Genomic DNA, 56,274 nt, shown 5'->3' on the forward strand with positions numbered 1-56,274 from the left:
CAGCGCTGCGCATGGTGCTCACCGATCCAAGCTATGCCCAGCTGATGGGCTTTACCAATGTGTACAACGCCTTCAACTTCAAGGCCGACGGTTCGGTATCGACCACCGCCCGCGTCCAATCGATCGATCAGGCGAACAAGCTGCGATCGGCCGCCTCAAGCACGAACAACTATTACACGGTGACCTCTCAATCGAGCGCCATCACCAATGTCGACGATCTGCTCGCAGACGGCGTTCTGGCACGATACATCAAGGACGCTTACGGTCTCGGCACGAGCTTCAGCAATGCCGATTTGAAGAGCATCCTGACCGATCCGACCTTTGCCGCGGCTCAGGGACGTGCCGACCTCAACGCCGACTTCAACTTTCAGGCGGACGGTTCGATCAACGGGGCCGCGATCCAGACAGCGGCGCAACGGAAATCCACCACCGACAAGTCGGCGGCGAACGCTGCACACTTCAACAGCATGATCGGCAATGTCACCAATGTCGATCAAATCATGTCCGATCCTGTTGCGGTGAGCTACCTCCGAAACAGCATGCAGATCGCAGACAGCGTTTCGGATGCGACCTTGAGGACCTTCCTCGTCGACCCGGCTGCGGCCAGCGCCCAGGGTTACGGCGACGTCCACGACCTGTTCAATTTCAAGACGGATGGATCGGTCGCCACCCTCCGTGCCTCTCAGAGCGCCTCCCAGAGCGCGAACACCGCCAGCAAGGCTGACAATGCGGCAGTCTACTACCAGTCGACGATCGCGGGCATCTCGAACGTCGATCAGTTGTTGGCGGATCGCAAACTGAACAATTTCGTGCGTAACGCCTATGGCATCCCGTCGACGGTCACCGACGTCGCTCTTCGTGCTATCCTGACTGATCAGAGTGGCACCGGCACCTATGCCGACGTCGCCGCAGCCTTTAATTTCAAGGCGGACGGCTCGCTCGAGGACGGCATGGCTGCGCAGACGGCCAGCCAGATCAACAATACGAAAATTACCGCCGGGGCACGCACGGACGACTATTCGTCGCGGATGGCGACGATCGGCAACGTCGATGATCTTTTGGCCGACCCCGCCATCACCAATTTTCTGAAAAGCACCTACGATCTGCCTTTCGATATCTCGAACGCCGATCTGAAGAGCATTCTGACCGATCCCACGGCCGCCGCTGCAGCCGGCCATGCCGATCTCAACGCGGACTTCAACTTCGCGGCCGACGGATCGCTTCCGGCGCTAAGCTCGGTCCAGAACGCCGACCAGGCGCAGACCACCAACGACAATTATGCGGCGCGCTACGACGACGAGCGCGACGAGGCGATCGACGAGGTGGCGTCCAACTACAAAACCATGATGGCCCCCAGCAACAGCCTGCTGGACTTTTCCGATATCAAGACCGTCAATGATTTCCTGCGCACCAATGCGACGGCTGATTTCACCAAGAGCAACGATAATCTGCCGGATCCCTATCACGTGGCGCTGCAGGCCTTCGGCCTGACGGACCAGGAAGTGCCGCGCTCGATGATGCGTAAGATCCTGACCAGCGATGCCTATGATCCAAAGGGATATATCGCTTCCCTCAAGGATGACCGCATCACCAAGATGGCCCGCGCCTTCAACTTCGGTCCTGACGGCAAGGCGGCGTCACCCTTCCAGGCCCTTCCCGACGCGACAATGGCCAAGTACGCCACCGACTACAAGTCTCACATCACCATGCTGATGAAGGCCGGCCCGGTGAAGGACAAGGCCGCGAAGGATGCGACGGCCGAGGTCGATTACTTCGCCAAGGGTATGGCGAAGGTGAAGTCGCTCGACGATTTCCTGAACGACAGCCGCCTGACGGGCCTTGTGCTGAAGGCGAATAACCTCGATCCGAAGAATTACGACAAGGCCACGCTGAAGAAGATCTTCACCTCGGATCCGGACGACAAGAAGAGCTATCTCAACACCAAGGCCGACGCGCGCTTCAAGGATATTGTCGCCGCCTTCAATTTCGACAAGGACGGCAATCTGACCCGCGCCAAGATCGGTACCGTCCAGAACAAGGCGGCCGAAGACCATACCCAGCAGCTCTTCGTCCAGCAGACGATGGAAAACCAGCAGGGCGAAAGCAATGACGGCGTCCGGCTGGCACTCTATTTCAGCCGCAAGGCCCCGAACATTACGTCGATCTACTCGATCCTCGGCGACAAGGCGCTCTACCAGGTGATCACCACCGCCTACAGCCTGCCGTCGCAGATCTCGAGCATGGATGTCGCCAAGCAGGCCGATCTGATCAACCGCTTCGTCAAGCTCGATGATCTCCAGGATCCCAAGAAGGTCGACAAGCTGTTGCGCCGCTTCACGGCGATGTACGACGTCAAGAACAATACGCAGCAGTCGCCAGCACTACAGATCCTGACCGGCGGCGGCACGCAGAAAGCCTGATGTCGTGTCCGTCGGCCTCACGGATCGAGGCTGACGACCTTCTCGGGGTTCATAATGTTTGCGGGGTCGAAGGCGCGCTTGATGCGGCGCATCAGTTCGATCTCGATCGTCGGGCGGATTGCGGCCAGCTCGTCCCGCTTCAGCTGACCAATGCCATGCTCGGCGGAAATCGAGCCGCCGTGAGCGAGTACCAGCCCGTGCACGATGTGGTTCATCTCGTGCCAGCGAGCGATGAAGGCGTCCTTGTCGGCACCGAGCGGCTGGGAAATATTGTAGTGAATGTTTCCGTCGCCCATATGGCCGAAGGCGCAGATGCGGGCTCCCGGCATGGCCGCCATGACTGCCTCTTCGGCCTCTGCCATGAAATGCGGGACCCTTGATACCGGCACGGAAACATCGTGCTTGATCGAACCGCCTTCCGGCTTCTGGGCGTCGGACATGCTCTCGCGCATGTGCCAGAGCGCCTTCTGCTGCGCCACGGACGAGGCGATTGCTGCATCCAGCACCAAGCCGGCCTCGAAGCCCTGTTCGAGCACGCCGTTCATCATCCGCTCCGCCGTCTCCGCCGAATCCGACGTCGAAATGTCGATCAGCACGTACCAGGGATAGGCCGCTTCCAACGGATCACGCACGCCATCGATATGGCGGGCGGTGATCTCCACGCCGAAGCGCGGCATCAGTTCGAAACCGGTCAGCGAGGCGCCGCAGAGGCTGGAGGCGAGGTTGAAGAGGGCAAGCGCATCCTCGACCGAATTCAGGCCGGCGAAAGCCACCTGATGGCCAAGCGGCTGGGGAAACAGTTTCAGGACGGCGCCGGTGATGATGCCGAGCGTGCCTTCGGCGCCGATGAAGAGATCACGCAGGTCGTAGCCGGTATTGTCCTTTTTCAGGCGGCGCAAGCCGTCCCAGATCTCGCCGGTCGGCAGCACTACTTCCAGGCCGAGGCAAAGCTGGCGCATATTGCCGTAGGCCAGCACGGCGGTGCCGCCGGCATTGGTGGAAAGGTTGCCGCCGATGCGGCAGGAACCTTCCGAGCCGAGCGACAGCGGAAAGAGCCGCCCATGCGCCTCGGCCGCCTTCTGAACCTCGGCAAGGATGGCGCCGCCATCGGCCACCAGCACGTTCGCCACCGGATCGACGTCGCGGATCCGGTTCATCCGTTCGAGCGACAGGATGATATCGGACTTGCCCTCACGCGGGGTCTGGCCGCCGACAAGACCGGTATTGCCGGTTTGCGGTACGATCGCCGTTCCGGTCTCCGTCGCAAGCTTCATGATCGCAGAGACTTCCGCGACCGAGCCTGGTTTCAACAGGAGAGGGGAAGAGCCGTGATAGAGCCCACGGTTTTCGATCAGATGCGGGGCAAGATCGGCCTCGCTGCGAAGCGCGTACTTGTCCCCGACGATGGCGACGAAGCGGTCGAGATGCTCGGGGGGAATGCTGGGATTGGTCATCGGCTCGCTTCTCTATTTCTGTGCTTGGCGGTTTTCAGTCGCGGGGGGCGGCCGCCCGCTGCAGGCGGTCGTTAATGGCCTCGCCCAGTCCCTCTTCGGGAATGGGGGAAAAGGCAATGCTTGAGGCCCCACTGGCATCGGCTCGCTTCATATAGTCGAAAAGATTTGTCGCCGCTTCGGCAAGGTCGCCGTGCGGGCTGAGATCAAGGATGATCCGCGCGCCGTCCGCACCCGATACCGCAGCGCTGCCGAAGGCGATCAACGCCTCGCCTGGTTCCACCGCCGTCACATTGAGGCGCACGGAAGCGCCGGGCGCATAGTGCGAGGCGAGCATGCCCGGCGCCTCGATTGCGGCCGATGCCGTCTTCGCACGTAGCAGCGGCTTGCCTGCGACGCGCTCGATCTCGCGTGCCGCCAGCCCGCCGGGGCGAAGCAGTCTCAACTGCCCGTCTTCCACTTTGACGATTGTCGATTCGACGCCGACCGCGCTCGCTCCGGCATCGAGGATCAGCGGGATCTTCGTCCCGAGATCGGCTTCGACGTGAGCGGCACTCGTCGCGCTGATCCCGCCTGATGTATTGGCGCTGGGCGCTGCCAGCGGTCGCCCAAAGGCGCCGATCAACGCGCCTGCAAAACCCTTCGGCACACGGATCCCAACGCTGTCGAGCCCGGCGGTTGCCAGCAAGTGGATCGGACTGTCAGGCTTCAGCGGCAGCACCAGCGTCAGCGGGCCGGGCCAGAAGGCTGTGGCGAGCGCCCGCGAAACCGGATCGAATTCGGCATGCTCTTCGGCCATCGCAAGATCGGCCATATGGCAGATCAACGGGTTGAAGCGCGGTCGCCCCTTGGTCTCGTAGATGCGAGTGATCGCCGCCGGATTGGTGGCGTCGGCGGCGAGACCGTAGACGGTCTCCGTCGGGATGGCGATCGCAAAGCCGTCGGCAAGAGCGGCGCAGGCCGCTTCGAGCGCTGCCTGCCTGTCTGCCTTGATGTCGATTGTGCGTGCCATGTCCTGTCCGGTGTTTTCCCGGCAGTCATTAGGCTTTCCGTCGCCCACGATCAATCGCGTTGTTGAATCCGATTCGATCCGGCGCGCTTTAGAGTTGGCGGATGATTTCGCGCAGTTGTTCGTTGCGGGCGCCGAGCAGCAGGATGTTGCGGATTGCCACCTGCGGATCGTGGGTGCGGAAGAGCAGGCCGTTGCCGCGCACCGACCGGTCGATGGTCATTTTTTCCAGGGAATCCTCGCCCGGCTTGATGGCGACGGCGAAATACATGCGGGAATAGCCGACATCGATGCGTTCGAAGAAATTGTCGTTCTCGCCGATGTCGGAATAGAAGTTGGCGATATAGAAGGCCCAGCTCACCTCTTCGTAATGCGCGAATTTCGTGCGCGAGGCGGTGACGTGGCAGTAGCCGAGATGCGGGCTGTCCTCCAGCGTCCGGTGAAAGATCATCTTCGGAAACTGGATCGAACTGTGGAAGCCGTTGATGTGCTGATGCGTCTTTTCGCCGGCGACCTGCAGCTTGCGGCCGGTCTTTGCGGCGACCTCATCATGGGTGAGATAGCGCTTTTCCTCGGCCAGCCAATGGCGCCGGTCGCGGGTGATGCGGCCGGTGCGCAAGAATTCGGAATGAGCGGCAATCAGTTGCCGTTCCTGCAACTTGCCTGCATCTTTCGCGTCGAAATAACGAAGTTTGGCCATGGTTCGCGTTCTTCGATCAACCTGCAATCATCGTGAGGATAGGGCCGTATGCTTAAGGCGATGTTAAAGCGGCCTGGGAACTGACGGAATGCGGGGCAAGCGCCGGCATATGTCGCAGATGCGACAGTTGTCGGTATCGGGCAGCAGATCTCTTTGCTGAACAGGTCTTTACGCCATGGCGCAATTCACGATAATTGTCTGAAGAGTCGGGCAATGCGATCGATCGGGATAAGCCACTCGCGCCTTGCGGCATCCTGTCGTCAATTTCGAAGCCGATGTCGCATTGTAACCAAGCGGCACGCATGCTCGGTGATTAAATGACGCTGTAACAATTCTCCCGAAGGAGAAGGAAGCGGGCGCGCTTCCGCCGGCCTTATTCTCAAGGCTGGCAGTTGGATGCACGAGGACACGAAGATGGATATTCGCAGCAACGTTTTGCGTCAGCTCAAGAACCGCCGTGAGGGCTTCAGCCTCGAACAGCCGTTCTACACCGACGAGGATTATTTCCGGCTTGATATGGAGATGATCTATTATCGCGACTGGTTGTTTATCGGCCATGATTGCGAGCTGCCGAAGCCGGGCGCCTATTTCACCGTTCAGATCGGTACTTACCCCGTGGTTATCGTCCGCGGCCGCGACAATGTCATCCGCGCCTTCCACAACAGCTGTCGCCATCGCGGCTCGCGTGTCTGCACCAAGGAGCGCGGCTCCTCGGTGCGTCTCGTCTGCCCCTATCATCAGTGGACCTATGATCTCGACGGCAAGCTCGCTTTCGCCCGTCACATGGGCGATGATTTCGACAAGAGCGGCTTCAACCTGAAGCCCGTCCATTGCGAGAGCGTGGCAGGCTACATTTTCATCTGCCTCGCCAACACCGCCCCGGATTTCCAGCCGGTGCGCGACAAGATCGAGCCCTATATGGCGCCGCACAAGATCGGCGAAACCAAGGTCGCCTTCCAGAGCACGATCATCGAGAAGGGCAACTGGAAGCTCGTCTGGGAAAACAACCGCGAGTGCTATCATTGCGCCGCCAACCATCCCGAACTTTGCCGCACCTATCCCGAAGCTCCGAGTGTCACCGGCACGGACGGCGGCGCCGATGATCCCGAGATCGCCGGCCATTGGGCGCGCTGCGAGGCCGCCGGCCTGCCGAGCAAGTTCCAGATTTCGCCGGACGGTCAGTTCCGCACTGCCCGCATGCCGCTGATCGAGGATGCCGAGAGCTACACCATGTCGGGCAAGCCCGCCGTCAAGCGCCGGATGTCCAATGATATCTCGATCGACCGTATCGGCACCATGCTGCTCTTCCACTATCCCACAACGTGGAACCACCTGCTCGGCGATCACGCCATCTCCTTCCGCGTGCTGCCGCTCAGCGCCAATGAGACGGCGGTGACGACCAAGTGGCTCGTCCACAAGGATGCGGTCGAAGGCGTGGATTACAATCTGGAAGAGCTGACCCACGTCTGGACCGAGACCAACGATCAGGATCGCCGCATCGTCGAGGAGAACGCCTTCGGCATTCACTCGCCGGCCTACGAGCCCGGTCCCTATTCCGCCGTGCATGAGGGCGGCGTCATGCAGTTCCTCGAATGGTATTCGAACTTCATGGTGAACCGTCTGCAGGGTGATCAGGCGAAAATTTCCGCCGTTGCCTGATTTCGCTGCCCGCGACGGTTAATGTCCGGTTCAGTTCAGCTGATCTAGAAGAAGCAGCCGGTCCCGGCTGCTTTTGGAACCATTCGGGTGTGAAAGCGTTGCTGGGCAGGGCGTGATCACTGTGAATGGGAGTTGAAGCAATGATCGGGCTGAGAAACAAGATCGCGACCGCAGTTCTTACCGCCGCCGTTGTTCTGACAGGCTTTGTGCCGTCGCAGGCAATCCAGATGCCCACCGCTCCGCAGGTGGAAAAATCCTCGGCGGTCGAGAATGTCCAGTACCGCCGCTATTATCGCGGCGATTATTACCGGCCCGGCTATCGCCCCGGCGCCTATTACCGGCCTGGCTATCGCCCAGGCGCCTACTACCGGCCCGGCTATTACGGTGGCTATCGCGGATACTCCTATTACCGCCCGGGATATCGGCACTATAACGGCTACTGGTATCCACTCGCCGCCTTCGGCGCCGGCGCAGTCATCGGCGGCGCCATTGTCGCCCAGCCGCGTTATGTCGCGCCTGCACCCAGCATGGGTTCGGCTCACGTCGCCTGGTGCGCAAATCGCTACCGGTCCTATCGTGCCTACGACAACACGTTCCAGCCCAATAACGGCCCGCGCCAGCAGTGCTATTCGCCTTACTGATACGTGCCCGCTGAACCGCGTAGTCGCCCGGCAGTGATGCCGGGCATTTCGCATTAGAGAATATCGACGCGCCTCAGCAGCCACCAGGCAAAAGCAATAGACGCGACGATCAGGGCGACGGCGTATTCGGTGCCGTAATCGCCGACGGCGAAGGGCAGGTTTGCCGTGTTCATGCCGAAGAAACCCGTCACCAGGGTTGGCGGCAGCAGGAAGGCCGTCATGATCGACAGTAGGTAGAGGTGGCGGTTGGTCTCGGAGGATTGTTTCGAATCGATTTCTTCGTGCAGCAGCCGTGCCCGATCCTGCAGCGCATAGATATCGTGGTCGACCGTTTCCAGTCGGCTCGTCAGCCGCCGCGCTACATCGTCGAAGCCGAAGGGCATTTCGTCGTCGTCGGCCGCCGCCGCGCGGCGCATCAACGCCAGCACGGTGCGAAGGTGCCGATGCAAGCGGACAACGGTCCGCCGGACCGGCGCCAGGCGCCGGCGCTCGTCGCGCGGCGCATTGTCGTAGACGATATCCTCGATCAGGTTCAGCTCTTCGGTGAGTTCGATGACGATTGTGATCAGCGTGCGCTGGAACTCGATCACCAGCAGCTCGAAGAGATCGACCGGCCGCGAAAACTTGCCGGGGTTCTTCTCGATCAGCGCGCGTGCCCGCTCGACGCTGCGCAGCGGTTGCAGCCTTGTGGTGATGATGAAGCGGTCGGACATGGCGAAATGCAGCCAGCCGAGATTATTGGTGTCCTGGGCGAAATCGCGCTGGCAATCGACGAGCGTGCCGTAGAGCATCTGCTCGTCGACGGTGATCGCCGCATGCGTGTCACGCGTCGTCAGCGCCGATTTTGCATCCTCCGTCAATCCGTCCAGGGTATCGAGCAGCGCCGGCACGCGCGCGTCGACTAGGTTGAGGTGCAGCCAGTAGAAACAGTTATCGGCGGTCAGCTCCGCTACCGTCGCACTGTTGTTCAATCGCACCGCGGCCTTTTCGTCGGGCGAGAAGCGGTAGGCCCAGACGAAACCGGGGATGTTGACGGGCAATGTATCCATTGGTCGTCCTTTGCGAAGGCGATGTCATTCTTTAGAGTCTCTCCATGACGTTCATTTGCGCAAGGGTGCAAGAGCAAAGCGTCATACCAGCTGAACTATCGCATGGCGCCCGCAGAAATCGAAATTGACGTTTACGTAAAAATCAATTAGCTCTGGCCTTGGAGGGGCTTTGCCACGCGCAGGCCGGCCTGCGGAGGAAAAAAGCATGTACAAGGCGCCCGTCGAGGAAATCGCGTTCACGTTGAAGCACGTAGCCGGCATGGGCGAGGCGATTTCAAAAGGGCTTTTCGGCGATCTCGGCGAGGATCTGGTCGACGCCATCCTGGCCGAAGCGGGACGTTTTGCCACAGAGGAAGTAGCCCCTCTCGCCGAAATCGGCGACCGCCAGGGCGCTCGTCTGGAGGGTGGCGAGGTCAGGCTGCCGGACGGCTGGCGCGATCTCTATCGTAACTGGATCGCCGGCGGCTGGAACGGCCTCACGGCGCCCGAGGCTTTCGGCGGCCAGGCCTTACCGCATATGCTGAACGTCGCAGCACTCGAAATGTGGAATTCCGGCTCCATGGCCTTCGCACTCGCCCCAACGCTGACGATGGGCGCGATCGAGGCTGTCAGCGCCCATGGCAGCGACGCGCTGAAAGACAAATATCTGGAAAAGATGGTGTCAGGCGAATGGACCGGCACCATGAACCTGACGGAACCTCACGCCGGCTCCGATCTCGGCGTCCTCAAGGCCCGCGCCGAGCGCCGCTCGGATGGCAGCTATCGAATCTTCGGCCAGAAAATCTTCATCACCTGGGGCGAGCATGATGCGGCCGACAATATCATCCATCTGGTGCTGGCCCGCCTGCCGGATGCGCCTGCCGGCACACGCGGTATCTCGCTCTTCCTCGTGCCGAAATTCTTGGTGAACGATGACGGATCGCTTGGCCCCCGCAACGATCTCTTCTGCCATTCGCTGGAGCACAAGCTCGGCATCCACGGCTCGCCGACCTGCACGATGATCTATGGCGACGGCAGGTTCGGCGCCGAAAAGGGTGCTGTGGGATGGCTGGTCGGCGAGGAGAACAAGGGCCTCGCCTGCATGTTCACGATGATGAACAATGCCCGCCTTGCCGTCGGTATGCAGGGCGTGGCGATCTCGGAAGCCGCCACCCAGAAGGCTCTCGCCTATGCCAGGGAACGCACCCAGGGCAGGGCGCCCGGCTGGAGTGGCACCAGCATGAGCCCGATCGTCGAACATCCCGATGTCGCCCGCATGCTGCTGACGATGAAGGCGCTGACGCAAGGCGCGCGCGCCATCTCCTATGCCTGCGCCCATGCGATCGACATGTCTCACCGGGCAAATGACGATCGCCGGCACTGGCAGGAACGCGCCGCCCTGCTGACGCCGATCGCCAAGTCCTTCTCCACCGACGCCGGTGTCGATGTTGCCTCACTCGGCATTCAGGTCCACGGCGGCATGGGCTTCATCGAGGAGACGGGCGCGGCGCGTTATCTCCGCGATGCCCGCATCGCCCCGATCTACGAGGGCACCAACGGCATCCAGGCGATCGACCTCGTCACCCGCAAGCTGCCGCTCTCGGGCGGCGATCAGGTGAAGGGCTTCATCGCCGAACTCAGAGAGGTCGCCGGCGCCGTCCGCAACTCCAATTTGCCTGGTTTCGGCGAAACCGCCGCCAGGCTCGACGCCGCTATCGCCGACCTCGACGAGGCGACCGCCTGGCTCTTGAAGATGCTTGCCGATGACAAGGCCGTCGAGGCGCTCTCGGGCGCAACGCCCTATCAGCGCCTGTTCGGGCTCGTGCTCACCGGCTCTTATCTCGCCAAGGGCGCTCTCGCCGAGAGCAGCGACGGGCGAGGCGAAAACCGTATCGCGCTCTGCCGCTTCGCCGCCGAAAACCTGCTTGCCGAGACCGCAGCCCTTCGCGACCGGGTGGTCAATGGCGCGGCAAGCCTTGCCGCGGCCCGCATCCTGCTTGCCTGAGGAAACCACATGACCGATCACATCATCGTCGAGCAGCCTTCCGCCCATCCCGGCGTCCAGCTCATCCGCTTCAATCGGCCGGAAAAGAAGAATGCCATCACCCGCGCCATGTACCGCACCATGGCCGATGCGCTGCATGTGGCCAATACCGATCCCGGCATCCGCGCCACCGCCTTGCTTGGTACCGAAGGCTGCTTTTCCGCCGGCAACGACATGAACGATTTTCTGGCTGCCGCAATGGGTGGCCGCGGCCTGGAGCAGGAAATCCTCGATTTCCTCTACGCGCTGGTGAATGCCGATAAACCCGTCGTCTCCGGCGTCGACGGACTGGCGATCGGCATCGGCACGACGATCCATCTCCATTGTGACCTGACCATCGCTTCCAGCCGCAGCCAGTTCCGCACGCCTTTCGTCGATCTGGCGCTGGTTCCGGAGGCAGGTTCCAGCCTTGTCGCACCGCGCCTGATGGGCCATCAGCGCGCTTTCGCCATGCTCGCTGCCGGTGAAGGTTTTTCGGCCGAGGAGGCGAGGGAAGCCGGTCTGGTCTGGAAAGTCGTCGAGCCTGATGAGGTTGATACCCTGACGCTTGCGCTTGCAGCAAAGCTTGCGGCCAAGCCGCCGGAAGCGCTACGCATCGCCCGTGACCTCATTCGCGGCGACCGCGGCGAGATCATCGCACGGATCGACGAGGAGGCCCGCTATTTCTCGGCGCGGCTGAAAAGTGCCGAGGCACGAGCCGCTTTCGAAGCTTTCATGCGGCGTTGATCGCCCATAATCTAATCATTTGCTGAAATTTTAAACTTATTTTAAGTTTAAACTAAATATCTAGGCCCGGACGGATTTTCCCGGCCGTCCGGGCGCATGATGTGCTTGGCCACCCCTTATTCAAATTCATCCAACGGCTGCCGCCCATTTCGCAGCGCGCATAACCGTTGCGCCCCCGAATCTATTTGAAGGAGTGCATAGCATGACAAAGAAGACCAATCTGATGACGCGCATCCTAGTTGCAGCGTCTGTCGTGGTTCTGGCCGCTTTCGCCGCCTTTTCCTATTACATTGATCACGTCCAGCGCGGCGTGACCACCGCTTCGATCGAAGCGAATATAAAATCCTCGGGCGAGCAGGCCGCCCACGGCCTCGCCAACTGGATGAACGGGCGCGTCATCTTGACCGCCATGGCCGGCGATGCTGTCGGCAAGGCGGCCGATCGTGACAGCGTGCGTAAAGTCCTGCAGAACGACGTGCTCGGCACTCAGTTTGTCAGCACCTATTTCGGCGATGAGCAGGGCGTCTTCACATCGTGGCCCGACCTGCCGCTGCCGGCGGGTTACGATCCGCGCAAGCGCCCCTGGTATCAGGATGCCGTCAAGGCAAACGCTCCCGTTCTGACCGAACCCTATACCGACGCATCCAGCGGCAATCTCATCATCAGTTCCGCCGTCCCGGTTTCCCGCGATGGTAAGCTTGCCGGCGTTGCCGGTAGCGATTTCTCGCTGGAAACCATGGTCAAGATGATCAAGGAGATCAATCTTGGCGGGCAAGGCGAGGCCTTCCTCGTCAACAAGAACGGCCAAATTCTCATCCATCCCGATGCGAAACTGGTAACGAAGACATTGGCCGATGCCTTTCCGACGGTCACCCCCACGATCGGTGGCAGCCTCACAGAGACCGAATTTGCCGGCAAACCGGTACTTGTGTCCTTCGTGCCGGTCGATGGTCTTCCGACTGTAAACTGGTATCTCGGCTTCGTGGTCGACAGCGACAAAGCCTTCGCCACGCTCAACCAGTTCCGCATCGCGGCCCTCGTCGCCACGCTTCTTGCCGTCGGCATCATGATTGCCGCCATGGCATGGCTGTTGCACGGCCTTGTCATCCGTCCGATCACGGCGATGACCGCCGCCATGCAAAAGCTTGCCGCCGGCAATCTTTCCACCGCCATTCCGGGCGAGGAGCGCCGTGACCAGATCGGCTCGATGGCGGAAGCCGTTGCCGTGTTCAAGGCCAATGCCATCGACCGGGAGCGCCTGGAAGGCGAAGCTGAGCAGGGTCGTTCGCTGACAGAACGCGAGCGCCGGGAACGCGAAGCGCAGAAAACGCGCGAGGCGGCGGAGATCCACCAGGCCGTCGATGCACTCGCTGGCGCGCTCGGAGCACTTTCCGAAGGCAATCTTGCCCATCGCATCGAAACGCCCTTTGCCTCCCACCTCGATCGCTTGCGCAGCGACTACAACACCTCCGTCGCCAAGCTGGACGCTGCCCTCCAGGCCGTCGGCAGCAATGCCCATGCAATCGACGCCGGAGCGACGGAAATTCGCACCGCTGCGGACGGTCTTGCCCGCCGTACCGAACAGCAGGCCGCCTCCGTCGAGGAAACGGCTGCCGCTCTGGAAGAGATCACCACAACAGTCAGGGATACCGCTCGCCGCGCGGAAGACGCCGGCAGTCTGGTTGGCCGCACGCGCAATGACGCCGAGCATTCCGGGGAGATCGTCAGCAAGGCTGTCGATGCCATGACCGGCATCCAGCAGTCCTCGGAGAAGATCTCCAGCATCATCGGCGTTATCGACGATATTGCCTTCCAGACAAACCTGCTGGCGCTCAACGCCGGCGTAGAAGCGGCACGCGCTGGCGAAGCAGGCAAGGGTTTTGCCGTCGTTGCCCAGGAAGTGCGCGAACTGGCCCAGCGTTCGGCCCAGGCCGCCAAGGAAATCGAAGGCCTGATCACGACCTCGAATGCTCAGGTTCGTTCAGGCGTGACACTGGTCGGCGATACCGGTAAGGCGCTGCAATCGATTGTTGCGCAGGTGCAGGAAATCAGCCGCCACGTCGAGGCGATTGTGATCGCCACCCGCGAACAGTCGACGGGCCTCGCCGAGATCAACACGGCCGTCAACACCATGGATCAGGGCACCCAGCAAAATGCAGCCATGGTCGAGGAACAGACGGCCGCCAGCCATGGTCTTGCCCAGGAGGCGGCGAAGCTGATGCGGCTTCTGGCACAGTTCAAGCTCGGCGCTCAGGAAGCGTTGGCTGTCCGCCGCGCAGCCTAACAAGGCTATCGTCGGAAATGTCCGCGCTCGCCGCGGGCATTTCCAATTGTCGAATGGGCATGCATTGCCGATCATTACTATGACGCCGGTTACTTCTCCAGCGTCGCCACCACTTCGACATGCGAGGTCCAGAGGAACTGGTCGATCGGGGTGACCCCGGTGATGCGGTAACCGCCCTCGACGAGGATTGCCAGATCCCGCGCCAGCGTCAGCGGGTTGCAGCTGACGGCCGCGATCCTCTTTACCGCCGAGCGAGCAAGCTCCTTGCATTGGAACTCCGCGCCGGCGCGCGGCGGGTCGAAGACGACGGCATCATAGGGCTTGAATTCCTGCGTCATCAGCGGCCGGCGGAAGAGATCGCGCTTTTCGACGCTGACGGGTTTTAATCCCTGTGTCTTACGGGCGGCCTGGTCGAGTGCTGCGAGCGCCTTTTCCTCAGCTTCGACGGCGTGCACGCGGCCGATCCGCGCCAGCCGCAGCGAGAATGTTCCGGCGCCGGCAAAGAGATCGGCGATCCGCTTGGCCTTGCCGACATGGGCAAGCACCAGCTCCGCCATTGCCTCTTCCGCCGGCTTGGTCGCCTGGGCGAAACCGCCCGGCGGCGGTGAAACCTGGATACCGCCGAAATCGACCAGCGGCTTCGACGGCTCGACGAGGATTTCGCCGTTCAGCGAAACACGGGCGATGCCGCGCAGGCTGAGCACGGTCTCGACCGCCTTGCGCCGCTGCTGGTCGGAGAGCTTCTTCACCTCGTCGACTGCAATATCGAGGCCGGAAAGCGTTTCCAGCACCGAGACGCGGAAGGGTTCGGCATTGGTCGCCAGCGAAGCGGCAATCGCCTTGATCGCCGGCAGCCGGGCGATGATCCCTGCCGAGGAGATCGGACATTCCTCGATCGCGACGATATGATGGCTTTCGGCCTGGTTAAAGCCGATCAGCATATCCTTTTCGGTCTTGCGCGCCGCAAAGACCACACGCCGGCGTTCGCCCGGGCGAGCCGGAACGATCTCGCTGACCTCCGATGTCAACCCCTTTGATCGCAGCGCATCGATGACCAGCTGGCGCTTGAACGCGCGGTAGGGTGCATCCGTCAGGTGCTGCAGCGTGCAGCCGCCGCAGGTGCCGTTGAGTCCATCCGGGCCGAAATGCCGGCAGGCGGGCTCCTGCCGGTCGGGCGAGGGCGCGGCAATCGACATGATCGTGCCATGGCTTTTCACACGGGCGATCGCTACCGTTTCCCCAGGTAGGGAAAAGGGCACGTAGACCGGTCCACTGGTGCTGCTGGTGATGCCGTCGCCCTGGGCGCCGAGCTTCTCGATCGTGACGGTTTCGGTGCTCACGGTTTCAATCCTGCCAGGAGGAATTCCTGATTGCCGTCGCCGCCGGAAATCGGGGAAGGGATGAGGCCGAGGCTTTTCCAGCCCATGTCCTCGGTGAACCAGCGCTCCAGCTCGGAAGCGACCGCGGGGGCGGAGGAGGGATCCTTCAAGAGCCCACCCTTGCCGATCGCCTCGCGCCCCGCCTCGAATTGCGGCTTGACCAGCAGGACGGCGACGGCACCCGGTTCGGCGATATCGAGGGCGGGCGCCAGCGCAAGCTTCAGCGAGATGAAGGAGACGTCGGAAACGATGAAGGTGACGGGATGGCCGATATCGTCCGCCGTCAGGTTGCGGGCGTTAAGGCCTTCCCTGTTCGTCACGCGGAGATCGTCAGCGATGCGCGGGTGCATCTGCCCGTGGCCGACATCGATCGCGGTGACATGCGCGGCAGCCCGTTGCAGCAACACCTCGGTGAAGCCGCCGGTGGAAGCACCGACATCGAGACAGTGATGGCCGGCAGGGTCGAGCCGGAAATGATCGAGTGCGGCGGCAAGCTTCAGCGCTGCGCGCGAGACGTAGTCCTGCGCCGGATCGTCGATCTCGATTGCCGCGTCCTCGCCGAAGACCGCGCCGGCCTTCGTCACCACCTGTCCGCCGATCTTGACGGTGCCGCGCTGCACGGCGTCGCGAGCCCGCGAGCGACTGGCGAAGAGGCCGCGGGAGACGAGAAGTTGGTCGAGACGTTGGCTATTTTGATCGGACATCGGCTGTGAATGACCGGCAAAGCTGTCGGTTGCAAGTATTTTGTTCCCGAAACCGTCATTGACCCTCAAAAGCTTTCGGCGATAATCCTGCCGCGGCGATCGCGGGGCAGGCCGCAGGCACGGGGGTGTTTTATGCTGAAGCTCTTCACTCTTCTTGTCGCGGCGGGGATCGCATCGCCCGCGCTCGCGAATGATACGATGGCCGAGGTCAAGACCGGTGGGCTGATTTTTGCCCAGTCCGATGATGTCAGCATGGCCGAGGAGGATCTTTTCATTTCCTCTTCGGAAGTGCGCGTCGACTATGTATTCGAGAATGTGTCCGACAAGGACGTCGAAAGCCTGGTCGCCTTCCCGATGCCTGACATCACAGGTCAGGTGGACAACAATTCCGCCATATCAGATTATGACAGCGATAATTTCCTGCATTTCTCCACGGTGCAGGACGGCAGGCCGATCACCGCCAAGCTGCAGCAGCGGGTCGTCTCGCTCGGCATCGACGTGACTGACGAATTCGCCAAGAACGGCATTCCCGTCCTGCCCTACAGCCAGAAGACGGCCGAGGCCTTGGCCAAGCTTCCTGAAGCCGTCCGCAAGGACTGGATCGCCCGCGGCCTCGTCTATCCCATGGACGAAGGCGATGCCAAGATCTCTCTCGTGCCGCTCTGGACGCTGCGCTCGACCTATTGGTGGCGCACTGTCTTTCCAGCGAAGAAGAAGGTGAGTGTCCAGCATCGTTATCAGCCGGCTGTCGGCGGCACCGTTGCCATCAGTTTTCTCGACGGTGGCGAGCCAAAGGGCGAACGCTTCGAGGAATATTCCCGCAAATACTGCCTCGACGGGGATTTCGTCAGGGTTGCCCAGCAGCGGGCGAGGGAAGCCGAAGCTGGCGGCGCTAACTACACCGAAAGCTGGATTTCCTATGTGCTGTCGACCGGCGCCAACTGGGCGGGACCGATCAGACGTTTCCAACTGACGGTCGACAAAGGCAAGCCCGGCAATCTCATCAGCTTCTGCGGCAGTAACGTTCAGAAGACCGGCCCGACGACCTTCCGGATGACATCAGAGGATTTCGATCCCGAGAAGGATCTCGATATCCTGATCCTCAATCCGCCTGAGGCGGCGCAGTAATCATCACCCTTCATTGCTGCAGTGCACAAATTTAAACAAATTTAAAGCCCGCCCGCATAGGTTCGGGTGGATTGCGGCGGTTCGTCCGAACTGCTCGGCGCCATGAAGGCGCAAGCGTTTCCACGCCGATCATGTTCTCAGGTTCAAAAGTCCCTGCGGTTGCGCGTTTCGCGCGAACCGCCTTTCGCCGTGTCGACTGTCGTCAGGAGAAATTCACCGATGTCCGCTAAAAACATATCCTTGAACGGTAAGCTTGCGGCCACGTTCGCGGCCCTCATCCTTATCTTCATGTCCGTTTCCGTCTTCGTCTATTCCAAGGCGACGGCGTCCGCGGCCGCTTCTGCCGAGCAGGAAAAGTCCGAACTTCTCGTCAACCAGATCGATGATGCGCTGCAGGCGATGCTCGAGCAGGCCGTCAATCTGCGCGGCTTCATCCTGTTCCGCAGCGACAGCACCTATGGCGATGTCTTCACCAATCGCGAGCGCATGCTGAAGGCGATCGCCGCCGCCAAGCAGACGGCAGCCGGCGAGCCCCAACTGGTCGAGATGATCGACGGCATGCAGAAGGCTGCCGACCTCTATTTCCATGAGCTCGCCGAGCCGCAGACCAAGGCGCGCAAGGAAACCGACATGCCGATCGAGGAGGTCGTCAAGATCGGTGTCAACGCCACCAAGGGCCAGCTCGACGGTTTCCGCCAGGCTAGCGCCAAGATCAAGGCAACCGCGCGTGCAAAATCGGATGCGCTGGCCGCGATCCGGGCCGATGCCAACAGCGATCTGAAGACGACGCTGCTTGCCGGCGGCCTCATCGCCTCGCTCGCTGCCGCCGTGCTTGCCTGGCTCATGTCGCGAACCATCGTTCGTCCGGTCGTCGGCATGACCGCGGCCATGGACCGCCTCGCCGGCGGTCAGAACGACATCGAGGTTCCGGCTGTCGAGCGCGGCGACGAAATCGGCCGCATGGCCCAGTCGGTGCTGGTCTTTAAGCAGGCGGCGATCGAGAAGCTGCGCCTTGCCGGCGAGACCGATCGCATGCGCGGCGATGCCGAGCGTCAGCGCCAGACAAATGATGAGCAGAAAGCCCGCGAGGAAGGCGAGATCCGCTTTGCTGTCGACGCCTTGGCGGGCGGCCTTGCCGGCCTTGCCACCGGCGATGTCGTCGCGCGCATCCAGACGCCGTTTGCGCCGCAATACGACAGCCTGCGCAACGACTTCAACCATGCCGTCGAAAAGCTGCAGGCGGCTCTCCAGTCGGTCGGCCGCAACGCCTCGGCGATTAACGCCGGTGCCGGCGAAATCCGCTCCGCCGCCGACGATCTTGCCCACCGCACCGAGCAGCAGGCTGCCGCTGTCGAGGAAACCGCCGCAGCACTCGAGGAAGTGACGACGACCGTCCGCGACAGCGCCAAGCGCGCTGAGGATGTCGGTAATCTCGTCGAGCGCACCCGCCTCGGCGCCGAAAAATCAGGCGAAGTCGTCCGCAAGGCGGTCTCCGCCATGCAGCAGATCGAGAAGTCCTCGGGCGAAATCTCCAACATCATCGGCGTCATCGACGACATCGCCTTCCAGACCAACCTTTTGGCTTTGAACGCCGGCGTCGAAGCTGCCCGCGCCGGTGACGCCGGCAAGGGTTTTGCGGTCGTCGCCCAGGAAGTGCGCGAGCTTGCCCAGCGCTCGGCCAAGGCCGCCAAGGAGATCAAGGCGCTGATCACCACCTCGGGCGAACAGGTTATTGCCGGCGTCGGCCTCGTCGGCGAGACCGGCAAGGCGCTGGAGGTAATCGTCTCCGAGGTGCAGGAGATCAACCACCACGTCAGCGCGATCGTCACTGCCACCCGTGAACAGTCGATCGGCCTTCAGGAAATCAACACCGCCGTCAACAACATGGACCAGGGCACGCAGCAGAACGCTGCGATGGTCGAGGAGCAGACCGCGGCAAGCCATGCGCTCGCCCAGGAGGCAAACGCCCTCGATGAACTGCTGCATCAGTTCAAGCTCGGCCAGGTGAAGGCTGATGCCGCCGCACCGCGCGCCGTCGCCGCCGCTTCCCGCCCTGTCGCTTCACCGGCCCGCGCTCTCACCCGCACCGTCGCCAAGGCTTTCGGTGGCAGACAGGCAAGTGCTGCGGTTCCCGTTCAGGAGGATTGGACGGAGTTCTGAGAGCGCCGCTTTCGGAAGGGACGTGAAATGGCGCTGTTTGTGCTGGCCCTCGTCCCACAATTCGTTGCTCCTTCGGATCCGAGTTTAACCGAACGTCAAAGACGGTTCAGCAGCAAGAGCATGGTGTCTTGCGCGTTTTGTAAACCGAGGATCTCGAGCCCAACGATCAGAGCATAGAGCGCATCAGGGGCTTGCGGATTTTCAACCCCTGCCTCGCGGCAAAGGCAGGTGAGATAGGCAATGCGACGGGCATCCATTCTGGCGACTGCTTTTGCCACATCCGGCGACACCAGAGCCCATGCGCGCAAGGCAGGTTCCAGCGCTGCGCCGCCATAGGAAGGGCCACAGAACTCGACAGCCGCATGGCATAACTGCTCCAGTCGGGTGCGGGGTGCGACCGCAGGATCGAGCTCTGCGATCACGCTATCAAAAGCGCGTTCTTCCCAAAGTTGGATAAGACGAGCCTGGTAGTCGGGCAAATCGGCGAAGTGCCAGTAAAACGAACCTTTCGTTGTCCCAAGGTCGCGAGCCAAGGCTTCCGCCTTGAGGGCCGTGGGGCCGGAACGAGCCAAGGCTCGAAAGCCAGCCATCAGCCAATCTTCGGCGGCCAGACGATTGCGGGGGGGTGAAATCATACTCAAACATACGGCAGCGTATTGACGAGCGCAAGCGAATCCGCATAAAACATACGCAGCCGTATGGAGGGATGAAATGAACTGGACACGTCTTGCTGCCGCCCTGATGGGGCTGACCTTACTGATCCATGTCTACGCAGGCGGGTCAGAGGTTTACGATCCGCTTCAGGCCGCACTGCCTGATGAATTTCTCGCTGCCTTTGCCGCTATACTGTGGCACGCGGTCACCGTGGTTCTGGCGGTCATTGCAGGTGGCCTTTGGATACTGGCTCAGCGGCATGATCCGGCACTTGAGGCAATTCTGTCGGCGATCCAGCTTGGTCTTGCGGCACTGTTTATTTTCTACGGACTGACCCGCTTGGGAACGGTGATACCTATGCCGCAATGGATTATCTTTCTCGCCATACCCGTACTGACCCGCTTCGGCCAAAGAGGTCGCAAAAAACCCCAACGCCAATCCTGATCTTACCGCCCTGCTGTCATTGCCTTGCCGCTACTGCCTCATAGAAGCCGGCACCCCATTGCAGCTTCTTGACGCCGATCGGATCGACGGAATCGATCATGGCATAGGCCGCGTTGATGCGATCGCGCCCCATGATGAGGGCGGCAACACGGCTGTCTGCCGAGAACGGCAGGACACGCGGCAACAGCGCCAACAGGAACGCGCCAGCGATGAAGCCGATCCCGCCCGCCAACCACATGCGGAAATCCTGATCCTTCCAGATGTAGGCGCTTTTCGTGACCTCCGCGAGCTGCGGGCCGATGCGCTCGAGGTCGCCGGCCTGGCATTCGAGCTGCTGCGCGGCGGTCCTGACCGGGCCTTCCCCGCCGCGCTCGAGGGGGCCGCATAATGTTCCGGCCCGCTGCGCAGAATGGGCCATTGCTCGATGCGATGCAGAGGCTCCGTGACAGCGCCGCGGCGCAGTGGATGCGTCGCCCTTTTTATTGATTACTCGGATGAGGGCGCGCAGAGCACGCCGTCACAAATCACCTACCCCGCCACACCAACAGCAACACCGCGCCCAAGCGCGCGGAACACCGTCGACACGATACCGGCACGGTCGAGCCCGGCATGGGCGTTCATCGCTTCCGGCTTTGCCTGTTCCATCCAGATATCGGGCATGACGAGCGAGCGCACCTTCAGCCCGTTGTCGAGCAGGCCTTCGCTGGCAAGGAAGTGCATCACCTGGCTGCCGAAACCGCCGATCGAGCCTTCCTCGACGGTGATCACCATCTCGTGGTGGCGGGCGAGCTGTCGGATCAGATCGTGGTCGAGAGGCTTGGCGAAACGCGCATCGGCGACCGTCGTCGAAAGCCCGGCGGCATCGAGATCCTCGGCGGCAAGCAGACAGTCTGCAAGCCGTGTGCCGAAGGAGAGCAGCCCCACCTTGGTGCCTTCCTTGACGATGCGGCCCTTGCCGATCTGCAGGATTTCACCGCGCACCGGCATGTCGACGCCGACACCTTCGCCACGGGGATAACGGAACGAGATCGGTCCGGCATCATAGGCGACAGCGGTGCGCACCATGTGCTTGAGCTCTGCCTCGTCGGCCGCCGCCATCACGACGAAGCCGGGCAGGGTGGTGAGGAAGGCGGTATCGAAGGAGCCGGCATGGGTCGGCCCGTCGGCGCCGACGAAACCGGCGCGGTCGATCGGAAAACGCACCGGCAGTCCCTGGATTGCCACGTCGTGCACGACCTGGTCGTAGGCGCGTTGCAGGAAGGTGGAATAAAGGGCTGCAAATGGCTTGTAGCCTTCGGCCGCAAGACCGGCGGCGAAGGTCACGGCATGCTGCTCGGCGATGCCGACATCGAAACAGCGCGATGGAAAGGCTTCTGCGAGCTTGTCGAGGCCGGTGCCGTTCGGCATGGCGGCGGTGATGCCGACGATCTTGTCGTCGAGGGCGGCTTCCTGCACCAGCGCTTCGGCAAAGACGCTGGTATAGCTCGGCGCATTCGGTTTCACCCGTGCTTGCGCGCCGGTGATGACGTCGAACTTGTTGACGCCGTGATATTTGTCGGCTGCTGCTTCCGCCGGCGGATAGCCCTTGCCCTTCTGGGTGACGACGTGGATCAGCACCGGGCCGCGGCCATTGTCGCGCACGTTGCGCAGAACCGGCAGCAGGTGGTCGAAGGAATGTCCGTCGATCGGCCCGATGTGATAGAAGCCCATCTCCTCGAACATCGTGCCGCCGGTGACGTAGCCGCGCGCATGCTCGACGGCGCGGGTGATCGCCCGGTCGATGTTCTTGCCGAGATAGGCTGTCAGCTTCTTGCCGAAGTCGCGGAAGCCCATATAGGTGCGGCCCGAGGCGAGGCGGGCGAGATAGGCGCTCATCGCGCCCGTCGGCGGCGCGATCGACATGTCGTTGTCGTTGAGGATGACGATGAGGCGCGCATCGAGCGCGCCGGCATTGTTCAGCGCCTCATAGGCCATGCCGGCCGACATCGCCCCGTCGCCGATGACGGCGATGACGCGGCGGTCTGTTTTGTCGAGATCGGCCGCGATCGCCATGCCGAGACCGGCCGAGATCGATGTCGAGGAATGCGCCGCCCCAAAGGGGTCATATTCGCTCTCCGCCCGGCGAGTGAAGCCGGAAAGCCCATCCTCCTGGCGCAGCGTGCGGATGCGGTCGCGCCGGCCGGTGAGGATCTTGTGCGGATAACATTGATGGCCGACATCGAAGATCAGCCGATCATCCGGCGTGTCGAAGACGCTGTGGATGGCGATCGTCAGCTCCACCACGCCGAGACCGGCGCCAAGATGACCGCCGGTGCGCGACACCGCGTCGATCATTTCGTCGCGGACCTCGCGCGCAAGCTGCGGCAGGTCGCGATCCTCGAGCTTGCGCAGGTCGGCGGGATAATTGACCTGGTCGAGCAGAGGGGTCTTCGGCAGTTGTGTCACGGGCGGGCGCTCTTTCTTGCTTTTCCTTGTCTCGCTTTATTCGATTAGAATGCGGCAAAACAAGTGCATTTCAGGAACCGAAGGTTTTCACCTTAGAGCATGATGCCGAAATGTGTGAGCGGTTTTCGAAGGATATCCTGCTGTATTTCTTTCGCGCGGCTGGGTCAGCTTTCCGGCAAAGGCACGAATTCCTCTTCGTCGCCTGGAACGATATCGAAGCGGCCGGTGCGCCACTCCTCCTTGGCCTTTTCGATCCGCTCCTTCGAAGAAGACACGAAATTCCACCAGATATAGCGCTTCGAATTCAGCGCCGCGCCGCCAAAGAGCATCAGGTGACAACCCTCGCTGCCGGCTTCGAGCGTGATCGCATCGCCCGGCCGGAAGACCAGCAGCTGGTCGGCGGCGAACCGGTCGCCCGCTATGACGACTTCGCCCGAGAGCACGTAGACGGCGCGCTCCTCATGGGCCGCGCCGAAGGGAAACTTGGCGCGTGGCTCCAGGTTCAGATCGACATAGAGCGTGTCGGAGAAAGCACCGACGGGGGAGGTCATGCCTTCGAATGAACCGATGACCACACGCCCACGCACGCCTGTTGTTTCAATCAGCGGCATTTCGCTCTTTTGTGTGTGCGCGAAGGAGGGATCGATCTCCTCTTTATCGTCTGGTAGCGCCAGCCATGTCTGCAGCCCCGACATCAGCAGCGGATGGCCGCGCAGATTGTCCGGCGTGCGCTCCGAATGCACGATGCCGCGCCCTGCCGTCATCAGGTTGATATCGCCGGGGCGGATGACCTTTTCCGTGCCAAGGCTGTCGCGATGGCGGATCTCGCCGTCGAACAGATAGGTAACCGTCGACAACCCGATATGCGGATGCGGCTTCACGTCGAGCGCCTCATTCGGCTTCAGGATCGCCGGCCCCATGCGGTCGAAGAAGATGAACGGCCCGACGAGCCGGCGCTGCCTCGTGGGCAGCGCGCGCCGCACCTGGAAACCGCCGATATCGCTGGTGCGCGGAATGATCAGGTTCTCGATCGCGTCGCAGGCGAAAGCATCGCCTGGCAGGGGGTCTTTACCGGGAAAGAAGGACATGACGGATCTCCGATCACAAAAACATCGACCACAGATAGTGCCTGAAGCGCCGCGCGTCCAACGACTCAGATCGCCGTGAAGCCGTTATCGACGAAGAGATGGGCGCCGTTGACGAAATTCGACTCGTCGCTGGCGAGATAAAGGGCGGCCCGCGCCACATCCTCAGGTTCGCCGATTCGCCCCTGCTGGGCGGCGATGGCGGCATCGGAAACATCGACGCCGAGCGCCTGCAGGTCGGCGACCTCGCGCAGGCCATGCGGTGTGCGGATGAAGCCGGGGCAGACGGCGTTGCAGCGGATGTTGCGGTCGCGGAATTCCACCGCGATGGCGCGGGCAAACATATGCACGGCACCCTTGGTCGTGTCATAAAGCACTTCCATCGGCGTGGCGGCGACCGCCGAGATCGACGAGGTGCAGACGATCGAACCGCCGCCGGCCGCAATCATCTTCGGCAGCACGGCCTTGGTCATCAGGAACATCGAGCGCACGTTGACGGCATGCAGCCAGTCCCATTCCTGAAGCGTCGTTTCCAGGAAAGGTTTGATGACGATCGTGCCGGCATGATTGAAGAGCACGGTCACCGCGCCGTAGCGCTCCTCCACACCAGCGACTGCGGCATTGACGGCGGCTTCGTCCGAGACATCGGCCGTCCAGCAATCGGCCTCGCCGCCGGCATCACGGATCGCTTTGACGGTCTCATCAGCCGCCTGGCCGTTGCGGTCGATGATCGCGACTCGCGCGCCTTCCGCCGCAAAAAGCTTCGAGGCCGCGCCACCCATGCCGGTCGCGCCGCCCGAGATAATAGCGACCTTGCCCTTCAATCTGTCCGTCATCTGTCAGTCCCCTTATCGTTGCGAGGGGATCATAGATCGGTCTGAAGCCGATCGCCAAGCGCCTTCAAAGGGAGTTTCGGTACGCCTCAGGCGCCGTCGAGCGGCTCGACGCCCTGCGGCTTGCCGGCGCGGTCGAGACGGATCTTCTCGATGCGGTTCTCGGCGGCCGAAAGCAGGGTCTCGCAATGTTTCTTCAGTGCTTCGCCGCGCTCGTAGATCTCGATGGATTCATCAAGCGCCACGTCGCCGCGTTCCAGTCGGGCGACGATGCTTTCGAGTTCGGCGACCGCCTTTTCGAAGGAAAGGCCTGATACCTCAGGCTTGGCGCTGTCAGACATTCTCAACCCTTCATCATTCGCAGAATATGCATGCCCGCCGATTCGGCGAGGCCTTCGAGATCATAGCCGCCTTCGAGCAGGCTGACGACCCGGTTCTTCGCGTGCCGGTCGGCAAGTTCGAGCACGCGCCCGGTCGCCCAGTCGAAATCCTCGCCCGTCAGGTTGATCTGCGCCAGCGGATCGCGGTGATGCGCGTCGAAGCCGGCCGAAATGATGATGAGATCCGGCCGGAAATCATCAAGGGCGGGCAGCACGCGGGATTTGAACGCCTCGCGGAAATGGTCGCTGCCGACATTCGGCGAAAGCGGCGCATTGACGATGGTGTTGTGCTTGCCCTTGTCGTCCTTGGCGCCGGTGCCGGGATAGAGCGGCATCTGATGCGTCGAGCAGAACAGCACCGAGGCATCGTCCCAGAAGATATCCTGCGTGCCGTTGCCGTGATGCACGTCCCAGTCGACGATGGCGACGCGTTCGGCGCCATGCGTCTTTTGCGCGTGGCGAGCGGCAATCGCCGCATTATTGAAGAAGCAGAAGCCCATCGCCATCGACTTCTCGGCATGGTGCCCCGGCGGGCGGGCGGCGACGAAGACGTTGTCGGCCCGGCCGGTAAAGACGTCGTCCACCGCTGCCATCGCCCCGCCGATGCCGGTCAGCGCCGCTTGCAGGCTCTTTTGGCTGGCGTAAGTATCGGCTTCGAGTTGGTTGATCCGATCTTCTTCTTCGGGAATCTCCCGCATGACGGCGATGAGATGCTCTTCCGGATGGGCCAGCAGCACCGCATCCTCGCTCGCTTGCGGCGCCTGTCTGCGCTCCAGCCGCTCGAAATTCGGATGTTCCAGCGCGACGTTGATGGCGCGGATTCTGTCCGACCGCTCCGGATGGCCGGCGGGCGTCACGTGTTCCAGGAAGATTGGATGTTCGTAAAGACGGGTGCTCATGGAGACACTCTATCGGTCGTATGTGACATGTTCCACAGCAGATGGGGCATCGCCTGATGATTTCAACAAGCGCTCTTGTCACGCCTGCACGCCGCTCTGGGTATTACAAAGCTTCTTCGCAACGTTTGTTTCGAAAATCAGCGTCATGGCGGCCCCTATCGCTCAGACTCGTAAAGCCTACTGTAACACTTTGAACTGCTGCATGATTTCGTCTTGAAATCGTTTCCGATTTGAAGATTTATGCAGTACTGTCGCAGTTGGGGAATATTGTAAGGCAGTTCTGTTGATGAGTCAGTCGAAACGCCCTGGTGTGGCGGAAATACACGTGCCGTTTCGCGACGTTGATATGAACGGCCAGATGTTTCTGGCATCCTATATTTCTTACGCGGAGTCCGCTCTTTCAAGCTTCTGGTCGTCACGCCCCGATGTGGAGGACGAACCGCTCTATAGCGCCAGCAAAGTGTCCTGCATTCTCCATCGTCCGCTGCACTATCACGAACCAGCCACCTTCACCGCCGCCGTCGACAAGATCGGCGTGCGTTCTATCGGCTTCCTGATTTCCATAGACACCGGGGAGGAGCGTGCCGCCGAGGTGGAAATCATCTGGCAGGCCCGCGCCCGTGAAGACCAGTCGCCGACCTCGTTGCCCGAGGAAACGCGCGACTGGCTCTATCGCTTTTTGGATTAGCGGTGAATCCCCCGGGCGAGCCTGGTGGCGTTCCCCCACGCGCTGAATGAGTTCAGTCGGCCATAGCAGGCGGACCAACCAGTGTTTTCATTCCGTGTGTTTGCCCCGCAGGAGCGGCTCGCCGAGTATATCGATCTCGACGTTTGGATAAATTCGCTCTTCCAGCAACTTAAAGGATTCGACCCTCACCCGTGAGGGCAAAAAATCTGCGTCGAAATTGACCGTTGGCATTGGTTCTTCCGCAAAAAACCTGAACAATGTTATGTGCGCTATTCGGGGAGGAGTTGGACGCCAGTGCTCGAAGCAGATGGCGTGTGAGATGGCCGAACGAAGCCTCCTTAATTCCGGGGGCTCCTCTGCCTTGACGAAGATAGCGGCCTCTGAAACGGCCACATCATGAAGGTCGAGGTCAAACGGCGGAGTCTCTTCGACCAGTCCCTCCACGATCTCCTTCCATTTCTCACCTTTCAGCCTCCAGACATCGTCGTTTGGTATACTGACTTGGGTCGCCGCGTTGACGAGAGTGACGATCGTCATGTGCAAGCTTGTTGTCGGCACGCGCAAGAGCGCCGCGCCGCTGTCTCGTTCGATGCTGTCCTGTAATCCGCTGAGCGTTGATAGCGTCTCGCTGTCGGGGATAAATTGTAGGTGAAACGCGCAGCACTGCCTAAACCACAGTGTATCAACCTTCGTGCGGATCACAGCGGCATGTCCTTCCACCCCGGCATAAGCAGGCACTCCAAAGGAGCGCAATCCCACGTCTTGCTATCACGGCACGAAACCACTCGCCAATGGCAGCCCGTTATTTGACGCGGTCCAGGATGTCATGAAAGTTTCATATTGAGGCTATTGCCGGTGTCGAATAAATAATCCACTATTTTAATCAGGAAACGAGATTTCCTGAAGCCAACGAAAGGATACTGATTGGATATATCTCTTTTGACGACCATGCTCGTTATAGGCGCCTTGGTTTTTACCCTGATCTCCGGGGTGGTAGGGAAGACCGCCCAGACCACCGCTGATACCGGGGAAGGCTCAGGCGGTGACGTCGGGTTCGAGGCATCGGATGACGGGGGCTGCGACGGAGGTGGCGGGGATTGTGGAGGAGGAGACTAAATCAAACTGAAATCGACAGAATGCCCGACCGCCTTAAGGCGGTTTTTTGTTGCCTGAATTTATGCAACGCCGCGATACCAAGAGATCGAGCGTGAGATGGGCAGGATTGCTGAAAGAGATGACCGCTAAGTTGATGGAAGAAAGTCCGGTTCTGCTCGGGCCTGACCCAAGCATCACCCCACTCCCGTTGACGAATAATGGCCACCTTCAAGCAGAAGGCGGCCATTGATGGCATTTGCCTGAGAAGCCCGGTCCCTTACCTGCTCAAGCGCGCCGGCAGCAGCGGGTAGCCGACCATGACGGCGCGGCCCAGCAGCGCTGCGACGAAAGCCTTGATCACGTCACCGGGAATAAAGGCCATCGAGCCGACGAAGGCCTTTTGGAAGCCCATCCCTCCGGCGGTCGCAAGATAAGTGATGCCGAAGGCGTAGAGAACGGCGATGCAGCCGATCACGGCGGCGAGAAAGAAGCTCACGCCCTGCACCAAACCGGATTGCTGATGGTTGACCAGCCGCTCGCTGAGATAGCCGGTGACGAAGGCGGCGAAGATCCAGCCGAAGAGGAAGCCGGCGGACGGCGAGGCGAAGATGGCAAGGCCGCCGCGACCGCCGGAAAGTACCGGCTGACCGAAAGCGACCAGCAACAGCACGATCACCACGGCGAGCGCGCCGCGCCGGGCGCCGAGCACCACGCCGGCCATCATCACGCCGAGCGACTGGGCGGTGATCGGTACCGGAATGAAGCCGAGCGTGATCGGCGGCAGCAGGCCGAGCGCCACGATGATCGCGGCAAAGAGGGCGGTAAGAACGAGGTCGCGGGTGCTCATCATGAACTCCGTAATTTTTAATGGTTAATTCACATGCCGCCGAATGCCGCGCGCGTCAATCGCCGCAGCGACATTATCCGCATCCCTGAGCGTCAGGATGATCAGCGGCGCGAGCAGCGTGGTCGGCCGGACCTTCAATCCGCGTGCCTCATGTGCCTCGCGGATCGCCTGATACCGGCCGAGAATTTCCGGTACGAAGCGCAGGACGAGCCCGATGGCCAGGCCAATATCGTCGGCCTGCACCCAGCCGGTGCGCTCCAGCGGGCGGGCAAGCGCCGTCACTTCGTCGATGAATTGCGCAATGGTCGTCGTCGCCGTGACGGTGGCGGCCAGAAGCATCAGCGCCGTCAGTCGCAGCAGGGTCACCAGTGCGTCGTGCCAGGGGTTGAAGATCAGGTTGAAGAGCGCCACGATGACGATCGTCAGGAAGATCGGCCGCAGCCGTCTCAACCCCTCCGCCACGGGCATGCCGACCATTCGGCAGACGATCGCCGCCAGCAGCACGGCGACCGAAAGCAGGGCGATGTTCTCGCTGATGAACAGCACGACGCTGACGATCGCAAGCGACAGCAGCTTTACTCGTGGCGAAAGCCGATGCATCGCGCTGTTGCCTTCGACATAGAACGATTGCATCAGACGGCGATCTCCCTGTAGCGCGAGATCGCTTCGGCAGCCGGCGCATCCGCGGCAAGCCGTCCTTCGTGAAACAGCAGCACCCGTTCGAAACCGGCGATCAGGTCCAGATCGTGGGTAATGACGATGGCGCTTTCCGGGAGCCCGGCGATGATCTTCTCGACCAGCGCCCGATTCTTGAGATCGAGCTGGTTGGTCGGCTCGTCGAGGATGAGAATGCTCGGCCCCGTCGCCAGCACAGAACAGAGGGCCGCCATCTGCAGTTCGCCACCCGAGAGCTCGTGTGCCCGGCGGTCGGCCAGCGCCTCAGCGCCGAAGCGGGCGAGCACGCCCTCGACCTTTGCCTCGATCTCCGCCTTGGTGAAGCCGCGCCGTTTCAATCCGAAGGCGATGTCGTCCCTGACGATCGGCAGGATGATCTGGTTCTGCGGCGATTGGAAGATGAAGCCGACATCGGGCGTGGCCGTCTTTTCATCGCTCATGTCGCGGCCGTTGACGATGACCCGCCCGATCGACGGCTTCGTCAATCCGTTGATCAATCGTGCGAAAGTCGTCTTGCCCGAGCCGTTGAGCCCGATGACGCCGATACGCTTCTCGCCGAGAGCAAGCGTCAGCGGCTCCAGCGCCACCCGCGCCCCGAAACTGACCCCGGCGCCTTCGAAACGAATATCCAAACCAATCCTCACATCCAGATAATCCTGCTTCTATACGGGTAATCGAGCATGATGAAAGAGCAAAACACGCTGGCGATATCGGGTGGCTAGGAAGATTTTCCGGACTATGATGCACTCATGGCGAATCTGCTCTCCAATTCCGACGCCCGCCGCGTTTTCCTTGCCAAGCAGGGCCTCAGCGCTCCGCCGAACCGCGCCCTGACCAAGACCGGGTTGCTGCAGCTCATTCATGATCTCGGCTTCGTTCAGGTGGACAGCATCCAAACGGTGGAGCGGGCGCATCACCAGATCCTGTTTTCCCGCAACCAAACCTACCGGCGCGAGCATCTGACCGCGCTGCTCGAAAAGGAAGGGGTGCTGTTCGAGCACTGGACGCATGACGCCTCGATCCTGCCGAGCGCTTTCTTCGTCTATTGGAAGCACAAGTTCCGGCATCAGGAGAAGGTGATCATCGAACGCTGGCGCAAATGGCGCGGCGAGGGCTTCGAGGCGGCGTTCGAGGAGACCTATGAGCGGGTGCAGCGCGACGGCGCAATGCTGGCGCGCGACGTCAAGGCCGATGGCCACGTCTCCGGCGGCTGGTGGAATTGGCATCCGAACAAGACGGCGCTCGAATATTTCTGGCACACCGGCAAGTTCGCCATCGCCGGCCGCTCGAACTTCCAGAAGATCTATGATCTCACGGAACGAGTGATACCGGACGAATTCCGCAAGCCGGAGGTGAGCCGCGAGGAATTCGTCGATTGGGCCTGCCGCAGCGCTCTCACCCGCCTCGGTTTCGCCACCCATGGCGAAATATCAGCCTTCTGGAATCTGGTTTCGCCCGATGAAGCCAAGGCCTGGGTCGCAGCCCATCGCGACGAACTGATCGAGGTGCTGATCGAACCGGCGCTCGGCGGCAAGGCGCGTCCGTCCTGGGCCTTTGCCGATTTCCTCTCGACGATCGACGATTACCCCGGCGCTCCGCCGCGCATCCGCGTGCTCAGCCCCTTCGACCCGATGATCCGCGACCGCAACCGCACCGAACGCCTGTTTGGCTTCTTCTACCGCATCGAGATTTTCGTGCCCGAGCCGAAGCGCGAATACGGCTACTACGTCTTCCCGCTGCTCGAAGGCGACCGGCTGATCGGCCGCATCGACATGAAGGCGGATCGGAAGAAATCGACACTCGATGTCAGGCGGCTCTGGCTGGAGCCAGGCGTGAAGCCGTCGGCCGGCAGGCTGGAGAGGCTGGAAGCGGAGCTGGACCGGGTCGCCAGGTTCGCGGGCGTAGAGAAGGTCGTGCTTTTGGATGGTTGGAAAGGTTAGTCCCTTCTCCCGCGGGGAGAAGGGAAAAGCCTCAGCAGATCTCCGTCTTGCTGATCTTGATGCCGAAGCCTTCCAGGCCGACATAGTGCCGCTCACGGCTGGCGAGCAGCTTGATCGAGCTGACGCCGAGATCCTTGAGGATCTGCGCGCCGAGGCCGATTTCCAGCCATTCGCTGTCGCGGGTTTGCGCTTCGGTATGGGCTTCGCGGCCCTGGCTGCGGGCCTTGCGGCCGTTGTCGTAATGACCGACGCCGACCGAGCCCTCGCGCAGATAGACGATGACGCCGCGTCCTTCCTCGGCGATCTTCTGCATGTAGAAATCGACGGGGCTCTTCTTGCCGAAAAGATCTTCCGCAACGTTTTCGGGATGCAGGCGAACGGGGATGTCTACGCCGTCGCGGATGTCCCCGAAGACGACGGCGAGGTGCTGCATCGGATCCCAGGGAAGGGAATAGGTATGGGCCTTGGCCTTGCCGAACGGCGTTTCGATGTCGAAGCTCGCACCATGTTCGACCAGCGTTTCCTTGCGCTGACGATAGGCGATGAGATCGGCGACCGAGAGGAGCTTCAGCCCGTGCTTTTCAGCGAATTCGATCACCTGCGGCCCGCGCGTGACGGTGCCGTCATCGTTGACGAGCTCGGAGATGACGCCGATCGGCGGCAGGCCGGCGAGCCTGCAGAGATCTACTGCCGCTTCGGTATGGCCCGAACGCATCAGCACCCCGCCTTCGCGGGAGACCAGCGGGAAGATGTGGCCCGGACGGACGAAATCGGCGGCGCCGACATTCGGATTGGCGAGGTTGCGCACCGTCAGCGTCCGGTCGTCGGCGGAGATGCCCGTCGTCGTGCCATGCTTGAAGTCGACCGAAACGGTGAAAGCGGTCGTATGGGCCGAATCGTTTTCCGCCACCATGGCGTTGAGGTTGAGGCGCTTGGCCTCCTCCTTGGGCATCGGCGCGCAGACGATGCCTGATGTATGGCGCACGATGAACGCCATCTTTTCCGGCGTGGTGTGCACGGCGGCAACGATCAGGTCGCCCTCGTTTTCGCGGTCGTCATCGTCCATGACGACGACGATTTCGCCGGCCTCGAAGGCCCGGATGGCGTCGACGACGCGCTTCTGGTCATAAGACATGGGGCGCTCCTATTTCAGACGGCCGGTCTGGCCGCGATCGCGAAGATAATGGTCGGCGATGGCGCAGGCGACCATCGCCTCGCCGATCGGCACGGCGCGGATGCCGACGCAGGGGTCGTGACGGCCCTTGGTGCGGATGTCGACATTCTTGCCGTCGGCATCGATCGACTGGCGCTCGGTCAGGATCGAGGAGGTTGGCTTGACGGCGAAGCGCGCCACCACCGGCTGCCCGGTGGAGATGCCGCCAAGAATACCGCCGGCATTGTTGGAAAGGAAGATCGGCGTGCCGTCATTGCCCATGCGCATCTCATCGGCATTGTCTTCGCCGCTGGTTTCGGCGGCAGCAAAGCCATTGCCGATCTCCACGCCCTTGACGGCGTTGATCGACATCAGCAGCGAGGCGATGTCCTGGTCGAGCTTGGCATAGATCGGCGCGCCGAGGCCGGCTGGCACGCCTTCGGCGACCACTTCGATGACCGCGCCGATCGAGGAGCCGCTCTTGCGGATGCCGTCGAGATATTCCTCCCAGACGGGCACGATCGCCGCGTCGGGCGAAAAGAACGGATTCTGCCCGACCTGGTCCCAATCCCAGTTGCGGCGATCGATCTTGTGCTTGCCGATCTGGACCAGCGCGCCGCGCACGGCAACACCTGGCACGACGAGGCGGGCGATGCCGCCGGCCGCAACCCGCGCCGCGGTCTCGCGCGCCGAAGACCTTCCGCCGCCGCGATAATCGCGAATGCCGTATTTGAGATCATAGGTATAATCGGCATGGCCGGGGCGGTATTGCCTAGCGATCTCACCGTAATCCTTGGAGCGCTGGTCGGTGTTTTCGATCAGCATGGAGATCGGCGTGCCGGTGGTCGTCATCGTCTCGCCATCGGCATCCAGCATCACGCCGGAAAGCACCTTGACCAGATCGTCCTCGCGCCGCTGCGTCACGAAGCGGGATTGCCCCGGCTTGCGCTTGTCAAGCCAGACCTGCAGGTCCTCGAGCTTGAAGCGCAGACCCGGAGGGCAGCCGTCGACGACGCAGCCGAGCGCCGGACCATGGCTTTCGCCCCAGGTGGTTACACGGAAGAGGTGACCGAATGTATTGTGCGACATGTGTTCCCACGGTGGCGCGCCAAAGCCGGCCGCGCCATTGCTTGAAAAGGCGCGACACTCATAGGCCAAAAAACCATCGAGGCAAAAGCCTTTCTTTGCGTGAAACCGGCAGCGGCGGAAATGCTGTTTCCGTCTTTTGTGAACGATGAACGACGCTAGTTCTTTCCGCGAGCGGGGGAGGCCGATTGGCAGGCGGCGATCATGAGGCCACCCGCCACCCTGTCCCGGTCGCTTCCGCGGTGAAATCATCGAAGGAGAGCGGCCGCGAGAAGGCATAGCCCTGCAGGATGTCGCAGCCGAGATCACGTAGCAGTTCGGCATGCGCTGCAGTCTCTACCCCTTCAGCCACCGTCTCGACGCCGAGCGAGCGGGCGATCTCGATGATCGAGCTGACCAGCGCGCGCTCCTGCGACGATCCGATGATCGGCTGTACCAGCTGGCGATCGATCTTCAGCCGCTTGGGTTTCACCTTCAACAGGCTGACGATCGAAGTATGGCCGGTGCCGAAATCGTCGATCTCGATATCGATGCCAAGTGCTTTGATGCGCTCGAGATTGTGCGAGACGACATCTTCACTCTCGTCGAGGAAGATCGATTCCACCAATTCGAAGGAGAGTTCGCCCGGACGAATATGCAGGCCGGCGAGCGACTCCAGCAGACTGCCGTCATGCAGCCGCCGCGCCGAAACATTGACGGAGACCTTGGGAACGGCGATGCCGCGCGCCGCCCAGCGCATCTTGTCGTGCAGTGCCGTTTCGAGGACGATCCGGTCGAGCGTCTGCACGACATTGATCTCGCCGGCGATGCGCAGGAACTTGTCGGGTGAAAGCAGCCCTCTGGACGGATGCGCCCAGCGTACCAGCGCTTCCACACCCGTCAGTTCCATCGTGCGGGCCGAGAATTGCGGCTGGTACCAGGCGGTGAATTCGCCATTCTCGATGCCGGCGAGGATCTCGTCGGCCGTGCGCTTGGTGTTGACGATATCGGCCTGGAGATTGTGATTGAAGAATTCGAAGCGGTTGCGGCCCATGCTCTTGGCGCGGTAGAGCGCGATATCGGCATTGATCAGCACCTTGCGCGCATCGACATGAATGCCGTTGGCGAGCGCCACGCCGATCGACACGCCGCAGCGGCAGGAGAAACCCTGAAAATCGATCGGCTGGCGCATCTCTTCGATGATCCGCGTCGAAAGCTCGGCCATCTCGCTGTCGCCGACGTCAAGTGCGAGGATGACGAATTCATCTCCGCCGATGCGCGCGACGACGTCGCTGCCGCGGACGTTCTTCGCGAGCACCTTCGAGGCATGCACCAGCATCGCATCGCCGGCGGCATGGCCGAGTGTGTCGTTGATTTCCTTGAAGCGGTCGAGGTCGATGTGCAGGATCGCAAATTTCTGCCGCTGCCCGCGACCGTCATGGGTCAGGTTTGCCAGTGCGATGTCGAGCTTGCGGCGATTGGCAAGCGCCGTCAGCGGATCGTGCAGCGAATTATGCTCGATCCTGTTCTTGGCAAGCTCGAGCTCGATATTCTTGGCAACCGCCTCGTCCTTGGCCGCTTTCAGCCGGATCGTCATCAGCACGTCTTCGGTGGCGTCGAAGGCGATGCCCATGATCTTCATCTCGCCGCTTGCCGTCTGGTGGACCTTGCCGACAGAGCGCACATAGCGCACCGAACCGTCATCGACGATCACCCGGCAGACGAGGGTGTGGGTATCGCCGCTCTTCTTGAAGTAACGGGCGCTTTCGACCGCCAGGCCGCGGTCCTCCGGGTGGATGCGGCTGAGCCAGATTTCCTCGGTCATGAAACCGTTGCGGGGTGTGAGGCCGTAGAGCTCGTGCATCCGCTCGTTCCAGATCGAGCCGCCTCGGCCGGGCCGCGCCTCCCATATGCCGCACTGATAGGAATTGAGCGCAAGATCGAGCCGGCTCGAAAGCTCGGCGAGCTGCCCCTCGCGACTTGAGAGTTCTTCCAGCGCGAGCTCGAGTTCGGCATTCTTGACCTCGCTCGTATCCTTGGCCCTACGCAGCGTGTCGGTGGTCTCGGCATCGGCGGTCACGTCCCAGACGATTCCGATCGTCTTGCCGACGCCGCCGGCATCCGTATAGAAGGCGCCGACCGAGCGCAGGTAGCGGGTGCCGCCGTCGGCAAGCATGATGCGGTATTGCCCCGTGCAGGCCGCACCCGCGATGCTGCAGCTGAAGAAGTGCACTTCGGCGTTTTCACGGTCCTCGGGCACGATTGCCGCCAGCCATTCGTCGAGCGGCCAGCTTCCTTCTTTCGCCGTCTTGCCGTGTAAGGCTGCGGCGCGGGAGTCCCAGAGCAGGCTGCTCGAATGATCCTGCAGCTCCCAGATGCCGATATTTGAGGATTCGAGCGCCAGATTGAGCCGCTGCGACAGTTCCAGCAGTTTCGCCTCGCGCGCCATCAGCTCGGTGATGTTGCGGTTGCGCTCGCCGAGCAGGAGCGTGGCGAAGAAGATCGGAATGATGATGATGCAGCTGGCGGCGGCGATGATCAGGCGCAGCTCGGTGCGGTTTTCGGGTAAAGCCTCCCAGCCGCTGTTGGGGACGGCGGAAAGCTCCCATCTGCCGCCGGCAAAGCCGATCTCGCGGCGCAGCGGATGCTTGTCGTAAATATCGGGCGAACCGAAGAAGGGCGCTGACGCGGCGGCCGGCGAGCCGATATCTCTGATGGCAATCGAAAGATGGTCGAGATGCGAGTAGCGTTCCTGGTTCTCTCGGTCATGTGCGGGCTTCAGCCCGGTCGCCTCATAGAACATGTCCTGATCGATGACGACCTCGACCGCCCCCCAGATGCGCCGCTGGCCTCTCTCTTTGACGAAGACCGGGAAGAAGATGGCAAAGGCGTCCCGGCCGTCCGTCTTGATCGGGCCGTAGAAGCGCGCCGATTGGTCTCCGACGGCAAGTGTGATCGCCTGGCGCGAGAAGAGGGCCTCGCGCACATCGTGGCCGATCCGCTCATTGTCGGATTGCGGTGGGTAGATGCCGCTGACGATGAAATCAGGTGCGACGGCGATATGGATGAAAGGTGGGTTCTGGATCAGCAGCCAGTTGATCTGGCGCTCCATCTCCTCGCTGTTTGCGGTGCTGCTGACGGAGATCAGGTTCGAAAGATCGCGGACGATGCTGAGGTCCATGTTGATCTCAGCCATGACGCGGGCGCGGATGAGGTTCGTCTCGTTTTCGGTGCGAATATGAAGTTCGCGCACATAAGATGCAGTATTGGCTCGGTCGAGTCCGACGCCGATCATGATGACCACGAGGGCAACAAGCGATGAAACCAGAAACGAAACGCGGGTATTCTTCAACACGCGCCGCAACTGCTTGCTGTCGCTGAGCCTGGATAACAAAATGAAACCCCCATGTTTGAAGCGACTGTAGGGGGCAGGGGTTAATTTACGATTGCCCGATCCGATGCCGAAAATTTGCGGATGGAGAGAAGGCAGGGTTAATGCGGCATCTTGATTATATTTAAAATCCTATTCATCAATTGGGCGGGAAAAGCCATTCTTACGGGCAATTTTCGCCATATTCAGGAGCTTATCTGTGACCAGTCATTTTCTCGTGCAGCGCTTCAAAAGGATTGTCGCCATGCGTTTCGTCGTCGCCACGCTTTTGGCCACAGCAAGTTTCCTGTCACCGATGAGCGGTTTTGCCGAGAGCGCCGATGTCGAGGCGACGATCAAGAAGGTCGATACAACAAATCTCGTGCTGACACTCGATGACGGCAAGACCTACCAGGCGCCTGAAGAATTCAATTTCGACGGCCTCGAAGCCGGCGTGAAGGTGATCGTCTTCTATACGGAAGTCGATGGAAAGCGCGTTATCAACGACCTCGATGTCGTCAAGTAGGCGGGCCGTCTGACCAAATCGCGCCGCGTCGCAGCAGATCATGCGACGCGCTCTCTTTTATTCCGTCCGTGATGGTTTCGAAACAGCCGTACAATTTAGGTGCTTACAGCCAGACGATCGTCCGCTCGGCGGTTTCGATCCTGACAATGCGGTCCTGCGGGATTTCGCCTTCCGCGGCGCTGCTCTTCGGCAGATCGGCGATCGTCTTGAAAAGCGTGCGGATGACGCCGCCATGCGTTACGCAGACCGTCGGACGATCGACGGAGGTCAGCCATGAGCCGGTTCGCCAGGAGAGAATTTCATAGCTTTCCGCGTCATCGCCGGGCGGAATGAAGTCCCATTTTGAGGCGTTGCGCTCCGCCACCCGCTCGCGCTGCGTCGCCTTCAACTCCTTGAGGGTCGAGCCCTCCCAGTCGCCGAAGGATATTTCTACCAGCCTCGGATCGGTGCGGTAGGCAAGCGGCGGCAGGCCCATTGCGGTGCGGATGATTTCCATGGTTGCCCGCGTCCGCTTGAGCGGGCTTGCGACGAAATCGAATTCATCGATCTTGTCGCCGAGAATGTTCCCGAGTGCGATGCCGTTCTGACGGGCCTGTTCCAGGCCCGTCGCATTCATCGGGATATCCTTCTGACCCTGCAGGCGGCGCTCAGCGTTCCAGTCGGTCTGGCCGTGTCTGATCACGTAGATAAGCACGGTCTCAGCCCCACTCGAAATGCTCTAGTCCTTGATAACGGAAATATCAGGCGCGTCGACGGCCTTCATACCGATGACGTGGTATCCGCTGTCGGCATGATGCACTTCGCCGGTGACGGAGCGCGAGAGGTCGGACAGCAGATAGAGGCCGACATCGCCGACTTCCTCGATGGTAACGGTACGGCGCAACGGCGCATTGTATTCGTTCCACTTCAGAATATAGCGGAAATCACCGATGCCCGAAGCAGCAAGCGTCTTGATCGGACCGGCCGAGACGGCGTTGACGCGGATGTTCTGCGGTCCGAGGTCGACGGCGAGATACTTGACACTCGCTTCGAGCGCGGCCTTGGCGACGCCCATGACGTTGTAGTTCGGCATCACCTTTTCCGCACCATAATAGGTGAGGGTGAGCATCGAGCCGCCATCCGTCATCAGCTTCTCGGCGCGGCGTGCGACCGAGGTGAAGGAATAGACGGAGATCTGCATCGTCTTGGCGAAGTTGTCGGCAGAGGTGTCGACGTAGCGGCCGGTCAGCTCGTCCTTGTCGGAGAAGCCGATCGCATGCACGAGGAAATCGATCTTGCCCCAGAGCTTTTCGACGTTTTCGAAAACCGCGTCGATGGTGGTTTCGTCGGCGACGTCACAGTGGCCGACGAGCGTCGCCCCGATTTCGGCGGCGAGCGGCTCGACGCGCTTCTTCAGCGCATCGCCCTGATAGGTGAATGCGACTTCTCCGCCCTGCGCATGAATGGCCTTGGCAATACCCCACGCAATCGAACGATTGTTGGCGACACCCATGATGACGCCGCGTTTGCCTGCCATGAGGCCGGATGCTTGAGCCATATTTCGCTCCCTAGGAATCTGATCGATCCTGCCTATGGCATAGGCCGTTAATCGGTTCAAGCTTGGCCTGGATCATCAACTGTTAGGGATCGTAACAAAGGGTGCGAATGTCATAAAAATTTCACAGGAACAGGCCCTCGCGCATACTCCTCATGAGATCGGTGACCTTATCGTCGGGTTTTTCCCACAACATGATCCGCAACTCGACGACGAGATCGCCTCTTCCACCTTCTTCGCGGGGCAATCCCTGGCCGGGAATCCGGACGGTCTTGTCCGAGCCGGACCATGCGGGAATGGTAACGTTCAGCGGCCCGTTCGGTCCGTCGATACGGGCCTCGGTGCCGAGAACCGCATTTTCGATGCTGAGCGGCAGCACCGCGTGCAGATCGAAACCGTCGACCGTGAAGCGCGAATCGGGCGCGATCCGGATATTGATGACGGCATCGCCGCGCTGCATGCCCGGCAGCTTGAAGCCCTGTCCCTTCAGCCGCACCTCGTGACCGTCCGTCGTGCCGGCCGGCAGCGCGAAGCCGATTTCGCGGCCCTCCGGCAGTGAAGCCGTGATCCAGCTGCTCTTCAATACGTCGTCGATCGTAACCGTCGCCGTCGTCACCTCGTCAGGGGCTTTTTCGAGGCCCGTGTCCTTGGCGCCGGTAAAACGGCGCACGAGCGATGTCAGGATGCTGAGCGGTAGCGACAGGTTGGCGCCGGCAGCTGCCGCAGCCTCGCCGGTGTCCTCGTCGCCCTTCATCTCGGCCTCGGCGGCGTCGCCATCCACGCGCCTGCCGCTCTCGCCCGCCTGCTGATTCTGTGCCTGCTGGTTTTGCGTCTGTTGATATTGTGCCTGCTGCGCGCGACCCTGCGCTTGGCCACCGGCTGCCGCGCGCGCCTGGGCCCCGAAAATGCGCTCGACCATCTCGTCGGCAGGCTCAGCCGATCCGGCCTGTTGTCTGGAGCTCTCGGCGGCTGTCTTCTGGGCGGCTCGCGCCAGCTCTTCCATCACGCGCTCGGCATTGGCCTGCGCCGCCTTGGCGCGCACCGCCGCCTCGCGCGCGGCCTGCCGCTGCTGCATGATCGTCTGTTCCTGCTTCTTGGCTTCCGCCATCCGCACGGCATTGTCGAACAGGCTGCGTTTGCGTGGGTCTTTCAGCGTTTCGTAGGCGCGGCCGATCTCGGCGAACCGGGCGGTCGCCGTCGGGTCGCCTTGATTGTGGTCGGGGTGGGCTGCCTTGGCCATGTTGCGCCAGGCCGCCTTGATCTCGTCTGCCGCTGCGTCGCGCTTGACGCCCAGAATTTTGTAAGGATCGCGCATGTCAAAACCGCCGGTGTTGCGATGCGGGAAGCCTTATCCTTGCCCGGCATCCCGAAACTCCAATATCACTTGTGCAGCGTCACCCGCCGCAAAGGCAGGAGGAGCCGCTCTCAACGCCGATCGTGCGGCCGAGTTGCTAATCACTTCTTATTTCTACGGAGAGATGTGGGGTGTTTTATCTTAAATGGTTAGCTCTTTGCTAAGCATTCGCCTCGACAAGGGCCGGCTGTTAATCTGTCGGCCGGCCGGATCAGCTTTCCCGCCGGATTTAGCTTTCCGCCGGAACTAACTTTCCGGCTGGAAACTCAAGAGCTGCCAGTTGCCGCCGCCGACCAGGCAGGTCTTGCCGTAGAATTTGGCGATGCCGACATAGGAATGCCGCGTCGTGCGGAACTGGCGGCAGACCTGGCCTGCCTCGTTATTTTCGACGATCGTATCGATGACACCGGCGCTGCCGGTCGATGCATTCGCCCAGGGAAGCGGCTGGCCCTCGAGCCTTTGCACGTCGGCCGAGGTCACGGCGTTGCGGACGGTCATCTCGTCGGAGAGCGTGTCTGTGCTCGGCGGGGTCTGCGGGACGGTGCCGGTTGCCACCGACCGGTCGACTTTGGCTTCGCTCAGAAAATCCATGCCACTGCCAACGCAACCGGAAAGCGACAGCATTGCAACGGCCATGACGAAGCACGCGCTGCTGCGTTGCCGCAGGCCCTTTGTATGGCGATATGACTTTGCTATGACTTCCACCCTGCGTCCTGTCCAGTTATGAAAAGCTGGGCGAGTTTTGAATAATCCGGGGCATTTGAACCAATATGTCGGCAAACGAGTTAACAAGCGGTGACTTTACCGAAAGTGGCGAACCCTTCAAGCTTTTTGCCGAATGGCTGAAGGAAGCGGAGGCTTCCGAACCCAATGACCCGAATGCCGTAGCGCTCGCAACGGTCGACGAGGATGGCCTTCCCAATGTCCGCATGGTTCTCCTGAAAGGATTCGATGACGACGGATTCGTCTTCTACACCAATTTTGAGAGCCAGAAAGGTCATGAAATCTTGGGGCAGAAAAAAGCGGCCATGTGCTTCCATTGGAAAAGCCTGCGCCGGCAGGTGCGGCTGCGCGGCCCGGTCGAGATCGTGAGCGATGCCGAGGCGGACGCCTATTTCAAGACGCGTGCGCGCGGCAGCCGCATCGGCGCCTGGGCCTCCAAGCAGTCTCGTCCGCTCGAAAGCCGTTTCGCGCTGGAAAAAGCCGTGGCCGAATATACCGCGCGTTATGCTCTCGGCGACATTCCGCGCCCCGCCCACTGGTCCGGCTTCCGCATCCGCCCGACCTCGATCGAATTCTGGAAGGATCAGAAATTCCGCCTGCACGACCGCATCGAATTTCGCCGGCCTTCGCCGGAAGGCCAATGGGAAAAGGTGCGAATGTATCCCTGACGGTTAACGGCCCATCAGCTTCAGCGGTATGCCGGAGGCGAGCGCGGAGACGTAGCGTCGCTTCTGATAGAAGCCGTTGAGCGAAATGCGCGGCAAGTAGGCGGTCTTGCCAGCCGCAGGCAATCCGGGTTGCGTGGTGACTGCGACCGTAAAGCCGAGATTGCCCGACATGCGTGCTTCGCGGTCGGTCGCCGCATCCGGTGTGCCATAGGGATAGGCGATCGTAGCTGGACGGATGCCAGTCAGCGCCTCGACATAATCCGCCGAAACCTGCATCTCGATTCGCGCTTCGGCTTCCGGCAGGCGGGCAAGCGCGCGATGGCTGATCGTATGGGCGCCGAGCGCTGCGAGCGGACGTCTGGCGAGCCATTGCAATTCGTCGGGCCGCATGACCAGCTCTCGCACGATATCCGTCGGCTCGATGCCGCTTTCCCGGGCCAGCGTATCGATGGCTGTGACCGCATAGGCCTCGTCGGAGTGATGGATGTAAGCGGCGAATCGGTCGAAGGCATTCCATTGCTGCTGCAGGCTGTCGAGCGCCACACGTTCCGTGCCGCGGCCGAAATCGAAGCGGATTTCGCGCATCTGGCGCAGCAGGACGGCGAGTGTCTCCCACCAGATGCTGTGCGAACCCTCGGCAAAACCCTTGGTGACGAACACCGTGAATGGCGCTCGATGCCGCTCGAAGGCCGGTAGCGCATATTCCAGATTGTTGACGTAGCCGTCGTCGAGCGTGAAGGCTGCGAACGGTCGCCCGCCTTCGGGTTCGGCCAGCAGCGCCGGCACGGCGTCGAGCGGTACGAAGCGATAGCCCTCGCGCGTCAGGCACCGCAGTGCTGCGTCGAGAAAGCTGGGGGTGATTTCAAGATGCGCGTTCGGTTCGAAGGTCTGGGGCACGTGCGGGCGGACATGATGCAGCGTGAAGACGACGCCGCGCCCGCGCGCTGCGCGCATCAGGCCGGTCGAGGCGAGCAGCCAGGAGGCTTCCAGCCCGGCGCTGATCGCTGCGCGTTTCGCCAGTCGCTTCCATTGTCCCGTCATGCGGCCTTCGTCCCCTGCGTTCGCCGGAAATTAGCAGTCGCGACTTAAGCCTTGCTGAATCCCGGAACTGCACAGGTCTTTTCATATCCGGTTAACCAAGACGATGAAAAGACTAGAAAAATGGTAGGCGTTGCCTCAAAGTCGCGCCAAACTTGCGGCTTCTGTCACATTACGGGACAAATGCCGGTCCGATCTAGAGCCGGGGCATCAAGGGGAAGTGCATGAGAAAGCTTTTGGCGGCTGTTTTGACCGTGACGCTTGCCGTTTCGGCGCCTCTTGCTGCGCTTGCGGGCAGCGCCTCGCTGATCCTCGATGCCCGTACCGGCAAGGTTCTCGCCGCCGAAAACGCCGATTCGCTCAACCATCCGGCGTCGCTGACGAAGATGATGACGATCTATCTCACATTCGAAGCTTTGAAGCGCGGCAAGATCGCCTGGGATACGCCGATCACAGTGTCGAAATACGCCGCCGCACGGCCGCCGACCAAGCTTGGCGTCAAGGCGGGCGGCACGATCACCGTGCGCGAGGCGGTCTATGGCATGATCGTCAAATCCGCCAACGACGCGGCCGCCGCCATGGCCGAGAAGCTCGGCGGCTCCGAAAGCGGCTTTGCCCGGATGATGACGGCAAAGGCGCGCCAGCTCGGCATGAGCCGTACCGTCTTCGTCAATGCATCAGGCCTGCCAAACAGCAGCCAGGTCACCACGGCGCGCGACATGTCGACGCTCGCTATCGCCTTGATGAAAAACTATCCGAGCGAATACCGCCTGTTTTCGGTGGCAAGCTTCAATTTTCGTGGCCGAAACGTGCGCGGCCACAACAATCTCATGTACCGCTATCAGGGCATGGACGGCATCAAGACCGGTTACACCAACGCCTCCGGCTTCAATCTCGTCAGCGCCGTGAAGGATGGAAACCGCCGCGTGGTCGGCGTCGTGCTCGGCGGCCGCACCGCCCGCAGCCGTGACGACAAGATGGCTGGTTTGCTCGACCGTTATCTCGGCCGTGCTTCGTCTTCCGGCGCCGCCGGGCTGGTAGCGAGCGTCGGCGCCAAGGAATCCGTCGAAGTCGCTTCGGCCGCCGACGCTTCTGATGTTCCGGTGTCGCTGAACACACGGCGTCCGGCCGGCGAGGCCACTTCAAAGAGTCTTGCCCCTAAGAATCTGGCGACGAATAGCCTGGCTTACGCCGACGATGCCAATGCCGTCGTGCCGCTGGAACGTCCCGCCGCGATGGACGAGATCCTCACCTCCGGCAAGTCATCGAAGACTTCGGCCGAGAAGGCCGATGGAACCTGGCAGATCCAGATTTCGGCCGCGCCGAGCGCCGATGCGGCGCGTGCGCTTCTTGCCCAGGCACAGTCGGAAGGCGGCGCGCCGCTCGTCTCCGCCTCGCCCTATACCGAGCCGGTCGGCCAGGGGGCGAACAGGATCTATCGCGCCCGCTTCGTCGGCTTCGCCAGCAAAGACGCTGCCGAGTCCGCCTGCGACGCGCTGAAGCAACGGTCTTACGATTGCATGCTGCTGCCGGACCACGGCTGATCGCCGCCGCACTCTGGACAATCGCCGGGAATCAGGGTTCTCCTTCATAAACAAAAGGAGAACATCGATGTTACGCCGTCTCGCCGACCAGTTCGAAACGTCTTCCGCTGTCCATGTCGCCGCAAATGGTATCGAGCGCGACGCCGACTGGTTCCTCCTGAAACTGCAGGAGGAAATGGGCGAGCTGACACAGGCCTGGAACCGCCTGACCGGCCGCGGTCGTGCGAAGGGCCGTTCAGTTGAAGACATGCAGCGCGACCTTGCCGACGAGACCGCCGACGTTCTCGGCCACCTCCTGCTGTTTGCTCGCCGCAACGAGATCGATCTCGCCGCCGCGATCGAGCGGAAGTGGCTGTTTCAGCCATCATGACCTTCCGAAAGCTTGAGTCAGCCGACCTTATATCGGTAGAATTTGCTGTCCACCGCCATCAGCGGGAAAGAGCGGGGCAGGGCGCTCTTGGCAATCTCTGTAAAGCCGTTCTTCTCGTAGAAACGATGCGCGGCGACGAACTTGTCTGTCGTGCCGAGGAAGATATCGGTGAGGCCGCCATCCCTGGCGTGGGCAAACAGGCGATCGAGAAGCCGCGCTGCCACCCCGTGCTCGCGGCCGCGAACCTCGGCTGAGACGAACATCTTGCGCAGCGCCGCCTGGTCGTTGCCGATGTCCTTGAGCCCAACCGTGCCGACGATCGCGCCATCCTTGACGGCGACCCAGAACTGGCCTTTGCCGGATTGATAGAAATCCGGGATGACCCGGAGATCCGGCTGTGCATCGGCGGTGATATCGATGCCGAACTCCTCGCGCTGGATCGGCAGGATCACCGAAAGCACAGCATCGGCGTCATCTGGCATGAAGGGTCTGATTTCGATATCCGCCATCAGTTCCTCCCGCCTCAGGTCTGCGTGCCGCCGACCGTCACCTGATCCATGCGCAGATGCGGCTGGCCAACGCCGACGGGAACCCATTGGCCGGCCTTGCCGCAATTGCCGATGCCGGTGTCGAGCTTCATGTCGTTGCCGATCATCGACACCCGCTTCATCGCATCCGGCCCATTGCCGATCAGCATCGCGCCCTTGATCGGCGCTCCGATCTTGCCGTTCTCGATGAGATAGGCCTCGGTGCAGCCGAAGACGAATTTGCCGGAGGTGATGTCCACCTGGCCGCCGCCGAAGGAGACGGCATAGATCCCCTTCTTCACCGAGGCGATGATCTCCTCAGGCGTCTTGTCGCCGCCGAGCATATAGGTGTTGGTCATGCGCGGCATCGGCACATGCGCGTAACCCTGGCGGCGGCCGTTGCCGGTGGGCGTCATTCCCATCAGCCGGGCGTTCTGCCGATCCTGCATGTAGCCGACCAGCCTGCCGTTCTCGATCAGAACGTTATAGCCCGATGGCGTGCCTTCATCGTCGATGGTGATCGAGCCGCGACGGTTGTCGATCGTGCCGTCATCGACGACTGTCACTCCGGGAGCGGCGACCATCTGGCCGAGAAGGCCTGAAAACGCCGACGTCTTCTTGCGGTTGAAGTCGCCTTCCAGCCCGTGACCAACAGCCTCGTGCAGCATCACGCCGGGCCAGCCGGCGCCGAGAACGACGTCCATCGTGCCTGCCGGCGCATCGATCGCTTCGAGGTTGACGAGCGCCTGGCGCAACGCCTCGTCGGCGCCGTATTGCCAGCTGCCCTCGGCGATGAAGTCGCCGAAGCCGATGCGACCGCCGCTGCCATAGGAGCCGCTCTCCTGCCGCTCGCCTTCACCTGCTATCACCGAAATGTTGATGCGTGTCATCGGACGGATGTCGCGAACGCGGTGTCCGTCGGCGCGCAGGATATCGACGACCTGCCAGCTTGCCGCAACCGAGGCCGTCACCTGCCGCACCTTGTCGTTTTTCCCGCGCAGATAGGCGTCGATGTCCTGCAGGACCTTGACCTTCTCCTCGAAGCTCGGCTGGCCGATGGGGTTCTCGTCGCTGTAGAATTTCTTGTTGGTGCCTTGCGGCGCGGCGGCATAGGAGCCGGAATAGCCGCGCGTCACCGCGCCGACGGCATCGGCCGCCCGCTTCAGCGCCGCCACCGAGAGATCGCCGGCATGGGCGTAACCGACCGCTTCGCCGGCAACGGCGCGCAGGCCGAACCCCTGTTCCGTGTTGAAGCTGCCGCCCTTCAGCCGGCCATTGTCGAAGGTCAGCGCTTCCGCCTGCGCATGCTCGATAAAGAGCTCGCCGTCATCGGCGCCGGAAAGCGCCTCTGCGACAAGGCTGCGCATCGTGGCTTCATCGGCATCGAAAAGCGTCAGGAGATCGGTGGTCATGTCTTATGCTCCGCTGAAGAGCAGGAGTGCTCATAGCCGATGTAGGTCTGTTGGATTGTCCGAGCAAGCCCAACGCCTCACGGCAGGGCGTCGAAGCCCTCGGCGAAGCCCTTGAGGTCGACGGGAATGCCGATGCCTTCTTCCGGCGTCTGGAAGACGATGAAGGTCGCCTGGGCGCCGCTGCGGAAAGTCTTGAGCAGTTCGTCCTCAAGCACGACCTCGGCATAGCAGCCGTCGGCGAAGCAGCGCACGAAATAGGCGCGGCCGATATCCTTGCCGTCGACATTGAGCCCGAGCCCGTTCGGCAGGAGCACGCCGAGGGGAGCGAGCACGCGCAGGATCTTCGATTTGCGGTCGGCCGTCTTCAAGACGACGACGGAAAGCCCGACTTCAGGCCGATCCTCGGCGATGACATTTTGCATCAGCGCGCATTGCTCGGTCGAGGCACCTGCCGGCTTGTCGCAGACGACGGACCATGCGCCGTGATTGGACTTCACCGTGCCGGGCGTCTGCGGTTGCGTCTGGCCGGGCGTCACCTGTTCGATATTCGGGGTGGCCGGCGCCGGATGTTGCTGGGCCGGGGCTGGAGCCGGCGCGGCAGCGGGAGGCTTGGCCGGCGAAGGAGTGGGTTGCTGTGCGAAAGCGGGCATCGTCGCCGCGGCCGCGATGCTGGCAGTCACGACGAGCGACTGCGCGAGGGAACGGAAACCCATGGAAACCTCTGGATATCGAATCATTGCGGCTATTGTTGAAGCTGCCCACTGGAAATGAAAAGCCCCACCCCGTGAAAACCGGGGGACTGCGGCGGAAATTGGACCTTTCGGAAAGAATGTGCAGCGCGCGGATGGGCCGGAAAGCCGATTTTTCATATGCTGATGAAAAACTTGGGATGTTTTGCCGTTCGGGCCTGCCTATGCTTTCAGCAAAAATGCCGCATAGACAATTGCTCTGGCCTGTTGCGGCAAATGCCAAACTGTGGTTTGAAGCGCTGAAGATGGCAAGGATTCTGCGTTCGATTTAGCAGGTCAAGCGCTCGAGGGAGATAATAAGGTGATGAAGAAGGCTTATGCAGCTCTGACCGCGCTGGTCTGTCTGCTTTTTGCTTCCGGCACATATGCCGACCAGCCGATGCCGTGGCAGGCGACGTTGCAGCCGGCGGCGACGCCGATCATGCGGGAAATTCATTGGTTCGAACAATATACTCTGTGGTTTATCGTTCCGATCACGCTCTTCGTTCTGATCCTGCTCATTCTCGTCTGCGTCAAGTTCCGCGCCAGCGCGAACCCGGTTCCGTCGAAGACGAGCCACAACACGCTGATCGAGGTCATCTGGACCGTGGGGCCGGTTCTGGTGCTTCTTCTTCTCGCCATTCCCTCGTTCACCTTGCTGACGGCGCAGCTGACGCTGCCCGAAAATCCTGACGTGACGATCAAGGCGACCGCTACCCAGTGGCAGTGGAACTACGAATATGAAGGTTCGGGCGAAAGCCCGCTCGCTTTTGATTCCTACCTCCTGAAGGATCAGGACCGCGCAGCCGCCGGCAAGGAAGACAAGTCGATTTATCCGAGACTTCTTGCCGTCGACAATGAACTGGTCCTGCCTGTTAACAAGACGGTGCGCGTTCTCGTGACCTCCGCGCCGACCGACGTCATCCACGCCTTCGCGATGCCCTCTTTCGGCGTCAAGATCGATGCCGTACCGGGCCGCCTGAACGAGACCTGGTTCAAGGCCGAGCGTGAAGGCCTGTTCTATGGCCAGTGTTCCGAGCTCTGCGGCAAGGACCATGCGTTCATGCCGATCGCCATCCGCGTCGTCTCCGAGGACAAGTACAAGCAGTGGCTGACCACGGCCGCCAGCGACCTGCCCGGCGCCTACAAGACACTCATGGCCGCAACCGATGGTCCCGCAAAGACCCTCGACGTTGCCGAAGCACAGTAATTAAAGGGGATCGGGACAATGGCTGGACCTTCCGCTCACGACGATCATTCTCATGATCACGCTCACCACGATCACGCGCATGATGATCACGACCACTCGCACAAGCCGAGCTTCGTCAATCGCTGGCTGTTCTCGACGAACCACAAGGACATCGGCACGCTCTACCTGATCTTCGCGATCATTGCCGGCATCATCGGCGGCGCGCTTTCCGTTGCCATGCGCATGGAGCTGCAGGAGCCTGGCATCCAGATCTTCCACGGCCTGGCCTCTATGGTCTACGGCTATGAGGGCGATGCCGCGATCGACGGCGCCAAGCAGATGTTCAACATGTTCACGACAGCGCATGCGCTGATCATGATCTTCTTCATGGTCATGCCGGCGATGATCGGTGGTTTCGCCAACTGGATGGTGCCGATCATGATCGGCGCGCCCGACATGGCCTTCCCGCGCCTGAACAACATCTCCTTCTGGCTGATCGTTCCGGCCTTCGCGCTCCTGCTGCTGTCGATGTTCGTCGAAGGCCCGGCAGGCGCCTATGGCGCAGGCGGCGGCTGGACGATGTATCCGCCGCTGGCAACGAGCGGCACGCCGGGTCCGGCAGTCGACCTTGCGATCTTTGCGCTCCACATTGCCGGTGCGTCGTCGATCCTTGGTGCGATCAACTTCATCACCACGATCCTCAACATGCGCGCTCCGGGCATGACGCTGCACAAGATGCCGCTGTTTGCCTGGTCCGTGCTGATCACCGCCTTCCTGCTGCTGCTGTCGCTGCCGGTTCTGGCAGGCGGCATTACCATGCTGCTCACTGACCGTAACTTCGGCACGTCATTCTTCTCGCCGGAAGGCGGCGGCGATCCGATCCTCTACCAGCACCTGTTCTGGTTCTTCGGTCACCCCGAGGTCTACATCCTCATCCTGCCGGGCTTCGGCATGATCAGCCACATCATCTCGACCTTCTCGAAGAAGCCGATCTTCGGCTACCTCGGTATGGCCTATGCCATGGTCGCGATCGGCGCCGTCGGCTTCGTCGTCTGGGCCCACCACATGTACACGGTCGGCCTGTCGCTCGACGCGCAGCGCTACTTCGTCTTCGCGACGATGGTTATCGCCGTTCCGACGGGTGTGAAGATATTCTCCTGGATCGCGACGATGTGGGGTGGGTCGATCTCGTTCCGCACGCCGATGCTCTGGGCGATCGGCTTCATCTTCCTGTTCACGGTCGGCGGCGTCACCGGCGTCCAGCTTGCCAATGCCGGTCTCGACCGCTCGCTGCATGACACCTACTACGTCGTGGCCCACTTCCACTACGTTCTGTCGCTCGGCGCGGTCTTTGCGATCTTTGCGGGCTGGTACTACTGGTTCCCGAAGATGACCGGCTACATGTACAACGAGTTCGTCGGCAAGCTGCATTTCTGGGTCATGTTCATCGGCGTCAACCTGGTGTTCTTCCCGCAGCACTTCCTCGGGCTGGCCGGCATGCCGCGCCGCTACATCGATTATCCGGATGCCTTTGCCGGCTGGAACTATGTTTCCTCCGTCGGCTCCTACATCTCGGCCTTCGGCGTGCTGATCTTCCTCTACGGCGTCTTCGAAGCCTTCGCCAAGAAGCGCGTCGCCGGCGAAAATCCCTGGGGTGAGGGCGCGACGACGCTCGAATGGCAGCTGCCTTCGCCGCCGCCCTATCACCAGTGGGAACAGCTCCCGCGCATCAAGTAATCGCGCGGGAAACCGGACGCCGCATTCGATACGGCGTCCGGCGATAAGGAAATTCGGGACGGAATGATGACGGTTATCGACAATCACGAGGTGCTTGCGGAGGACGGCGAAATGTCGGAAGCAAGTGCGCGCGATTATTTCGAACTCTTGAAGCCGCGGGTCATGTCGCTCGTGGTCTTCACTGCTTTTGCCGGCCTTGTGCTGGCGCCGGGTCACATCAATCCCGTCCTCGGCCTGATCGCCATTCTCTGCATCGCCGTCGGCGCCGGCGCCTCCGGCGCGCTCAACATGTGGTACGATGCCGATATCGACGCCATCATGAGCCGCACGGCGAAGCGTCCGATCCCGGCCGGCCGCATCGCGCCGTCCGAAGCGCTTGCTTTCGGCCTCGTGCTTTCAGGCTTTTCGGTTGTCATTCTCGGACTTGCCGTCAATTGGCTCTCGGCCGGCATACTCGCCTTCACCATCTTCTTCTACGCCGTCGTCTACACCATGTGGCTGAAGCGCTCGACGCCGCAGAATATTGTCATCGGTGGTGCCGCCGGCGCCTTCCCGCCGATGATCGGCTGGGCCTGCGTGACGAATTCGGTAACGATCGAGAGCACCGTTCTCTTCCTGATCATCTTCCTGTGGACGCCGGCGCATTTCTGGGCGCTCGCGCTCTTCAAGATGCGCGACTACGAGGCCGTCGGCGTGCCGATGCTGCCGAACGTCGCCGGCGAGCGGGTGACCAAGCATCAGATCGTCGCCTATGCTGTGCTGACTGCCATCTGTGCGGTGTTGCCGTCCTTCCTTGGTTTCGCGAGCGTTGGCTATGGCCTTGTCGCCGCCGCCCTCGGCGCGGTCTTCATTTACTGTTCCATCGCCGTCTGGCGGATGCCCGACGGCGATCTGAAGATGATCCCGGCGAAGAAGCTCTTCGGCTTCTCGATCTTCTATCTCTTCGCTGTGTTTTCTGCCTTGATGATCGACCGGCTGGTGTCGGTACTGGTCTCGCATCCGGGAGGTTGGTTCTGATGGAATTGGTCAAGCTCACCGAAGCGCAGCGCAAGTCGCGCCGCAACCGCAACGTCGCTCTCGGGCTGGTGCTGGCTAGCCTCGTCATTCTGTTCTATGCGATCACCATCGTGAAGATCGGCGGGGGAATGGCGGGATGAGCGAAAACGCCGCCGCACCGAAAAAGCAGGCCCGCAACAACGGCGCCGTCGTGATGATGTGTCTGAGTTTCGTCTTCGGCATGGGAGCGATGAGCTATGCTGCCGTGCCGCTCTACCGCATCTTCTGTCAGGTGACGGGCTATAACGGCACCACGCAACGCGTCGACCAGGTGTCGAGCGTCGTCCTCGACCGCACGATGCGGGTCACGTTCGACGCCAATGTCGCTCCCGGCCTGCAATGGGACTTCAAGCCGGTCGAGCGCGAAGTCAATCCGAAGATCGGCGAGACCATAAAGGTCAATTTCACCGCCGAGAACCGATCGAATGAAACCCAGCGCGGCCAGGCGGTTTTCAACGTCACGCCGGGCGAAGCGGGCGTCTATTTCAACAAGGTGCAATGTTTCTGCTTTACGGAAACGGACCTGAAACCGGGCGAAAAGCTCGAAATGCCGGTGGTGTTCTACATCGATCCGGATATCGTCAAGGCCGTGGAATCGAAAGATATCCACACGGTCACGCTGTCATATACGTTCTACCCGAAAGAGGGACCGAAGCCGGTGGCTTCGAATGCGGGTGGAGCGGTGAAGATTGAAAAGAAACTTTGATCAAGGCTCGTTTCCGGTTATGCCGGGAGCGGAGTGAAGGAAGACATCCGGGGATAGCTACATGGCCGATGCTCATCAGAAGAACCACGACTACCACATCATCGATCCGAGCCCGTGGCCGATTCTCGCCTCGCTTGGCGCCTTCATCATGGCGATCGGTGGCGTCTGCTACATGCGTTACCTCAGCGCCGGCTCCTTCAAGGTCGCCGGAATGGAACTCGCCAATCCCTGGCTCTTCTATATCGGCCTGGCGCTGGTTCTCTATGTCATGTACGGCTGGTGGGCCGATACGGTGAAGGAAGCCCATGAGGGCGCCCATACGCGCGTTGTGTCGCTGCACCTGCGCTATGGCATGATCATGTTCATCGCTTCGGAAGTGATGTTCTTCGTCGCCTGGTTCTGGGCCTATTTCGACGCCAGCCTCTATCCGAACGAAGCGATCCAGGCTGCCCGCATGGTCTATACCGGCGGTACCTGGCCGCCGAAAGGCATCGAAGTTCTCGATCCCTGGCATCTGCCGATCTATAACACCGTCATCTTGCTACTGTCGGGCACGACGGTCACCTGGGCGCACCATGCGCTGCTGCACAACGATCGCAAGGGCCTGATCCAGGGCCTGACCTTGACGGTGCTGCTCGGCATCCTGTTCTCCTGCGTGCAGGCCTACGAATATGCCCACGCTCCGTTCGCCTTCAAGGCATCGATCTACGGTGCAACCTTCTTCATGGCGACCGGTTTCCATGGTTTCCACGTTCTGGTCGGCACGGTCTTCCTGCTGGTCTGCCTGCTCCGCGCACTACGCGGCGATTTCACCCCGAAGCAGCATTTCGGCTTCGAGGCTGCCGCCTGGTACTGGCACTTCGTCGACGTCGTCTGGCTGTTCCTGTTCTTCTGCATCTACGTCTGGGGCGGTTGGGGTGCACCTGTCGCAGCCGGTTGATCGGAACGATATTCATGCAAAAGGCGGGCCTCGTGCCCGCCTTTTTTATTTCAGCGCCGGTCGCCCAACCTCTCGAAGGCCGAAGGCTCGGAAATGCCGAGGTCAAGCTGGTGACGGATGGCCTCGGCGCATTCGAGTGCCGTCAGCACGGACGTATCGACCTCCATGTCGTAGATGCCGGGCCGGTGCACTTCATCCTGCCAGCGCTGCACCGGTTCGGGAACCGGCACGTCCTCGGTGGCTCGCAGGTAGAGGGTCTCGCGCCCTTCCTGTGCGACCTCCCGCCGCTGCATGATTGTCTCGATCGGACAGCGCACACCGACAAACAGCACGGAGAAGCCTTCAAGGCGCCGGGCGCAGTCGCCGAGAACGCCGAGCGGCTGCGAATAGCTGTCGTGATGCCCGAGATCGGCCACCACATTGAGGCCCAAGCCGGCGTGAATGGCGATCGATTCATAAAGTGCTGCGTAGAGGAACGGCACCAATTCCTCGATATCCGGCCGCTCGCCGCCTGGTCTCAGGCCGATGCCGGGCAGGTAGCGCTTCGGCGTCATGGCATTGTAACTGTCGACGCCGAGGTTGATCCACGGCCCCTCGAATTCTTCCTGAATTGCGCGTGCAATGCTGGATTTACCGCACCGCGGCGCACCGTTCAGAATAATGATCTGTCCGGCATGGCTGTCATTGGTCATCAGTCTTCTTCTTCTGTTTGGTGCGAATCGGTGAGGCGAAACCGCGCAGGCATTTCCATTCGGGATGCGAATACATTATGGGAGAGTTAAGGCAGCATCGAATTGCAGCGGCCATGAGAGGCCGCTCAAAGGAACAGCATGAGCGAAGACAGCGCCCATTTCCCCCCCGTCGATCCGGTAAAAACCGGCATCAAGGGCTGCTGTCCGCGCTGTGGCAACGGTAAGCTCTTCGATGGTTTGCTCAGCCTGAAACCGCGCTGCGCCTCCTGCGGTCTCGATTATTCCTTCGCCGATTCCGGTGATGGACCTGCCGTCTTCGTCATTCTCATCGTCGGCTTCATCGTCATCGGCATGGTGCTGTGGCTGCAGGTGAATTACGGGCCGCCGATCTGGGTGCATATCCTGCTCTTCGGTCCGCTGACGATTATCCTGTCGCTCACGACGCTGCGCTGGTTCAAGGGCATCCTGATCGCCATGCAATACCGCCATAATGCCCGCGAAGGACGTCTGAGTGACTGATATCGAACATGCCGCGCCGCGCCGCCGGCTGCCTGTCTTCACCGGCATCCTGGTGCTGATCGCACTGGCCATCCTCATCTCGCTCGGCACGTGGCAGGTGCAGCGCCTCTACTGGAAGGAAGGCCTGCTCGCTGATATTGCCGTGCGGCAGGTCGCAGCCCCGGTTCCGCTTGCCGACATCGAGACGATGGCGGCTGCCGGCGGCGATATCGAATACCGCAAGGTCACCGCCACGGGCCGCTACATCAACAACAAGGAGCGGCATTTCTTCGCCACCTGGCGCGGCCGGACCGGCTTTTATATCTACACCCCGCTGGAGCTCGCCGACGGGCGTACTCTCTTCGTCAATCGCGGCTTCGTTCCCTATGAGAACAAGGAGCCGGAAATGCGCATGCAGGGCCAGCTGACGGAAGAGCAGACCGTCACCGGCCTGGCGCGTGCGAGGCTTCCCGGCAAGCCCTCCTGGCTTGTCCCCGACAATGACGTCGCCAAGAACATCTTCTACTGGAAGGATCTCGACGTGATGGCGGAAAGCGTCGGGTTGGACAAGGCGCGCGTCATTCCCTTCTTCGTCGATGCCGATTCCACTCCCAATCCGGCCGGCCTGCCGGTCGGTGGCGTCACCCAGGTAAATCTCCCCAACGACCATTTGCAGTACGCTTTCACCTGGTACGGGCTTGCCGCCGTGCTGGTCGGGGTGGTGGGGATCTCCTGGTTCCGCAAGCCCCGCAAGGCACCTGCGCAATAGTATCGCTTCAATTCTCGCTTATATTGGGCTAGAGGTCCCTAAATCTCTCAACCCGGAACAGACATGAATATTGCGGCGAAACCTCCTTTGACGATCAGGCTCTGCGGCCCGCGCGGCTTCTGCGCCGGCGTCGACCGCGCCATCCAGATCGTCGTGCTGGCGCTGAAATCCTATGGCGCGCCGGTCTATGTGCGCCACGAGATCGTCCACAATCGTTATGTCGTCGAAGGGCTGGAGGCCAAGGGCGCGGTCTTCGTCGAGGAACTGGATGAGATCCCGGCCGAGCATCGCGCCCAGCCGGTCGTCTTCTCCGCCCATGGCGTGCCAAAGTCCGTGCCGGAGGATGCGGCGAGCCGCAACCTCTTCTATCTCGATGCTACCTGCCCGCTGGTTTCCAAGGTTCACAAGCAGGCGATGCGCCACAATCGCCTTGGCCGCCATGTCGTCCTCATCGGTCACGCCGGCCATCCCGAGGTGATCGGCACGATGGGGCAGTTGCCGGAAGGGTCCGTTTCGCTGATCGAGACGATCGAAGATGCCGACTCCTACCAACCCGACGACCCCGACAATCTCGGCTACGTCACCCAGACCACGCTTTCGGTCGACGATACCGCCGGCGTCATCACCCGACTGCACGAGCGCTTCCCAAACCTGACGGCGCCGGCGGCGGATTCGATCTGTTATGCGACCACCAACCGTCAGGAAGTGGTGAAGCAGGCAGCGCCCGGCTGTGATCTCTTCATCATCGTCGGCGCGCCGAATTCGTCCAATTCCAAGCGCCTGGTCGAAGTGGCGCTCAGGGCAGGGGCGAAGAAATCGATCCTCGTGCAGCGCGCCGCCGAGCTCGACTGGGACGAGATCGGCGCGATTTCGACGCTCGGCCTTTCCGCCGGCGCCTCCGCGCCCGAGGTCATCGTCAACGAGATCATCGAGGCTTTCCGCGCCCGCTTTGACGCTCGCGTCGAATTGGCCGAGACGGTACAGGAAAACGAACATTTCCTCGTCAACCGCGAACTGCGCAATATCGAGTTGACGACGGCCGACATGGCCTTCGTCAACGGGTAGGTCGAACCTTATCGGCGCCCGGCCATTCAGCCCGGGTACTCCAACATCAACAATGCAAAGACGAGACCTCCCTTGGCAGTCTATACCGATATCGCCGAAGACGATCTGAAGTGGTTCCTGACCGAATACGATGCGGGAACCCTGCTTTCCTACAAGGGGATTGCCGAGGGCGTCGAAAACTCCAATTTTCTGCTGCATACTTCCAGGGACCCACTGATCCTGACGCTCTATGAAAAGCGTGTGGAAAAGACCGATCTGCCTTTCTTCCTGGGCCTGATGCAGCATCTCTCCG

At 61.4% G+C, this 56,274-nt stretch carries 55 protein-coding genes (2 of these 55 cut by a window edge); 26 read left to right on the plus strand and 29 right to left on the minus strand.

Annotation, left to right across the window (positions count from 1 at the left end; genetic code table 11):
* Nucleotides 1-2,420: the 3' portion of a DUF1217 domain-containing protein gene (locus EFQ99_RS07590; protein WP_126920340.1), read on the plus strand. The gene continues 916 nt to the left of window position 1, outside the view; only the last 2,420 of its 3,336 coding nucleotides appear in the window; its start codon lies off the left edge, out of view; its stop codon occupies nt 2,418-2,420.
* Between the two features lie 17 nt (nt 2,421-2,437).
* Here EFQ99_RS07590 and EFQ99_RS07595 read toward each other — a convergent pair whose 3' ends face one another.
* From EFQ99_RS07595 to EFQ99_RS07605, 3 genes are all read right to left on the minus strand, one after another.
* On the minus strand, nt 2,438-3,874 hold the full coding sequence (locus tag EFQ99_RS07595; protein ID WP_126920342.1) for an FAD-binding oxidoreductase: 1,437 nt from the start codon (nt 3,872-3,874) through the stop codon (nt 2,438-2,440).
* 34 nt (nt 3,875-3,908) lie between these two features.
* Nucleotides 3,909-4,883, minus strand: a complete 975-nt coding sequence (locus EFQ99_RS07600; protein WP_126920344.1) for an L-threonylcarbamoyladenylate synthase — start codon at nt 4,881-4,883, stop codon at nt 3,909-3,911.
* A gap of 88 nt (nt 4,884-4,971) precedes the next feature.
* A complete protein-coding gene (locus tag EFQ99_RS07605; protein WP_126920346.1) occupies nt 4,972-5,580 on the minus strand; it encodes a DUF6656 family protein in 609 nt (202 codons plus the stop codon).
* 414 nt (nt 5,581-5,994) lie between these two features.
* On the opposite strand from EFQ99_RS07605, the gene EFQ99_RS07615 reads away from it, so the two are divergent.
* Both EFQ99_RS07615 and EFQ99_RS07620 read left to right on the plus strand, forming a co-directional pair.
* Nucleotides 5,995-7,239, plus strand: a complete 1,245-nt coding sequence (locus tag EFQ99_RS07615; RefSeq protein ID WP_126920348.1) for an aromatic ring-hydroxylating oxygenase subunit alpha — start codon at nt 5,995-5,997, stop codon at nt 7,237-7,239.
* Nucleotides 7,240-7,379: 140 nt separating this feature from the next.
* Nucleotides 7,380-7,880 carry a BA14K family protein gene (locus EFQ99_RS07620; RefSeq protein ID WP_126920350.1) on the plus strand — a complete coding sequence of 167 codons (501 nt, stop codon included), beginning with the start codon at nt 7,380-7,382 and terminating at the stop codon, nt 7,878-7,880.
* A 53-nt stretch (nt 7,881-7,933) separates the two neighbouring features.
* Here EFQ99_RS07620 and EFQ99_RS07625 read toward each other — a convergent pair whose 3' ends face one another.
* Nucleotides 7,934-8,929 (minus strand): transporter, encoded by a 996-nt coding sequence (locus EFQ99_RS07625; protein WP_126920352.1) that lies wholly within the window; start codon nt 8,927-8,929, stop codon nt 7,934-7,936.
* A gap of 205 nt (nt 8,930-9,134) precedes the next feature.
* On the opposite strand from EFQ99_RS07625, the gene EFQ99_RS07630 reads away from it, so the two are divergent.
* From EFQ99_RS07630 to mcpU, 3 genes are all read left to right on the plus strand, one after another.
* Entirely contained in the window at nt 9,135-10,913 is a 1,779-nt protein-coding gene (locus EFQ99_RS07630) for an acyl-CoA dehydrogenase family protein (protein WP_126920354.1), read from the plus strand.
* A gap of 9 nt (nt 10,914-10,922) precedes the next feature.
* Nucleotides 10,923-11,678: a crotonase/enoyl-CoA hydratase family protein gene (locus tag EFQ99_RS07635; RefSeq protein WP_126920356.1), complete on the plus strand. Its 756-nt coding sequence runs from the start codon at nt 10,923-10,925 to the stop codon at nt 11,676-11,678.
* 202 nt (nt 11,679-11,880) lie between these two features.
* Nucleotides 11,881-13,962 (plus strand): methyl-accepting chemotaxis protein McpU, encoded by a 2,082-nt coding sequence (mcpU, locus tag EFQ99_RS07640; protein ID WP_126920358.1) that lies wholly within the window; start codon nt 11,881-11,883, stop codon nt 13,960-13,962.
* A gap of 89 nt (nt 13,963-14,051) precedes the next feature.
* Here the strand turns inward: mcpU and EFQ99_RS07645 are convergent, their stop codons facing one another.
* Nucleotides 14,052-15,302, minus strand: a complete 1,251-nt coding sequence (locus EFQ99_RS07645; RefSeq protein WP_126920360.1) for a class I SAM-dependent RNA methyltransferase — start codon at nt 15,300-15,302, stop codon at nt 14,052-14,054.
* On the minus strand, nt 15,299-16,045 hold the full coding sequence (locus tag EFQ99_RS07650) for a TlyA family RNA methyltransferase (protein ID WP_126920362.1): 747 nt from the start codon (nt 16,043-16,045) through the stop codon (nt 15,299-15,301). The genes EFQ99_RS07645 and EFQ99_RS07650 overlap by 4 nt, the downstream gene beginning before the upstream one ends.
* Before the next feature lie 132 nt (nt 16,046-16,177).
* Here EFQ99_RS07650 and EFQ99_RS07655 point away from each other — a divergent pair, with 132 nt between their 5' ends.
* Together EFQ99_RS07655 and EFQ99_RS07660 are read left to right on the plus strand one after the other, a co-directional pair.
* On the plus strand, nt 16,178-17,173 hold the full coding sequence (locus EFQ99_RS07655; protein ID WP_126920364.1) for a DUF4424 domain-containing protein: 996 nt from the start codon (nt 16,178-16,180) through the stop codon (nt 17,171-17,173).
* Between the two features lie 219 nt (nt 17,174-17,392).
* Nucleotides 17,393-19,333, plus strand: coding sequence for a methyl-accepting chemotaxis protein (locus tag EFQ99_RS07660; protein ID WP_126920366.1), 1,941 nt, complete (start codon nt 17,393-17,395; stop codon nt 19,331-19,333).
* A 95-nt stretch (nt 19,334-19,428) separates the two neighbouring features.
* On the opposite strand, the gene EFQ99_RS07665 is transcribed toward EFQ99_RS07660, so the two are convergent.
* The gene (locus EFQ99_RS07665) at nt 19,429-19,923 is read right to left on the minus strand and encodes a TetR/AcrR family transcriptional regulator (protein WP_164736346.1); all 495 of its coding nucleotides are present in this window, start codon (nt 19,921-19,923) and stop codon (nt 19,429-19,431) included.
* Between the two features lie 121 nt (nt 19,924-20,044).
* On the opposite strand from EFQ99_RS07665, the gene EFQ99_RS07670 reads away from it, so the two are divergent.
* Nucleotides 20,045-20,431, plus strand: a complete 387-nt coding sequence (locus EFQ99_RS07670; RefSeq protein ID WP_126920370.1) for a hypothetical protein — start codon at nt 20,045-20,047, stop codon at nt 20,429-20,431.
* A gap of 16 nt (nt 20,432-20,447) precedes the next feature.
* Here the strand turns inward: EFQ99_RS07670 and EFQ99_RS07675 are convergent, their stop codons facing one another.
* From EFQ99_RS07675 to EFQ99_RS07700, 6 genes are all read right to left on the minus strand, one after another.
* The gene (locus tag EFQ99_RS07675; RefSeq protein ID WP_126920372.1) at nt 20,448-20,849 is read right to left on the minus strand and encodes a DUF6118 family protein; all 402 of its coding nucleotides are present in this window, start codon (nt 20,847-20,849) and stop codon (nt 20,448-20,450) included.
* Nucleotides 20,850-20,959: 110 nt separating this feature from the next.
* Nucleotides 20,960-22,876, minus strand: coding sequence for a 1-deoxy-D-xylulose-5-phosphate synthase (gene dxs, locus EFQ99_RS07680; RefSeq protein WP_126920374.1), 1,917 nt, complete (start codon nt 22,874-22,876; stop codon nt 20,960-20,962).
* A 164-nt stretch (nt 22,877-23,040) separates the two neighbouring features.
* Nucleotides 23,041-23,964, minus strand: a complete 924-nt coding sequence (locus tag EFQ99_RS07685; protein ID WP_126920376.1) for a pirin family protein — start codon at nt 23,962-23,964, stop codon at nt 23,041-23,043.
* Nucleotides 23,965-24,029: 65 nt separating this feature from the next.
* Nucleotides 24,030-24,797: an SDR family NAD(P)-dependent oxidoreductase gene (locus EFQ99_RS07690; RefSeq protein WP_126920378.1), complete on the minus strand. Its 768-nt coding sequence runs from the start codon at nt 24,795-24,797 to the stop codon at nt 24,030-24,032.
* 86 nt (nt 24,798-24,883) lie between these two features.
* Nucleotides 24,884-25,135 carry an exodeoxyribonuclease VII small subunit gene (locus tag EFQ99_RS07695; protein ID WP_008529288.1) on the minus strand — a complete coding sequence of 84 codons (252 nt, stop codon included), beginning with the start codon at nt 25,133-25,135 and terminating at the stop codon, nt 24,884-24,886.
* 2 nt (nt 25,136-25,137) lie between these two features.
* The gene (locus EFQ99_RS07700) at nt 25,138-26,073 is read right to left on the minus strand and encodes a histone deacetylase family protein (RefSeq protein ID WP_126920380.1); all 936 of its coding nucleotides are present in this window, start codon (nt 26,071-26,073) and stop codon (nt 25,138-25,140) included.
* A 286-nt stretch (nt 26,074-26,359) separates the two neighbouring features.
* Between EFQ99_RS07700 and EFQ99_RS07705 the strand changes: the two genes are divergently transcribed.
* Complete coding sequence (locus tag EFQ99_RS07705; RefSeq protein ID WP_126920382.1) at nt 26,360-26,761, plus strand: acyl-CoA thioesterase; 402 nt, start codon at nt 26,360-26,362, stop codon at nt 26,759-26,761.
* 87 nt (nt 26,762-26,848) lie between these two features.
* On the opposite strand, the gene EFQ99_RS07710 is transcribed toward EFQ99_RS07705, so the two are convergent.
* The 4 genes from EFQ99_RS07710 to EFQ99_RS07725 form a co-directional block, all read right to left on the minus strand.
* The gene (locus EFQ99_RS07710; protein ID WP_126920384.1) at nt 26,849-27,463 is read right to left on the minus strand and encodes a 2'-5' RNA ligase family protein; all 615 of its coding nucleotides are present in this window, start codon (nt 27,461-27,463) and stop codon (nt 26,849-26,851) included.
* A 670-nt stretch (nt 27,464-28,133) separates the two neighbouring features.
* Nucleotides 28,134-28,703 (minus strand): biotin transporter BioY, encoded by a 570-nt coding sequence (locus tag EFQ99_RS07715; RefSeq protein WP_126920860.1) that lies wholly within the window; start codon nt 28,701-28,703, stop codon nt 28,134-28,136.
* Between the two features lie 24 nt (nt 28,704-28,727).
* Nucleotides 28,728-29,336 (minus strand): energy-coupling factor transporter transmembrane component T family protein, encoded by a 609-nt coding sequence (locus EFQ99_RS07720; protein ID WP_126920386.1) that lies wholly within the window; start codon nt 29,334-29,336, stop codon nt 28,728-28,730.
* The gene (locus EFQ99_RS07725; RefSeq protein ID WP_126920388.1) at nt 29,336-30,010 is read right to left on the minus strand and encodes an energy-coupling factor ABC transporter ATP-binding protein; all 675 of its coding nucleotides are present in this window, start codon (nt 30,008-30,010) and stop codon (nt 29,336-29,338) included. The genes EFQ99_RS07720 and EFQ99_RS07725 overlap by 1 nt, the downstream gene beginning before the upstream one ends.
* A gap of 117 nt (nt 30,011-30,127) precedes the next feature.
* Between EFQ99_RS07725 and EFQ99_RS07730 the strand changes: the two genes are divergently transcribed.
* Entirely contained in the window at nt 30,128-31,318 is a 1,191-nt protein-coding gene (locus tag EFQ99_RS07730) for a winged helix-turn-helix domain-containing protein (protein ID WP_126920390.1), read from the plus strand.
* 31 nt (nt 31,319-31,349) lie between these two features.
* Here the strand turns inward: EFQ99_RS07730 and ribB are convergent, their stop codons facing one another.
* From ribB to EFQ99_RS07745, 3 genes are all read right to left on the minus strand, one after another.
* On the minus strand, nt 31,350-32,453 hold the full coding sequence (ribB, locus tag EFQ99_RS07735; protein ID WP_126920392.1) for a 3,4-dihydroxy-2-butanone-4-phosphate synthase: 1,104 nt from the start codon (nt 32,451-32,453) through the stop codon (nt 31,350-31,352).
* Nucleotides 32,454-32,462: 9 nt separating this feature from the next.
* A complete protein-coding gene (aroC, locus tag EFQ99_RS07740; protein WP_126920394.1) occupies nt 32,463-33,560 on the minus strand; it encodes a chorismate synthase in 1,098 nt (365 codons plus the stop codon).
* Nucleotides 33,561-33,759: 199 nt separating this feature from the next.
* The gene (locus EFQ99_RS07745) at nt 33,760-36,930 is read right to left on the minus strand and encodes a bifunctional diguanylate cyclase/phosphodiesterase (protein ID WP_126920396.1); all 3,171 of its coding nucleotides are present in this window, start codon (nt 36,928-36,930) and stop codon (nt 33,760-33,762) included.
* Between the two features lie 241 nt (nt 36,931-37,171).
* On the opposite strand from EFQ99_RS07745, the gene EFQ99_RS07750 reads away from it, so the two are divergent.
* Nucleotides 37,172-37,432 (plus strand): DUF1344 domain-containing protein, encoded by a 261-nt coding sequence (locus EFQ99_RS07750; RefSeq protein WP_126920861.1) that lies wholly within the window; start codon nt 37,172-37,174, stop codon nt 37,430-37,432.
* Nucleotides 37,433-37,535: 103 nt separating this feature from the next.
* On the opposite strand, the gene EFQ99_RS07755 is transcribed toward EFQ99_RS07750, so the two are convergent.
* The 4 genes from EFQ99_RS07755 to EFQ99_RS07770 form a co-directional block, all read right to left on the minus strand.
* Nucleotides 37,536-38,126, minus strand: a complete 591-nt coding sequence (locus EFQ99_RS07755; protein ID WP_126920398.1) for a histidine phosphatase family protein — start codon at nt 38,124-38,126, stop codon at nt 37,536-37,538.
* Between the two features lie 24 nt (nt 38,127-38,150).
* Nucleotides 38,151-38,969 carry an enoyl-ACP reductase FabI gene (fabI, locus tag EFQ99_RS07760; RefSeq protein WP_126920400.1) on the minus strand — a complete coding sequence of 273 codons (819 nt, stop codon included), beginning with the start codon at nt 38,967-38,969 and terminating at the stop codon, nt 38,151-38,153.
* A gap of 121 nt (nt 38,970-39,090) precedes the next feature.
* On the minus strand, nt 39,091-40,281 hold the full coding sequence (locus EFQ99_RS07765; RefSeq protein ID WP_126920402.1) for a J domain-containing protein: 1,191 nt from the start codon (nt 40,279-40,281) through the stop codon (nt 39,091-39,093).
* 285 nt (nt 40,282-40,566) lie between these two features.
* Nucleotides 40,567-41,025: an RT0821/Lpp0805 family surface protein gene (locus EFQ99_RS07770; protein ID WP_126920404.1), complete on the minus strand. Its 459-nt coding sequence runs from the start codon at nt 41,023-41,025 to the stop codon at nt 40,567-40,569.
* Nucleotides 41,026-41,090: 65 nt separating this feature from the next.
* Here EFQ99_RS07770 and pdxH point away from each other — a divergent pair, with 65 nt between their 5' ends.
* A complete protein-coding gene (pdxH, locus tag EFQ99_RS07775) occupies nt 41,091-41,711 on the plus strand; it encodes a pyridoxamine 5'-phosphate oxidase (protein WP_126920406.1) in 621 nt (206 codons plus the stop codon).
* 3 nt (nt 41,712-41,714) lie between these two features.
* Here pdxH and EFQ99_RS07780 read toward each other — a convergent pair whose 3' ends face one another.
* Nucleotides 41,715-42,752, minus strand: coding sequence for a polysaccharide deacetylase family protein (locus EFQ99_RS07780; RefSeq protein ID WP_126920408.1), 1,038 nt, complete (start codon nt 42,750-42,752; stop codon nt 41,715-41,717).
* Between the two features lie 221 nt (nt 42,753-42,973).
* On the opposite strand from EFQ99_RS07780, the gene EFQ99_RS07785 reads away from it, so the two are divergent.
* On the plus strand, nt 42,974-44,293 hold the full coding sequence (locus EFQ99_RS07785; RefSeq protein ID WP_126920410.1) for a D-alanyl-D-alanine carboxypeptidase family protein: 1,320 nt from the start codon (nt 42,974-42,976) through the stop codon (nt 44,291-44,293).
* Between the two features lie 67 nt (nt 44,294-44,360).
* Nucleotides 44,361-44,663: a nucleoside triphosphate pyrophosphohydrolase family protein gene (locus tag EFQ99_RS07790; protein WP_126920412.1), complete on the plus strand. Its 303-nt coding sequence runs from the start codon at nt 44,361-44,363 to the stop codon at nt 44,661-44,663.
* Nucleotides 44,664-44,680: 17 nt separating this feature from the next.
* On the opposite strand, the gene EFQ99_RS07795 is transcribed toward EFQ99_RS07790, so the two are convergent.
* The 3 genes from EFQ99_RS07795 to EFQ99_RS07805 form a co-directional block, all read right to left on the minus strand.
* Nucleotides 44,681-45,172 (minus strand): GNAT family N-acetyltransferase, encoded by a 492-nt coding sequence (locus tag EFQ99_RS07795; RefSeq protein ID WP_126920414.1) that lies wholly within the window; start codon nt 45,170-45,172, stop codon nt 44,681-44,683.
* A gap of 14 nt (nt 45,173-45,186) precedes the next feature.
* Nucleotides 45,187-46,602 (minus strand): metalloprotease TldD, encoded by a 1,416-nt coding sequence (gene tldD / locus EFQ99_RS07800; protein WP_126920416.1) that lies wholly within the window; start codon nt 46,600-46,602, stop codon nt 45,187-45,189.
* A gap of 77 nt (nt 46,603-46,679) precedes the next feature.
* The gene (locus tag EFQ99_RS07805) at nt 46,680-47,339 is read right to left on the minus strand and encodes an invasion associated locus B family protein (protein ID WP_208722729.1); all 660 of its coding nucleotides are present in this window, start codon (nt 47,337-47,339) and stop codon (nt 46,680-46,682) included.
* Nucleotides 47,340-47,350: 11 nt separating this feature from the next.
* On the opposite strand from EFQ99_RS07805, the gene EFQ99_RS07810 reads away from it, so the two are divergent.
* The 7 genes from EFQ99_RS07810 (at nt 47,351) to EFQ99_RS07835 (ending at nt 52,958) form a co-directional block, all read left to right on the plus strand.
* The gene (locus EFQ99_RS07810; RefSeq protein ID WP_126920421.1) at nt 47,351-47,623 is read left to right on the plus strand and encodes a hypothetical protein; all 273 of its coding nucleotides are present in this window, start codon (nt 47,351-47,353) and stop codon (nt 47,621-47,623) included.
* A gap of 32 nt (nt 47,624-47,655) precedes the next feature.
* The gene (gene coxB / locus EFQ99_RS07815) at nt 47,656-48,540 is read left to right on the plus strand and encodes a cytochrome c oxidase subunit II (protein ID WP_126920423.1); all 885 of its coding nucleotides are present in this window, start codon (nt 47,656-47,658) and stop codon (nt 48,538-48,540) included.
* A gap of 18 nt (nt 48,541-48,558) precedes the next feature.
* On the plus strand, nt 48,559-50,256 hold the full coding sequence (gene ctaD, locus EFQ99_RS07820; protein WP_126920425.1) for a cytochrome c oxidase subunit I: 1,698 nt from the start codon (nt 48,559-48,561) through the stop codon (nt 50,254-50,256).
* 66 nt (nt 50,257-50,322) lie between these two features.
* Nucleotides 50,323-51,273 carry a heme o synthase gene (locus tag EFQ99_RS07825; RefSeq protein WP_126920862.1) on the plus strand — a complete coding sequence of 317 codons (951 nt, stop codon included), beginning with the start codon at nt 50,323-50,325 and terminating at the stop codon, nt 51,271-51,273.
* Complete coding sequence (locus tag EFQ99_RS34940; protein WP_164736347.1) at nt 51,273-51,413, plus strand: hypothetical protein; 141 nt, start codon at nt 51,273-51,275, stop codon at nt 51,411-51,413. Before EFQ99_RS07825 ends, EFQ99_RS34940 begins: the two co-directional genes overlap by 1 nt.
* Nucleotides 51,410-52,018: a cytochrome c oxidase assembly protein gene (locus EFQ99_RS07830; protein ID WP_126920427.1), complete on the plus strand. Its 609-nt coding sequence runs from the start codon at nt 51,410-51,412 to the stop codon at nt 52,016-52,018. The genes EFQ99_RS34940 and EFQ99_RS07830 overlap by 4 nt, the downstream gene beginning before the upstream one ends.
* 61 nt (nt 52,019-52,079) lie before the next feature.
* Entirely contained in the window at nt 52,080-52,958 is an 879-nt protein-coding gene (locus tag EFQ99_RS07835; RefSeq protein ID WP_126920429.1) for a cytochrome c oxidase subunit 3, read from the plus strand.
* Nucleotides 52,959-53,008: 50 nt separating this feature from the next.
* Here EFQ99_RS07835 and EFQ99_RS07840 read toward each other — a convergent pair whose 3' ends face one another.
* The gene (locus tag EFQ99_RS07840) at nt 53,009-53,650 is read right to left on the minus strand and encodes a chloramphenicol phosphotransferase CPT family protein (RefSeq protein ID WP_126920431.1); all 642 of its coding nucleotides are present in this window, start codon (nt 53,648-53,650) and stop codon (nt 53,009-53,011) included.
* 138 nt (nt 53,651-53,788) lie between these two features.
* Here EFQ99_RS07840 and EFQ99_RS07845 point away from each other — a divergent pair, with 138 nt between their 5' ends.
* The 4 genes from EFQ99_RS07845 to EFQ99_RS07860 form a co-directional block, all read left to right on the plus strand.
* Nucleotides 53,789-54,169 carry a DUF983 domain-containing protein gene (locus tag EFQ99_RS07845; RefSeq protein ID WP_126920433.1) on the plus strand — a complete coding sequence of 127 codons (381 nt, stop codon included), beginning with the start codon at nt 53,789-53,791 and terminating at the stop codon, nt 54,167-54,169.
* Nucleotides 54,162-54,917 (plus strand): SURF1 family protein, encoded by a 756-nt coding sequence (locus EFQ99_RS07850; protein ID WP_126920435.1) that lies wholly within the window; start codon nt 54,162-54,164, stop codon nt 54,915-54,917. Before EFQ99_RS07845 ends, EFQ99_RS07850 begins: the two co-directional genes overlap by 8 nt.
* Before the next feature lie 63 nt (nt 54,918-54,980).
* Complete coding sequence (ispH, locus tag EFQ99_RS07855; RefSeq protein ID WP_126920436.1) at nt 54,981-55,982, plus strand: 4-hydroxy-3-methylbut-2-enyl diphosphate reductase; 1,002 nt, start codon at nt 54,981-54,983, stop codon at nt 55,980-55,982.
* A 72-nt stretch (nt 55,983-56,054) separates the two neighbouring features.
* Nucleotides 56,055-56,274, plus strand: partial view of a homoserine kinase gene (locus EFQ99_RS07860; protein WP_126920438.1) — the 5' end (the start) only. The gene runs 746 nt beyond the window's last position; only the first 220 of its 966 coding nucleotides appear in the window; the start codon lies at nt 56,055-56,057; its stop codon lies beyond the right edge, outside the window.

The sequence above is a fragment of the Rhizobium vallis genome (assembly GCF_003985155.1).
In the GTDB taxonomy this organism is placed as follows: domain Bacteria; phylum Pseudomonadota; class Alphaproteobacteria; order Rhizobiales; family Rhizobiaceae; genus Rhizobium; species Rhizobium vallis.

Coding starts and splice junctions, on each gene's coding strand:
- EFQ99_RS07795 (WP_126920414.1), bottom strand. CDS start 45,172: ATGGCGGATATCGAAATCAGACCCTTCATGCCAGATGACGCCGATGCT.
- EFQ99_RS07700 (WP_126920380.1), bottom strand. CDS start 26,073: ATGAGCACCCGTCTTTACGAACATCCAATCTTCCTGGAACACGTGACG.
- EFQ99_RS07730 (WP_126920390.1), top strand. CDS start 30,128: ATGGCGAATCTGCTCTCCAATTCCGACGCCCGCCGCGTTTTCCTTGCC.
- EFQ99_RS07615 (WP_126920348.1), top strand. CDS start 5,995: ATGGATATTCGCAGCAACGTTTTGCGTCAGCTCAAGAACCGCCGTGAG.
- EFQ99_RS07830 (WP_126920427.1), top strand. CDS start 51,410: ATGAGCGAAAACGCCGCCGCACCGAAAAAGCAGGCCCGCAACAACGGC.
- EFQ99_RS07605 (WP_126920346.1), bottom strand. CDS start 5,580: ATGGCCAAACTTCGTTATTTCGACGCGAAAGATGCAGGCAAGTTGCAG.
- EFQ99_RS07665 (WP_164736346.1), bottom strand. CDS start 19,923: ATGGCTGGCTTTCGAGCCTTGGCTCGTTCCGGCCCCACGGCCCTCAAG.
- EFQ99_RS07715 (WP_126920860.1), bottom strand. CDS start 28,703: ATGAGCACCCGCGACCTCGTTCTTACCGCCCTCTTTGCCGCGATCATC.
- EFQ99_RS07655 (WP_126920364.1), top strand. CDS start 16,178: ATGCTGAAGCTCTTCACTCTTCTTGTCGCGGCGGGGATCGCATCGCCC.
- EFQ99_RS07660 (WP_126920366.1), top strand. CDS start 17,393: ATGTCCGCTAAAAACATATCCTTGAACGGTAAGCTTGCGGCCACGTTC.
- EFQ99_RS07720 (WP_126920386.1), bottom strand. CDS start 29,336: ATGCAATCGTTCTATGTCGAAGGCAACAGCGCGATGCATCGGCTTTCG.
- EFQ99_RS07635 (WP_126920356.1), top strand. CDS start 10,923: ATGACCGATCACATCATCGTCGAGCAGCCTTCCGCCCATCCCGGCGTC.
- EFQ99_RS07835 (WP_126920429.1), top strand. CDS start 52,080: ATGGCCGATGCTCATCAGAAGAACCACGACTACCACATCATCGATCCG.
- EFQ99_RS07625 (WP_126920352.1), bottom strand. CDS start 8,929: ATGGATACATTGCCCGTCAACATCCCCGGTTTCGTCTGGGCCTACCGC.
- aroC (WP_126920394.1), bottom strand. CDS start 33,560: ATGTCGCACAATACATTCGGTCACCTCTTCCGTGTAACCACCTGGGGC.
- tldD (WP_126920416.1), bottom strand. CDS start 46,602: ATGACCACCGATCTCCTGACGCTTTTCGATGCCGATGAAGCCACGATG.
- ribB (WP_126920392.1), bottom strand. CDS start 32,453: ATGTCTTATGACCAGAAGCGCGTCGTCGACGCCATCCGGGCCTTCGAG.
- EFQ99_RS07840 (WP_126920431.1), bottom strand. CDS start 53,650: ATGACCAATGACAGCCATGCCGGACAGATCATTATTCTGAACGGTGCG.
- EFQ99_RS07825 (WP_126920862.1), top strand. CDS start 50,323: ATGACGGTTATCGACAATCACGAGGTGCTTGCGGAGGACGGCGAAATG.
- EFQ99_RS07675 (WP_126920372.1), bottom strand. CDS start 20,849: ATGGCCCATTCTGCGCAGCGGGCCGGAACATTATGCGGCCCCCTCGAG.
- ispH (WP_126920436.1), top strand. CDS start 54,981: ATGAATATTGCGGCGAAACCTCCTTTGACGATCAGGCTCTGCGGCCCG.
- EFQ99_RS07805 (WP_208722729.1), bottom strand. CDS start 47,339: ATGATTCGATATCCAGAGGTTTCCATGGGTTTCCGTTCCCTCGCGCAG.
- EFQ99_RS07650 (WP_126920362.1), bottom strand. CDS start 16,045: ATGTCCGATCAAAATAGCCAACGTCTCGACCAACTTCTCGTCTCCCGC.
- EFQ99_RS07790 (WP_126920412.1), top strand. CDS start 44,361: ATGTTACGCCGTCTCGCCGACCAGTTCGAAACGTCTTCCGCTGTCCAT.
- EFQ99_RS07690 (WP_126920378.1), bottom strand. CDS start 24,797: ATGACGGACAGATTGAAGGGCAAGGTCGCTATTATCTCGGGCGGCGCG.
- EFQ99_RS07695 (WP_008529288.1), bottom strand. CDS start 25,135: ATGTCTGACAGCGCCAAGCCTGAGGTATCAGGCCTTTCCTTCGAAAAG.
- EFQ99_RS07685 (WP_126920376.1), bottom strand. CDS start 23,964: ATGTCCTTCTTTCCCGGTAAAGACCCCCTGCCAGGCGATGCTTTCGCC.
- EFQ99_RS07670 (WP_126920370.1), top strand. CDS start 20,045: ATGAACTGGACACGTCTTGCTGCCGCCCTGATGGGGCTGACCTTACTG.
- EFQ99_RS07785 (WP_126920410.1), top strand. CDS start 42,974: ATGAGAAAGCTTTTGGCGGCTGTTTTGACCGTGACGCTTGCCGTTTCG.
- EFQ99_RS07630 (WP_126920354.1), top strand. CDS start 9,135: ATGTACAAGGCGCCCGTCGAGGAAATCGCGTTCACGTTGAAGCACGTA.
- EFQ99_RS07600 (WP_126920344.1), bottom strand. CDS start 4,883: ATGGCACGCACAATCGACATCAAGGCAGACAGGCAGGCAGCGCTCGAA.
- EFQ99_RS34940 (WP_164736347.1), top strand. CDS start 51,273: ATGGAATTGGTCAAGCTCACCGAAGCGCAGCGCAAGTCGCGCCGCAAC.
- EFQ99_RS07750 (WP_126920861.1), top strand. CDS start 37,172: ATGCGTTTCGTCGTCGCCACGCTTTTGGCCACAGCAAGTTTCCTGTCA.
- mcpU (WP_126920358.1), top strand. CDS start 11,881: ATGACAAAGAAGACCAATCTGATGACGCGCATCCTAGTTGCAGCGTCT.
- ctaD (WP_126920425.1), top strand. CDS start 48,559: ATGGCTGGACCTTCCGCTCACGACGATCATTCTCATGATCACGCTCAC.
- EFQ99_RS07595 (WP_126920342.1), bottom strand. CDS start 3,874: ATGACCAATCCCAGCATTCCCCCCGAGCATCTCGACCGCTTCGTCGCC.
- EFQ99_RS07845 (WP_126920433.1), top strand. CDS start 53,789: ATGAGCGAAGACAGCGCCCATTTCCCCCCCGTCGATCCGGTAAAAACC.
- EFQ99_RS07620 (WP_126920350.1), top strand. CDS start 7,380: ATGATCGGGCTGAGAAACAAGATCGCGACCGCAGTTCTTACCGCCGCC.
- EFQ99_RS07780 (WP_126920408.1), bottom strand. CDS start 42,752: ATGACGGGACAATGGAAGCGACTGGCGAAACGCGCAGCGATCAGCGCC.
- fabI (WP_126920400.1), bottom strand. CDS start 38,969: ATGGCTCAAGCATCCGGCCTCATGGCAGGCAAACGCGGCGTCATCATG.
- coxB (WP_126920423.1), top strand. CDS start 47,656: ATGAAGAAGGCTTATGCAGCTCTGACCGCGCTGGTCTGTCTGCTTTTT.
- pdxH (WP_126920406.1), top strand. CDS start 41,091: ATGTCGGCAAACGAGTTAACAAGCGGTGACTTTACCGAAAGTGGCGAA.
- EFQ99_RS07765 (WP_126920402.1), bottom strand. CDS start 40,281: ATGCGCGATCCTTACAAAATTCTGGGCGTCAAGCGCGACGCAGCGGCA.
- EFQ99_RS07705 (WP_126920382.1), top strand. CDS start 26,360: ATGAGTCAGTCGAAACGCCCTGGTGTGGCGGAAATACACGTGCCGTTT.